Raw genomic sequence first — 45,978 nt, 5'->3', positions numbered from 1 at the left:
TCGGCGTTGGGGGGGGGTGGTGTGGGCGGGGGGGGGGTTGTGGGGGTTGGGGGGGTGTTCCTCGTCCCCTCCCCCCCCCCCCCCACCCCCCACCACGACGGGTTATCCCCTCGTGGGAGAAGCCGCTGGAGGGCGTAGGTGGGTGTCTGCTGCTGGCTTGTTGAGGGAGCCGCCAAATGCGGAGTCGGCGTGCCGCCCGAAGTGGCGGATCGGTGCTGGTTGTGGTGGGTTGCCGCGGCGCCGTCGGGGTGGCTAGGGAACTGTCGAAAACCCGACAGGAACGTCGTGAAGTGGGTGGCTTGCGAATTGTCGTCGGATGCGGCGATTGTCTCGCGTTGTCAATGGGGGAAGGGTTTTCCGGCCTTCGACCTGTGGGCAGGGTCACGTCGGCATGGTGAGACCAGTGTTCAACTGGACTGGTTTTTGGGCTTACTCTGAAAACACGCCCCCGCCGCCGAAGTCGATGGGCCAGCGGGTCACCGTCCCGCGTGCAAGACAGCCGCACCTGAAACCCAGGGAGTGACCGTGCCGAAACTCGTCTACGACTTCACCGAAGGCAACAAGGACATGAAGCAGCTCCTCGGCGGGAAGGGGGCGAACCTGGCCGAGATGACCAACCTCGGGCTGCCGGTTCCGCCCGGCTTCACGATTACCGCCGACGCCTGCCGCGCGTACCTGGAGACCGGGGCGGTGCCGACGGACCTCGCCGACGAGATCGATCATCATGTCGCGTTGTTGCAGCAGAAGATGGGTAAGAAGCTCGGTCAGGCCGACGATCCGCTGCTCGTCTCGGTGCGTTCAGGGGCTGCCGTGTCGATGCCCGGGATGATGGAGACGGTGCTGAACGTCGGCCTCAACGACGACTCGGTGAACGGGCTCGCGCACCATTCCGGCAACCCAAGGTTCGCCTGGGACGCGTACCGCCGGCTGATCCAGATGTTCGGCAAGACCGTGCTCGGCATGGACGGTGACGTGTTCGAGGACGCGATCGAGAACGCCAAGCAGGCCAAGGGCACCCGCAACGACCTGGACCTGGACGCGGACGATCTGAAGGGTCTCGTCGCGACGTTCAAGCAGGCCGTGCACGACCACACGGGTCGCGAGTTCCCGCAGGACCCGCGGACCCAGATGGACCTCGCGACCGAGGCCGTGTTCCGGTCCTGGAACGCCGATCGCGCGGTCCTCTACCGTCGCCAGGAGCGGATCCCGGCCGACCTCGGTACGGCGGTCAACATCTGCTCGATGGTGTTCGGCAACCTCGGCATGGACTCCGGCACCGGTGTCGCGTTCACCCGTGACCCGTCGACCGGCCAGCCCGGCGTGTACGGCGACTACCTCCAGAACGCGCAAGGCGAGGACGTCGTCGCGGGCATCCGCAACACGGTCCCGCTGGCCGACCTCGAGCAGATCGACAAGACGTCGTACGACGATCTGATGCGGATCATGGCCGCGCTCGAAGGGCATTACCGCGACCTGTGCGACATCGAGTTCACGGTCGAGCGCGGCAAGCTGTGGATGCTGCAGACCCGGGTCGGCAAACGGACCGCGGCGGCGGCGTTCCGGATCGCGACCAGCTTGATCGACGAAGGCGTGATCGACACCGACGAGGCGCTCAAGCGGGTGAAGGGTGCGCAGCTCGCGCAGCTGATGTTCCCGCGCTTCGACGCGGACGCCTCGAAGGACCTGATCACCAAGGCGATCGGCGCGTCGCCGGGTGCGGCGTCGGGCAAGGTCGTGTTCACGTCGGCTGCCGCGGTCGAGGCCGCCGAGCGGGGCGAGAAGGTGATCCTGGTCCGCAAGGAGACGAACCCGGACGACCTGCACGGCATGATCGCGGCACAGGGCATCCTGACCAGCCGCGGCGGCAAGACCTCGCACGCGGCGGTGGTCGCGCGCGGCATGGGCAAGACCTGTGTCTGCGGCGCCGAGGAGCTCGACGTGAACGTTGCCCAGGGCACCATTACGGTGAAGGGCGCGGTCCTCGAGGCGGGCGAGCTGATCTCGATCGACGGCACCACCGGCGAGGTGTTCCGCGGCGAGGTCCCGGTCGTCCCGTCACCGGTCGTGCAGTACTTCGAAGGCACGCTGGCGCCCGACGCGGGTGACGAGCTCGTCGCGTCGGTGCACCGGTTGATCACACATGCCGACGAGGTACGGCGGCTCGGCGTCCGGACCAATGCGGACACCGCGGACGACGCGGCGCGGGCGCGGCGGTTCGGGGCCGAGGGGATCGGGCTGTGCCGGACCGAGCACATGTTCCTGGGGGAGCGGCGGGAGTCCATCGAGCGGTTGATCCTCGCGGACAACGACACCGACCGGGAGGCTGCGCTGGCCGAGCTGGAGCCGCTGCAGCGTGGCGACTTCCTCGAGCTGCTGGCCGCGACGGACGGACTGCCGGTGACCATCCGGTTGATCGACCCGCCGTTGCACGAGTTCCTGCCGTCGATGGAGGAGCTGGCGGTGAAGGTCGCGGTGGCGCGCGAGCGCGGCGAGGACCCGGGGCACGAGGCGGCGCTGCTCGCGGCGGTCGAGCGGCTGCACGAGCAGAACCCGATGCTCGGGCTGCGCGGCGTACGGCTCGGGCTGGTGATCCCCGGCTTGTTCGCGATGCAGGTACGGGCGATTGCGTCGGCAGCCGTCGAGTTGCGGGCCCAGGGCAAGGACCCGCAGCCCGAGATCATGATCCCGCTCGTCGGTGCCGTCCAGGAACTGCACCTGGCGCGCGACGAGGTCGAACGCGTCCTCGCCGAGGTCGGCACCGAGCAGGAGATCCCGATCGGCACGATGATCGAACTGCCGCGGGCCGCGGTGATCGCGGACCAGATCGCGGAGGCGGCCGACTTCTTCTCCTTCGGCACCAACGACCTGACGCAGACCACCTGGGGCTTCAGCCGTGACGACGTCGAGGGCGCGTTCTTCTCGTCGTACCTGGAGAAGGGGATCTTCGCGGTGTCGCCGTTCGAGTCGATCGACCGCGAGGGGGTCGGCGCGCTCGTGCGGACCGGTGTGGAGCGCGGCCGGGCGACCAAGCCGGACCTCAAGGTCGGCGTCTGCGGCGAGCACGGCGGTGACCCGGACAGCATCCACTTCTTCCACGAGGTCGGTCTCGACTACGTGTCCTGCTCGCCGTTCCGTATTCCGGTAGCCCGTTTGGAGGCCGGCCGGGCAGCATTGGCCGGGTGACCAGACAGACCCTGCGCCAGACCTTCGGAGAGGACGCGGAGCTGTACGACCGCGTCCGGCCGACGTACCCCCGCGAGTTGTACGACGACCTCGCGGGGCTCGTCGGCGCGCATCCGAAGGTGCTGGAGATCGGCCCGGGAACCGGCCAGGCGACGGCGGCGATGGTCGCGCGCGGCTGGTCGGTCACGGCGGTCGAGCTGAGTCCGGACCTGGCGGGAGTGTTGCAGCGGAAGCTCCCGCAGGTCGAGGTCGTGGTGGCGGACTTCGACACGTGGGAGTTGCCTCCCGCGAGCTTCGACCTCGTCATCTCCGCGACCGCGTTCCACTGGCTCGATCCGGCAACGCGGCTCGAGCGGTGTGTGCAGGTGTTGCGGCCGGGCGGGACGCTCGCGGTGGTGTCGACGCATCATGTGGCGGGTGGCAGTTCGCAGTTCTTCGCCGACGTGCAGGCCTGTTACGAGCGGTTCACCGACGATGCCACCGAGGGTGGGTTGCCGGCGGCGGACGACGTACCGGAGGATCCGGCCGGGCTCGCGGAGGCGGGGTTGTTCGCGACGGTGGAGTTCCGCAGGTATGTCTGGGATGCGGACTATTCGACGGCCGACTATCTCGAACTTCTGTCGTCGTATTCGGGTCATCGAGCCTTGACAACGCCGCGGCGTGACGGACTGTACGACTGCATCGGCGCTCGGATCGACGCCGCTGGCGGTTCCATCACGAAGCGTTACCTCAACCAACTTTCCGTAGGAATTTCCTTAACCAACCCCTTGCGTAGCGGTGCGTGACCTGGTGAGAATATCCGGGCGGGAAGGGAGATCGCTCGTCGACTTTCGGGTCTGACCTGAACCAGCCGCTGTGGCGGCTCGCGACTCCCTTCCCCGCACCAATCTCCTTGTTTCCAAGGCCGTTGTAGGCTTCTGGCCATGGCTCAATATGTCGTGCAGTTGCGCTTCGACGTCGCCCAGACCGACCGCCGGATGGAGGTCCGTCCGGCCCATCGCGAGTACCTCGCGTCCCTGCGGGAGGCGGGCAAGCTCGTCGCCGCCGGCCCGTTCGCCGACCAGACCGGCGCCCTGCTCGTGTACGACGTCGCCGACGAGGCCGAGCTCCGCGACATCCTCGCCAAGGACCCGTACACCCCGGCCAACGTCTACGAGATCGCGACGCTCGCCGAATGGCAGTCCCTGTTCCCGTTCGGAGAGAAGTGAGCTGAGTCGCGGCCAACGTCTACGAGATCGCCACCCTCGCCGAGCGGCAGTCCCTCTTTCCGTTCAGCGACGGAGCGAGCTGAGTAGCGCCAGCGTCTTCGTCCATCCCTGAAGCAGCGCGGATTCGTTGGCGGGGCGGCTGCCGCCCAGATCGAAGGGACCGACGATCGGGTGGTCGATCGTCGTGCCGCGCGGCAGGTACGGCGCTCCGCCGACACCGTGGCCGGCTCCGTCGACGATCACCGCAGTGTGCGGGAACTTGCCGTGCACCTCGTCGAGCCGCTGCATGATCAACTCCGCCGACTGCTTCGAGGCCCACGTCAGGTCGCTGCCGCCGGCGACCGCGAGGACCGGCCCGTTCACACCGTCGACCGGGATCGGGTCGTCCACCGGCAACGGCTTGCCTCGGTACGTCCAGGCCGAGCCGCCCGGATGCGGGAAGGATCCGGTGACCGCGGCGCCTGGTGCGAACAGGATCGCCCCGTGTACGAGCGCCGGGAAATGGTCGGCTACGAGCAGGGCAGGTTCACTGCCGAACGACGTGCCGAGCGCCACGACGTGTGCCGGGTCGACCGCCGGCTGCTGGCGCAGCCATTGCGCCGCGGCGGCGAAGTACTCGAGCCGGATGTCACGCAACTCCTGCGGTACGCCGGCCGCGTGGAAGTACGCCACCTCGAGCACCGGATACCCGTGCGCTGCCAGCAGGTAAGTGCTCGCAGGTGGCGGCATCCCGCCTTCAGAACCGCCGAGGAACAGTACGGCGGGATGCCGCGCGCCGTCCGGCTTCGGGGCGACGTACAGGCCGGTGAGCTTGTCCTTCGCCATCGTGAGCGGCTGCGCGGTCACGCCGGGGGACGTCCACGTCCGCGTGATCGTCGTACGCCCGAGGTGCTTGCCGTGGCGGTCGACGAAGACGTCGACGTGTTCGATCGGACTGCCGTTTTCGAGCGGCGGGATGTACGACTGGTCGTCCGGGCTTCCGTCCGGTGGGTTCATTGACCAGAACAGGCCCATGCCGTCGGTGTCCTGGTAGCTGCCGCTGGTCGGCTTGGTTGCGTCGAGGTCGACGGTGCCGTGTTTGTCGGCGGTGAACGTCGCCTCGCCGTGCCACTTCTTCCCGTCGCGGTCCACCGCGTCCGCGCCGACAGTCACCGGCTTCTGAGCGGGTAGACCGGTGACCTTCAGGTGCACCTGCTGGTCAGCGAGCGTGACTGCCTGATCGACGGTGACCGCGACATGCCCCGGTGCCGAGCATCCGGCCGTCACCAGGCATGCGACGACCGTCAACGCCGCAGCGGACAGTGGACGGTTCACACCATCAGAGTGACATCCCGCGGTTTCACTGCAGGCGGTCTCGCAGCGTGGCTCAGCCCTCCGCGTTCTCCAGGTCCAGGTGATCGACGTACGCCCACAGCCAGGCCAGGGGAGCGAGGACGAGCTCTGGATCGTTGTCCTCGTCGGCGATGAACAGCATCGAGGCCTCGCCGTTGGTGAGGTCCTCGATGACCGCCTCGCACATCTCGAGCGCGAGCTCGAACGGCACCAGCCGCGGGCCGTTCTCCCAGCGGGGCGCGGGGAGCGGGAGGACCGGCGCCTCGTCGGTGCCGTCCATCTCGACCGAGACCTTCTGGAGCTCCTCGTAGAGGTCGTAGGAGATCAGCCCGGCAATCGGTCGGCCGTCGAGACCGATCAGGTACGGGTCGTCGGTCCCGTCGCGGAACGCATCGCGGATGTCCGCCAGTGCCGCCTTGAGATCGGTCGCCTCCAGGTACGGCGCTTCGTCGGGCTCCTCGTCCGCCTCGGCCGCGACCAGTCCGCTGCGCATCTGGTCGAACTGGTGCAGCAGCGCGTTCAGCTCGTCGTACGCGCCGCCGCCCGGCGTCTTCTGAGCGCGCGTCTCGAGGTCGTGCAGGTGCTCGATCAGGTCGTCCTCGAAGTGCAGCTCGTACCGCGGCAGGCCCGGCTCGCGGCCCGCGTTGATCTGTGCGACCAGCTGCGTCGACACCGGACCGATCCGCTCGGCGAGCACTTCGAGCGGCGTGGTCGGCTTGTCCTCGTCGTCGTGCGCGCAGGAGTCGTCGTCGGTCTTCCCCTCGCCCTCCATCGCGAGCAGCACCTGGAACGCCTGGAACGCGAGCAGCGCGGCGGTCGCCATCGTCCCGTCGCCGATCAGCATCAGCGGGTTCCCGCCGGCTTCGGTACGACGGACGTGGTCGGGCATCAGCGTCGCGGCCTGCTCGACGTTCACCTGACTCGCGAGCGACGACAGACCGTGGTCCGCGTCCACTCCGAGCAGCTCGACCAGCCGCTCGGAGCTCATGTCGAAGTTCGACCGCAGGTAATACCGCAGCCAGCCGGCGTCGACCGGGTTCCCGAGCAGCTCCGCGATGCGCGACCGGAAGTCGGCCAGGTCGGCGATCGCCAGCACCACGAGCACCGGCTGGTCGCCGTCGCCGATCACGAGCGGCCGGGTGTCGCCGTTGTGGAACCCCTCGATCACCTGGTGCAGGCTGTCTGCGGCTGCTTCCAGCGGCCAGGACTCCGCCTCGAACTCGGTGGCCACCGCGGCGGAGGTCTCATCGGGCATCTGCTGGGTCCTCTCCGGAGGGCGGCGGGAGTTGGAGTAACTGTAGGCGGAGTGCGTTTCACCAGGTCACACGGGTCCTCGGCGACCCTGGCGAAGGCGCGTGCGTGACATTCGCTACGCTGGCACCGGCGGGTCGATGCAGTGATATCTCACATGTGAGATAAGGTCCGGGCCATGACCGATGACTACCTGAGCCGGATCGGAAACCTCATCCGGGACGCCCGCAAGCATCGCGGCTGGACGCAGACGCAGCTCGCGGAAGTACTGAACACCAGCCAGAGTGCGGTGAACAGGATCGAGAAGGGTCATCAGAACCTCACCCTCGAGATGCTCGCCCGGATCGGCGAGGCACTCGACTCCGAAATTGTCTCTCTCGGCGGCGGCCCGGTCCACCTTCGCGTGGTCGGTGGACGCCAGTTGTCCGGCGCCATCGACGTCAAGTCGAGCAAGAACGCGGGCGTCGCGCTGCTCTGCGCCAGCCTGCTGAACAAGGGCCGTACGACGCTGCGCAAGGTCGCCCGGATCGAAGAGGTCAACCGCCTGCTCGAGGTCCTGAACTCGATCGGCGTCCGGACCACCTGGCTGAACGACGCCGGTGACCTGGAGATCGTGCCGCCGGCGCAGCTCGACCTGGGCTCGATGGACGCCGAGGCGGCCCGCCGGACCCGCTCGATCATCATGTTCCTCGGCCCGCTGCTGCACCGCGAGGACGCCTTCGAGCTCCCGTACGCCGGTGGCTGCGACCTCGGCACCCGGACGGTCGAGCCGCACATGACCGCGCTCCGCCCGTTCGGCCTCGAGGTGAAGGCCACCGGCGGGCACTACCACGCGCTGGTGAACCGGGCGATCGCGCCGGGCAAGCCGATCGTGCTGACCGAGCGCGGCGACACCGTGACCGAGAACGCGATCATGGCCGCCGCCCGGTTCGACGGCGTCACCGTGATCCGCAACGCCAGCCCGAACTACATGGTCCAGGACCTCTGCTTCTACCTCGACCTGCTCGGCGTGAAGATCGACGGCATCGGTACGACGACGCTCACCGTGCACGGCAAGGCCGACATCGACGTCGATGTCGACTACGCCCCGTCCGAGGACCCGATCGAGGCGATGAGCCTGCTCACCGCGGCGATCGTCACCAAGTCCGAGATCACCATCCGGCGGGCGCCGGTGGAGTTCCTGGAGATCGAGCTCGCGCTGCTCGAGGAGATGGGGCTCGACTACAACCGCAGCGCGGAGTACCTGGCCGAGAACGGCCGGACCCGGCTGGTCGACCTGACCACCCGCCCGTCGAAGCTGCACGCGCCGATCGACAAGATCCACCCGATGCCGTTCCCGGGCCTGAACATCGACAACCTGCCGTTCTTCGCGGTGATCGCCGCGACCGCGACCGGGCAGACGCTGATCCACGACTGGGTGTACGAGAACCGGGCGATCTACCTGACCGACCTGAACAAGCTCGGCGGCCGGGTCAAGCTGCTCGACCCGCACCGGGTGATGGTCGAGGGCCCGACGCACTTCTCCGGCGCCGAGATCATGTGCCCGCCGGCGCTCCGCCCGGCCGTGGTCACGCTGATCGCGATGCTGGCCGCGAAGGGCACGTCGGTGATGCGCAGCATCTACGTGATCAACCGTGGGTACGAGGACCTCGCCGCCCGGCTCAACTCGCTAGGCGCTCAGATCGAGACCTTCCGCGACATCTGAGGCGACATCTGAATCCTGATCCTGCAGGAACGCGACGGCCTGGGTGATCACCGCTGGGTCCGAGAGGATCCGCCGGTGCCCCAGGCCGGTCGTGGGATGGAAGTGCGCCCGCTCGCCGTAACCGCGCAGCAGCACCTGAGCCTGTCGCGGGTCGACCACGTCGTCCTCGTCGTTGTGGATCACGAGGAGCTCCTGCTTGCCGGACTGCACCGAGAACCGCGTCCAGATCTGGTCGTCGCCGTCGAAGTACCTGCGCTCGATCGATCGCCGCAGTTCCCGGTTGATCTTCGGTCCCAGGTTGAGGGCGGCGCAGAAGGTGTCGGCGAGGTACGCGAAGTCCGCGACACCGCTGATCATCACCATCCGCTTCGCGGCCACGCCCTCCCGGACGGCGTAGAGCGCGAACAATGCGCCGAGCGAATGCGCGATGACCGCCTCGAACGGTCCGTGCCGCTCCTCCAGTCCGCGAATGATCTGCTGGTGCCCGAGGATCGACGTCACCGCGCCGTCGGAGTCGCCGTGCGCGGGAGCGTCGTACGAGACCGGGCTGTACCCGAGCTCGAGCAGGCGGGTCACGAAGCCGGCGTACCGCGAGGCTCGGGAGCGCCAGCCGTGGACGAGGAGCACCGGGCGGCGCCCGTCGCCCCACGCGTAGGTGACGACGCCGTCGACGATCTCGACCCGCGCGGCGTCGTGGACGGCCTGCTCCGCGGAGCGCACCCGGCCGCGGGCGAGCGGTCGGCGCCACAGCGCGAACGCGAGCCTGCCGGCAATCCGCGGTGACAACGCTCCGACTGTCTGCAATCCGGCACTGACCAGCTTCTGCATGAGAACCCCTCCAGCAAACTATACGAACGGTCGTATTATTAGTTTGCCAGACGGTCGCCGTCAATCAGGACACTAGGATCAGGACTCGTGGAGAAGGTGGACGGACGGCTGGTGCGCGGTGATCAGACCCGCCGCGCCGTGCTGCGCCGGTCGGTGGACATCGCGTCGGTGGACGGGCTCGAGGGGCTGTCGATCGGGCGGCTCGCGACCGAGCTCGGGATCAGCAAGAGCGGTCTGTTCGCGCACTTCGGCTCGAAAGAGGAGCTGCAGCTGGCGACGATCCGGGCCGCGCGCCGGATCTACGCCGACAACGTGGTGCTCCCGGCGTTCGAGATCGAGCCCGGTCTCGGGCGGGTCTGGGCGTTGAGCCGGCACTGGCTCGACTACTCGCAGAGCCGGGTGTTCCCGGGCGGCTGTTTCTTCCAGAAGGTCTCCCACGAGTACTCCGCGCGCGACGGCGCCGTCCAGGAGATGCTCGCCGCCGTGCACCGCGAGTGGATGGACCTGATCGAGACCACGATCGGCGAGGCCGTCGAGCGCGGAGAGCTGGCGGGTGATCCGAAGCAGCTCGCGTTCGACCTGAACGCGTACTACGAGGCCGCGAACCTGGCGTCGATCCTGCACAACGACAACACGACGTACGAGCACGCGCGTCAGGCCGTGCGGACCCGGCTGGAATCGGCTGTCGTTCCTGGCGCTGCGGTGCCCTGGTGAGTCGGTAGGTCGCGGCGCGTGCGGATCGGTGAGGCGAGCAGGATCAGGCCGGCCAGCGGTACGCCGGCTGTCGTGATCCAGAGCGCCGGCGTCAGACCGAGTGTCTGACCGAGCGCCCCTCCGAGCAGTGCGCCGAGCGGGATGGTGCCGTAGTTGACGAACGCAGTCGTCGCGGTGAGGCGCCCGAACAGATCCGGCGGGCAGTACGACTGCAGGAAGGTCGCCTTCACGACGTTTCCACCGACCACGCCCAGGCTGACTCCGAACGCGCCGACCAGGTAGAACCATGGGCTCGCGCCGCTCAACGGGATCAGCAACGCCAGCGTCGGCAGGCCGAGTTCGCACAGCAGCAGCGCCCTCGCCGTACCGAGCCGAATGGCCTGGCGGCCGACGAAGGCGCCGATGACGCCGCCGCTGGAGGCCGCTGCGATCAGGGTGCCGACCGCGCCGGCGGTGAGTCCGGCCTCGCGGACCAGGAAGACGACGGCTATCGCCTGATAACCCATCAGCGCCAGGTTCGAGACGGCTCCGAAGATCGTCAACGTCCGCAGCCAGACGTCGTGGACGACGAGCCGGATGCCCTCCCGGATCGCGCCGGCTTGCCGAGGATTCGTCGTACGGCGTTCCCGGAAGCGGATCGCGGCGAGACAGCCGAGCGCGATCAGGAAGCTCGCCGCGTCCACGAGCAACGCGTTGGCCGCACCGGCGAGTTGGACCAGCAGCCCGCCACATCCGAGTCCGGCGATCTGCGCGGCCGACGCGCTGCCGTGCAGCTTCGCGTTCCCCTCGGCGTGGTCGGGCGGGTCCAGCAACGTCGGGAGATAGGCGGTGTACGCCGTCTGGAAGACGACCGCCGCGGCGCCGACGAGTCCCGCGACCACCAGCAGCAACTGGATGGTCAACAAGGAGCCGGCCAGCGGAATCGTCACCAGCAGGAGACCGGAGGTAGCCGAGGACACCAGCATCACCGGACGACGGCGTACCCGGTCGATCCAGGCGCCGGTCGGCAGGCCGATCAGCAGCCACGGAGCCCACGACGCAGCGGTCAACAGACCGACTTCGAAAGTCGTTGCGTCGAGCATCGAAATCGCGACGAGCGGGAGCGCGACCGCGGTGACCGCGCTGCCGAAGCGGTTGATCGTCTCGCCGATCCAGAACAACCGGAAGTCGCGGTGCGTCCGCAGCAGGCTCATGAGCGGCGCGGGAACGACTGCAGCTGGACGATCACCCGTTCGGCCCCGTCCGCCGGCTGGGTGGCTCTGTAGCGATCGATGACAGCCGCGATCTCCTCGTTGAGATTGTGCAGCTGTTCCGGGGACAGGTTGAGGTCGCGCCAATCCGAGAGCCCGGCCGCGTGCTGCCATTCGGCCGGCCAGTCCTCGTCGACGTATGCGCGAACTCGGTCGTAGTAGCGCTCCACGAGATCGCGCAGGTACACGTCGAGGGAGCGCCGGGTCTCCGGGTCGTCGAGGAACTCGGACGGGTCGAGCACCGTCGGCCCGGGTGGGAGCCGCCACCAGCGCTCGCGCTTCGTGCCGCGGTCGGGGTCCTCCTCGAGGTACCCGTGCTCGGCGAGGAGTCGCAGGTGCCAGCTGATCGTGCCGGTGTTCTCGCCGAGCCGGGTCGCCAGCGTGCTGGACGTCGCCGGTCCGTCGAGCTCGATCGCCTCCAGGATGCGCATCCGGAGCGGGTGGGCGAGTCCGCGCAGGCTTCGGGCGTCGATCCGTCGCATGATTGCAGAGTAATCTCTGCAGAGGAGTCTCTGCAACCATGGATTGTCGGTGGGCTTCCCTAGGTTGGGCGGTATGCGGCCTCATGTAGTGGCTCAGCTGGCGGTCTCGCTGGACGGGGTGGCGTCGGGATTCGACGTCGACCTCGCGCGGTTCTATGCGCTGGCGACGCTCTGGCAGGAGGACGTGACCCTGATCGGCGCGGACACGATCCTCGCCCAGGAATCCGCGGTCCGCGCAGCACCGCGGCGCGCGCCCCGAGCGGAAGGCCCGCTGCTGGCGGTCGTCGACAGCCGAGCGCGAGTGCAGAGCTGGACGTCGCTACGCGAGCTCGGCTACTGGTCCGACGTACTCGCCCTCTACGCCGACCAGACACCGGCCCGCCCGCCAGACGCGACGACCCGTGAGTTGGTGACGGGCTACGAAGAAGTCGACCTGCTGGAAGCCCTCACAGTGCTGGGCCGACGCGGCGTTCAGACCGTGCGCGTGGAGTCGCCGACCCTCCTTCGGACCTGCCTCGACCAGGAATTGGTGGACGAACTCGCCCTGCTCGTCCATCCGGTACTGGTCGGTGGTGAACGTTGGTACGACACCCGCCGGCTCCACCTCCGGCACAGCGGCACCGAAGTCTTCACCGACGGGGTCCTTTGGATGCGGTACTGCATAGACATCTGAACGTCGCCGAACTGTCGGTCGCCGTCGGTACTGTGAGTGGTGATGAGGAAGCAGCATGAGGGTTACGACGAGCATGATGCCGAGCGGTGGGTCGCCGAGCCGGTCAAGCGGCCGGGGCGGACGGCGTTCGCGCGGGATCGCGCGCGCGTTCTGCACAGTGCCGCGTTGCGCCGGCTGGCGGCCAAGACGCAGGTCGTCACGGCGGGCAGCGACGACTTCGTCCGCAACCGGCTGACGCACAGTCTGGAGGTCGCGCAGATCGGCCGCGAGCTGGCCGCGACGCTCGGCTGCGACCCGGACATCGTGGACGCGGCCTGTCTGTCGCACGACCTCGGTCATCCGCCGTTCGGGCACAACGGCGAGCGCGCGCTCGACCAGGTCGCCGCCGAGATCGGTGGATTCGAGGGCAACGCGCAGACCCTGCGACTGCTGACCCGGCTGGAGTCCAAGACGTTCGACGCCGACGGGCGCAGCGTGGGCCTCAACCTGAGTCGTGCGACCCTCGACGCCGCGACGAAGTACCCGTGGGCCCGGCGCCCCGGCGTACGGAAATTCGGGGTGTACGACGACGATCTCGCGGTGTTCACTTGGTTGCGTCCAGGGGTGGGGGAGCGGCGCTGTCTCGAGGCGCAGGTGATGGACTTCGCCGACGACGTCGCGTACTCCGTGCACGATGTCGAGGACGGGATCGTCGCGCATCACATCGACCTCGCCGCGGTCGACGCCGAGCGGGCGCCGTACTGGGAGACCGTCCGGCAGATGTATTTGCCGGAGGCAAGCGATGCCGAGCTGGACGAGAGCTGGGACCGGCTCAAGGCGCTGAATTACTGGCCGGCCGCCGCGTTCGACGACAGCCGCCGGGCGCTCGGCGGGTTGAAGGACCTGACCAGCCAGCTGATCGGCCGATTCGCGACCGCAGCCGAGCAGGCCACGCACGCCGTCTTCGGTCGCTCCCGCTTGATCCGGTACGAAGCCGATCTGGTGGTCCCTGACGGTGTTCGCACCGAGATCGGTTTGCTGAAGGGCGTCGGGATGTTCCACGTCCTCAACTCGCCCGAGCGTCAGGCCCGCCGCGCGACGCAGCGCGTGCTGCTCACCGAGCTTGTCGAGGCGCTGTGGAAGACCGCGCCGCGGCACCTCGACGTCCCGTTCCGCTCCGATTTCGCGGAGGCGAGCGACGACAACGCCCGCCTCCGCGTGATCGTCGATCAGGTCGCGTCCCTGACCGACCCGTCAGCCCAGGCCTGGCATGCCAACCTGGTCGAAGGGCAGGTCTAGACCGAGCCGCGGCCAGACCGGCCGGTTGGTCTCGCGGATCTGCTGCAGTTCGCTGTCCGACAGCGCTCGCCGGTAGACCCGGACCTCGTCGAGCGTGCCCTGGAAGCGGTTGGCGCCGTCCACGCGCTGTCCGACATGGATGCCCTGAACGCCGAACTCCTTCCCGGCCGTGACCGAGCCGGCGGGTGCCGTCGCCGAGCCGACCTCGGCGCCGTCGATCACCAGTCGCAGCTTGCCGTTGGCCCGTTGCAGTACGACGTGGTGCCACACGTTGTCGTTGTACGCCGACGTGGACTGCACCGTGACGTTGAAGCGGTCGACCGACAGCAACGCCCGGATGCGATTGCTCTCCGGTTCGGCGCGGAGCCAGACCTGTGGCGTCGTACCCGAGCCGGTGCGATAGGCCCACAGGATCGCGCGTGATCCGGTCGTCGCGCCGTACTTGATCCACGTCATCATCGTGAAGTCGTCGGCACCGAGATCGATCGACCGATCGAACGGGACCTCGACGTAGTCGTCCACACCGTCCAGCGCCAGCCCGTTCCCGAACTTGCCTTCGGCAACGGTTGCGCCACCGCGAACGTACGCCGGGTTGTGCGCCGGACCGGTGTCGGGCGTTGTCGGACCCGGCGCCGGCGGACCGGGGATGCCGGGTGGCGTGCCGTTCGGTGTCGACAGGTACGCCTCGTTGAAGCGTGCCCAGCGGATCGTCTCGTACGGGTTCGCGACCCCGGCCTCGTACAGCAGACCTGCCTGATCGCCGTCCAGCCGAACCATGTCGGAGTACGCCGACGGTCCCCAGTAGAAGACCTTCCCCTGCTGCCAGGTGCCGAACGACCGCGCCTCGTCGTACGACGACCTGACCGTCATCACCTCGCGCGCGGCGGGGTGCGCCGGTGCCGAGAACAGGATCCGGTTGCGCTCGTCGCCGTCGTTGCGGGCGCTGAAGCGGAGCAGCGAGCCCTGGACGTCGGGCATCACCAGTTGCGGGATGGTCCGGAACGGTGCGTCGAACGTCGCGCCGCCGTCACTGCTGATCGCGTACGCGCGGTTGCCCGGGTCGGTGCCGCGCTCGCGGGCCAGCGCGTAGATGCGGCCGTCGGTCAGCTCGACGACCGTGACTTCCCCGGCGATCACCGAGCCGTCGTCGCGGGAGGTGGTCGCGCCGATGTGCCAGGTCTCGCCCGAGTCGTCGGAGTACAAGAGGTGGACGCCGTAGACGTGGGGGCCGACTCCGTCGTACGTCTCGAAGTTGGCGCCGACGATCAGGCGGCCGGCGTGCGCGCCGTGTTCGAGCTGGATGCCGTGCATCGGGCCGGTCGCGTACCAGAAGTTCCAGCTCGGCAGTTTCGCATCGGTCAGTTCGCGCGGGGCGGTCCAGGTGCTGCCGTTGTCGTCGCTGGTCTGGACGTACGGGTCGCGGTCGCAGCCGTTGGTGCACGGCTGCGGGCCGTTGTGTGTCGTCACAAGGACGATCCGGCCCGTCCGCGTGTCAACAATCGGAACCGGGTTGCCGTGGGTGCTGCCGTTGCCGTCGGAGACGACCTGGAGCGGTCCCCAGGTCTTGCCGCCGTCCGACGACCGGCGCAGCACGATGTCGATGTCACCGTCGTCGCCGCAGTCCGCGACCCGGCCTTCCGCGAACGCGAGCACCTCGCCGTCGGCGGCCCGGACCACGGCCGGGATCCGGAAGCACGAGTAACCCTCGGTCTTCTGCTGGAACAACACGCTGTCCTCGACGAACGGGGCGGCCGAGTCGCCCTGATCAGGCTGGACAGCGTGAGCGGTAGGGGTGATGAGACTTCCGAACACCAGTAGGGCGGCGGCCGCGAGACGGCCTGGTGTGAGTACGCGCATGACTCTCCAAGGAGGACATAGGACGTATTATGTCTACCGAAAAATAGCCATCCGCGCCGTGCGCGGCAAGAGTTCGTGGGGTACTAAGGTCGTTTCATGGCTGATGCAGAGCAGATCGTGATCGTCGGTGCGAGCCTCGCGGGTGCGACCGCGGCCAAGGCCCTTCGCAAGGAAGGCTGGACTGGCGGCATCGTGCTGATCGGCAGCGAGCAGGCGCTGCCCTACGAGCGACCGCCGTTGTCGAAGGGCGTCCTGCTCGGCAAGGACGGGACCGAGTCCGCACAACTCCACGACCAGCAGTGGTACGACGACAACTCCATCGCTCTCCGCCTCGGGACGACGGTGACCGCGATCGACCCGAGCGCGCACACGGTGACGCTGGACGACGGATCACAGGTGTCCTACGCCAAGCTCCTGATCGCGACGGGCAGCCGGGTGCGCAAACTCGACGTACCGGGGAACGACCTGCCTGGGGTGCACTACCTGCGGACGGCCGAGGAGTCGCAGGCGCTGACCGACGCGTACGCCGCCAAGCCGCGGGTGGTCGTGGTCGGTGCCGGATGGATCGGGCTCGAGGCTGCGTCGGCCGCGCGGGAGCGTGGCTGCGAGGTGACGGTGGTCGAGCCGCAGGCGACGGCGCTCGCCTCCGTGCTGGGTCCGGAGGTCGGAGAGGTGTTCGCCGAGTTCCATCGGCAGCACGGGGTGCAGTTCCGCTTCGGGGCCGGCGTCGAAGGTTTCGAGGGCACCGACAAGGTGACCGGCGTCAAGCTGTCCGGGGGTGAGGTCGTTCCCGCGGACCTGGTGGTCGTCGGGGTCGGCGTCCGCCCGAACACCGAGCTCGCCGAGGAAGCCGGGATCGAGGTCGCGACGCCCGACAACGGCTCCGGGATCGTCACCGGTCCGGATCTGCGCACGTCGGTGGCCGATGTGTACGCGGCCGGCGACGTCGTGCGCTGGGACCACCCGCTGTACAACCGGTCGGTCCGCGTCGAGCACTGGCAGAACGCCATCGACACCGGCAAGACCGTCGCCAAGGCGATGGTCGGCCAGGACGCGTCCCACGACGCGATCCCGTACTTCTTCACCGACCAGTTCGACCTCGGCATGGAGTACGCCGGCGAGGTCCCGCGCGGCACCTCCACCGAGGTCGTGTTCCGCGGCGACCCGAAGTCCGGCGCGTACTTCGCCTTCTGGCTCGACGGCGACCGGCACCTGCTCGCGGGCATGCACGTCAACGAGTGGGACACCGGCCTCGACGCGGTCCGCGCCTTGATCCGCTCCGGCAAGCAGGTCGACCCGTCCCGCCTCGCCGACACCGCCGTGGATCTCGCCGAGGTCTAGACCGGGTAGGCGACGTACGCGATCGCGGCGCTGTCCGGGGACCAGCTCGGCACGTTCATCGTGCCCTGGCCCCCGAACAGCGTCGTGAGTTCACGGATCTCGCCGGCCGCGGTGAGTAGCCGGAGTCGTACGTCGGCCACGTCGGCGGGATGGCCCTCGATCCCCGGCGGGAAGCTCACGTAAGCGATCGCGGAGCCGTCCGGCGCGGGGTGCGGGAACCAGTTGACGCGATCGTCGAACGTCAACTGCTCCGGCTCGCCGCCCCGCGACGGGACGCGGAACAGCTGCGCGTGCCCCGGCGCCCGCGCCGCGCGCTCGGAGTTGAAGTAGATCCACTCGCCGTCCGGGCTGTACTCCGAACCGTCGTCCGCGAACTCGTCGTTCGTGACCTGTACGTCGTCCCCGCCGCCGCTCGGGATCGTCCAGACGTTGGTGACCCGCCGCTCGCCGACCCATTCGAGGCCGATGTACGCGAGCGTCGTACCGTCCGGCGACACCCCGTGCAGATAGTGGTGGAACCTCGGCCCGCGATCGTTCGTCACCCGCCGCCCGGCTCCGCCCGCGATCGGCACGGCGTACAAGTGACCGTCTTCGGCCGACACGTAGACCGTCTGCCCGTCCGGGCTGACGACGTGATCGTTGTTGATGGCCGGGACTCCGCCGAGCTTGATCTCCTCGAGGCCGTCCGCGACCCGGAACAGCAACCCATTGCCGTTGACAACCAAAGTCCCGTCCGGCAGCCAGTTCGGCGCCTCGAACAGGACCTCCGCCGAGCTGAACACCGACCGGCGGTCACCGCTCGCGACGTCGACGACGTACAGCTCGGACCGCTGACCTGGGCGAAGGGTACGTGGCATACCCGTTAACCTACGTGATCGGCCCGGCTAGACTCGCGGGGTGGCAGGCCGGATCAAGGAAGAGGACATCGCGCTGGTGCGCGAGCGCGCGCGGATCGACGAGGTCGTCGGTTCGTACGTGACCTTGAAGAACGCCGGCGGTGGCAACCTGAAGGGGCTGTGCCCGTTCCACGACGAGAAGTCACCGTCGTTCAACGTCACCCCGTCGCGCGGTTTCTTCTACTGCTTCGGCTGCCAAGAGGGCGGCGACGTCATCGACTTCATCCAGAAGGTCGACCAGATCAGCTTCTCCGAGGCGGTCGAGACGCTCGCGTCGAAGGTCGGCATCCAGCTGCGGTACGACGACTCCGGCGCGCCGATCCAGCGCGGTCCGGGCAACCAGCGCCCGCGCCTCGTGGAGGCGCACAAGGTCGCCGCGGAGTACTACGTCGACAACCTGTTCGGCGCGGCCGAGGCCTCGATCGGGCGGCAGTTCCTCGACAAGCGCGGCTTCGACAAGGACGCGGCGGTGCAGTTCGGGGTCGGGTTCTCGCCGCGCGGCGGTGAGGCGCTGACCAACTACCTGCGCGGCCGCGGCTTCACGAACGCCGAGCTGGTCGCGTCCGGCCTGTCCGCCGAGGGCCAGCGCGGGCTGTACGACCGGTTCCGCGGCCGGCTGATGTGGCCGATCCGGGACGCGTCCTCGGACGTGATCGGGTTCGGCGCGCGCCGGCTGTTCGACGACGACCGGATCGAAGCGAAGTACCTGAACACCCCCGAGACCCCGATCTACAAGAAGTCCAAGGTGCTGTACGGCGTGGATCTCGCCCGCCGCGAGATCGCGAAGGGCCGCCAGGCGGTGGTCGTCGAGGGCTACACCGACGTGATGGCCTGTCACCTCGCCGGCGTGCAGACCGCGGTCGCCACCTGCGGTACGGCGTTCGGCGACGACCACGCCCGCGTCCTGCGGCAGCTGCTGCTCGACCACGACCAGTTCCGCGGCGAGGTGATCTTCACCTTCGACGGTGACGAGGCGGGTCAGCGCGCGGCGTTGAAGGCGTTCGCGGGGGACCAGGCGTTCGCCTCGCAGACGTACGTCGCGGTCGAGCCGGACGGTCTCGACCCGTGTGACCTGCGGTTGCAGAAGGGCGACGCGGCGGTCCGCGAGCTGATCGGGCGGCGCGTCCCGCTGTACCGGTTCGTGCTCAGTAACGTGCTGTCGAAGTACGACCTGGACCGCGCGGACACCCGCGTCGACGCGCTGCGTGAGGCGGCGAAGCTGGTGATCAGCATCCGCGACCGCTCGAAGGTCGACGCGTTCACCCGTGAACTCGCCGGGCATCTCGGGATGGACGAGGACAAAGTGCGCTCCGAGGTCTACCGCGCCGCGTCCCGGTCGAACGCGCAGCCCGCGGCACCGTCGGGCGAGGCGGCGCAACCGGTCCGTCGTACCGATGTCCCGTCGCCGCGGGACCAGCGGTTCGTGATCGAGTGGGACGCGCTGAAGGTCGCGATGCAGTACCCGGCGCTCGTCGGGGTCGCGTTCGACGAGCTCGACGACCATGACTTCACCCACCCGTGGCTCGGCGCGGTCCGGGCCGCGATGGCGAAGGTCGGCGGCCCGTCCGCGGCGCCGCCCGGAGAGGCCTGGGTGGTCGCCGTCCGCGACGCCATCGGCAACGACCCGGCCGCTGCGGTGGTCGGCGCGCTCGCGGTGGACCCGCTGCGGCTCGGCCGGGAGCCCGACGAGCAGTACGCGCAGGCGCTGATGGCGCGGTTGCAGGAGCTGACCTGCGCGCGCCGGATCGCGGACCTGAAGTCGAAGCTGCAGCGGACCAACCCGATCGACCGCGCGGACGAGTACAACCGGATGTTCGGCGAACTCATCGCTCTCGAGGCCTACAAGGCCGAGCTGCGTAACCGCGCGATCTCCGGCGCGCTCTAGTCCCTCAGGTGTGACACCAGGCGCGCGACTTCCTCGCCGTACTTCGTTGTGAAGTCCTCGTCGTCCGGGTCGAGACCGAGCGCGCGGGCGATCTGCGGGAAGACGACCGGCGCCGCGGCGAGACCGAACAGCGCGAGACCGGCGTACGCCGGGTCCAGGTCGGCGGCGAGTTCGCCGTCCGCCTGCCGACGGCGGAAGTCGGCGAGCATGGTCTGGAAGCGCGCGTACTGCGCGTCCTCGTCGTTGCCGCCGGTGTCGCGGTCGACGCCCTCGCGGATCAGCAGCCGGAGCATGTCGGGCTGCTCGAGCGTCGCGCGGGCATAGGCGCCGACGACCTCGCCGAGTGTCTCCGCGTCGGCGGTGATCGTCGGCTCGCTGGCGCGCCAGCCGTCCGCGACGGCACGGTACAGCCCCTCTTTGCCGCCGAAGTAGTACGAGATCAGTTGCTTGTTGACGCCGGCCCGGGCCGCGATCTCGCTGACCCGCGCGCCGCTGAAGCCGCGTGCGCCGAACTCGACGACCGCCGCGTCGAGCAACTGCTGCTTGCTGCGCTCGGCGTCCCGCTGCCGCTCGTCCGGTCCCGGTGATCTCCGCACGAACTCATCCTAGCCGACTGCCATCCGGCGTGCTAACTTAATCAACCAGGCGGATGATAAAGTTCAACGTATGGATGATTGGAGTCGATGATGAAGGTCGCGATCATGGGGGCCGGGATCGGTGGGCTGGCCCTGGCGCAGGGGTTGCTGAAGGCGGGCGTCGACGTCGCGGTGTACGAGCGCGACCCGCATCCGGCGTACCGCAAGCAGGGCTATCGGATCCACATCAGTCCGGTGGGGGAGGAGGCGCTCGCGGCAGTGCTGCCGGATGCGGTACGCCGCCGTGTGATCGCGACCGCGACGCGGCCGGGGGACCTGGTGGCGGGGTTCGACGCGCAACTCACTCCGCAGTTCGAGCAGGTCTATCCGGTCGCCGGGCCGGACGCGATCACGTCGGTGGATCGGTACGCGTTCCGGCGCGCGCTGATGACCGGGCTCGACGATGTACTGCGGTTCGGCAAGCAGTTCACGTCGTACGTCGAGACTCGGGACGGCGTTGAGATCGGGTTCGCGGACGGGAGTTCCGCAGTGGCCGACGTACTGGTCGGGGCGGATGGTGTGGCGTCGCGGGTGCGCGGTCAACTGGTGCCGGACAGCGATGTCGTGGATATCGGCGTGCGGTGCATCTACGGGAAGGTGCCGCTGACATCGGCCGTGAGCGAGCTGGCGCCGTCGGCGTTTCTGCGCGGGTTCTGTTTCGCGAGTGACGGCGCGGGGATCGGTACGGCGTTCGCGCCCGTGGTGTTCCGCGAGCCGCCGGCGGAGTACGGCGACTATCTGATGGCGGTACTCACCGGGACGAACGACAGGCTCGGTGCGTCCGATGACGAACTGTTCTCGATGAGTCCGTCCGAGCTGTGGGGGATCGTGGCGGGCCTTGTCGAGAGTTGGCATCCGACGGTCCGGGCGTTGGTCGCGGCGGCCGAGGTCGAGGCGGCGTTCCCGATCACGTTGCGGACCTGCATCGACGTACCGACGTGGTCGTCGGAGCGGGTGACGTTGCTCGGCGACGCCGTGCACCCGATGACGCCGGCCGCAGGCGCCGGCGCGAACACTGCGCTGTGGGATGCGGCGCGGCTGACGCGGGCGCTGGTGTCGGGGGAGGGGCTCGCGGCGTATCAGCTCGAGATGGTCGCCAATGGTCAGGCCGCGGTGACGGAGTCGCTGCAGAACGCCGAGCGGTTGTTCAACGTAGCGATTCCCGCACGTCGGTCAGCCGCTCCAGCATGAGGAGCACTGCCTTGTGTCACGCGCGGGCGTAGAGCTCGAGCGAGGGTGAGACGGGGGACGGCTCGGCCAGTGGGAACGTCGATCCCAGCGTGTGGGCGCAACCGACGGCGACCGTCGACAGCAGGTCGTCGGGGCGGGCGGCCGGGTACTCGTTGCGGTAGGCATCGATCAGTACGGCGAGCCCGTCGATCCACTGGTCGCCGAGAACCACCGTCCGCGGGTCGCAGCCGATCCGGGCGATCTCCCACGCGACGAAGCCCGGATTCGGCGGCTGGAAGTCGATGACCGCGGCAACTGTGTCGCCGCGCAGCATCAGGTTCGGCGAGGCGAGGTCGCCGTGAATCACCTGCACGGTCAGGGCGGGCAGGTCGGCGAGGATCGCGCCGGCGCGGCCGAGCAGCGCCCGTCGCTCCTGTGCCGCTTCGCAGGCCCACTCCTCGAACGGACTCAAGGACTCACGTGACTGGAAGTCCGCGATCAGTTGGTCGAAGTTCCGTGCTGACCGGTCGACATCGCGGACCTCCCGCGCGGGACGCAGGGTCGGCGTCGCTGCGGGGTGCTCGGACAAACGTTTGTGCAGCCGGCCGAGCATCGTGCCGACCGCTTCCCATCGCCGGCCCGTGATCCCACCTTCGGCCGTCTCGCCGTCGATGAACTCCCACAGGGACATCGGCATCCGCTCGTCGACGAGGTCGCCCGCGAGCGTCCGCCGTACCGCGGGAACCGGCACCTTCCCGAGCCCGGCGTACGCCGTCAGCTCGATCGCCGCGCGCTCCCGCTCGAGCTCGCCGCGATAGATCTTCGCGAACCATCGTCGCCCGCTCTCGTCGACGACGCGGAAGTTGATGGTCGCCGTACCGGCCTGGATCTGGGTCAGTTCGACCGCGTGCACGTCGTACGAAAGGGCCAGTACGTCGGTGAGTCGCTGGGTGTCAGTCAGGATCGTTGCCCCTCACACCGTCGACCGCCTCACGCAGTACGTCGGCATGGCCGGTGTGTTTCAGGTACTCCTCGAGCAGGTCGATGAGGACACGTCTCCGATTGCTCGTCCACGCCGGATCCGGGTCCTCGACGAGCGCGTCCAGGCCGCCGTCCGCACTGAGTTGTTCCCAGGCGGAGCGGGAGCGCGAGGCAGCGGCGTACCAGAGCTCGTAAAGCTCCTCGGGCTCGTCGGTGACCGCGGACGCCCAGCCCCACTCGCCGTTCTCGCTCCAGGTGCGGGTATCCCAAGGTGGCGGGAGCGGTCGATCCGCGGCCCGCGCGGTGAACCCGTCCTCGACGAACGCCATGTGCTTGACCAACCCGGCCAACGTCATCGTCGATGGCGGATGCCGGCGCCGCAGCTGCTCCGCGGTCAGTCCACCGGTCTTCCACGCGAACTGCTGCCGCACCCGGTCCAGCGCGAACTGCAGCGTCTCCACCTCGCCGCCCCGCGGGCAGTGAGCCTTCGGCAGATCTCTCCACTCCATGAAGTCAGAAAAGCAGATCAGGGGCTCAGGCGTGCCGCGAGCCTTCGGCGACGGCCCCACCAGTTGGGACGCTCCGGAGGCGGCTCTGTCTTGCCGCTCAACAGGTCGTCGAGCGTCGGATACCAGTTGGCCCGCTCGGCGTCCGCATGCATCGCCTTCAGCGCCGGGCTTGCCGCGAGCGAGTCCTTGATGTACTTCGCCCACGACACCTGATCCTTGTACGAGTAGTTGTCGCGCCCGTCCCAGATGCACTCGAGAACATCGAGCTCCAGTTCGGCGACCGCCTGGACGAGGTCGTAGTCCTTGTCGCCCTTCGCGCAGACCTGGTCGTCGTAGAAGTACGGTCGCAGGCACGGGTGCGCGATGAACACGCGGTCGACCTCGAGCATCAGATCAGTCGCACTGCGGTACGTCGTGATCCGCACGGTCCGCATCCCGATCCGCCAGGCGATTGCTGCGGACGCGACCGACACCAGCAGGGCGATGATTGCCAACGTCTGTGCCATCGACCTCACCCCCGACCGTCGAGGCTCTGCAGTGCCGCACTGAGCAACTTGTGATCAGGCGAGAGGCCGTACCCCTCGACGTACAACGCCGTCACCACCTCGGCCAACGTCTGCCGGTCGAGTCCCACGCGATCAGGGTCGTGCCACATCAGCAGTAGGCGTTCGTCGCCGGTGCCTTGGACATCCGGTACGACGTACTCCACGCCCTCGACGAGCTCCGCGCCCACCCGTCGGTAGAACGCGATCCGCCGCTCCCGGATCGTCCGCTCCTCGGTGTCGTGCGCGTCGGCCGGATCCTCCACCTCGAAGATCAGCCGGCGAATCTCCGGCCGCTGGTTCATTGCCGCCCACAACGCCGACCCATGACCCTTGCTCCGGATCGAGCCGTCGATCGCGAAGTACTCCAGGAAGTCCCAGGCGAGCGACTCCAGCGGCAGCACGACCGCGATGCCGATCGGCGCACCGTTCTCGACCTGCACCCAGCCGAGGACCTCGCCGTCGCGGATCGATTCCAGCAAGCTGGCGAACCGTTCCCGCTGGCGCACCGGAAACGCGTCCACGTAGATCCGCTCGGCGGCTGTGACCGCGGCGGCGCCGGCATGCGCCAGCGATTCGAGTTCCGTCATTCCCCCCACCCCCAGGGCTAGCAAGCCTGGTTGTGGACTGGTTGTCAATGGCCCGGAGTGGTACGCGCACTGCCCGGAGACTCGACGGTCTCCGGGCAGTGCACGACCCCGATGGTTGTACCGCTCAACGAGCGGCACGTCTGTCAGCTCTCGAGTGCGGCGTCCAGGGTGATCTCGACCCCGGTGAGGGCCTTGCTGATCGGGCAGTTCGCCTTCGCGGCCTGCGCCGCCTCCAGGAAGCCCGCCTCGTCCAGACCGTCCACCTCGGCCCGCACGGTCAGCGTGATCCCGGTCAGCTTGAAGCCGCCCGCGGCCTGATCCGGCCCGAGCGTCACCGCCGCGGTCACCTCATGAGCCTGCGGTACGCCGCCCCGCCCGGCGATCTCCGCGCTCAACGCCATCGCGTAGCACGCGGTGTGCGCCGCCGCGATCAGTTCCTCGGGGCTCGTGGTCCCGTCCGCGTCGTCAGCGGCACGCTTCGGGAACGAAACGTCGTACGTCCCCACCTTCGAGCTGGTGAGCTCCACCTGCCCGGATCCCTGCTCGAGGGTCCCGTTCCAGGCGGTACGCGCAGTACGAGTCGGCATATCGGCTCTCCTTGGGAGGTTGTCTTGTGTACAAGATATTTGTGCACAAGATATCCTTTCGTCAAGTCCACCGCCCTGCGACGCCGACCACAGGAGCAGCCATGACCGAGGACCGGGTCCTGCACGACCTGCTCTGCTTCGACCTGTACTCGTTGTCCCGGCTCGTCACCGCGCTCTACCGCCCGGTCCTCGAGCCACATGGCCTGACCTACCCGCAGTACCTGGTCCTGACCTCGCTGACCCGCCTCGGCACCTGCTCGATCGGCGACATCGGCCGCGCCACCCGACTCGACCACGGCACGCTGACCCCGCTCCTGCGCCGCCTGGCCGACCGCGGCCTCATCACCCTCGACCGCTCCGCCACCGACGCCCGCTCCGTCACCGTCTCTCTAACCCCCGAAGGCGAAGCCCTCCGCCCCGTACTCCACGAGGCCTATTGCCACGTAGGCGAGTCCCTGGGCATGACCGACACCGAAGTCCAACGCCTCCAATCAACTCTCCACCAACTAACCGACCGCCTCGACCCAAACCGCTGATGGATTGGCGACCAGCCGTTCCCGCCGACGCGCCCTTCCTGGCCGATCTGGCATCCAGCACATCAGCTGTGGCGTCTGCCTTCCTGCAGACCTGGCACGTCGAAATCGCCGAGACCGCCGGTGCCGTCGTCGCCGTACTCCCACCACCCAGCGGCCAGCACCGCGCGTACGGCGCCTGGTGGTCCCGCGCCGCAACGGACGCCGAGGCCATCGCCCGGCTGATCCATCTGGCGACTGCGCCGGTCTTGCAGGTCACCGTGGACTCCGAGCGAGGCGGCGAACTCCTTGCCCAAGGATTCGTCGAGGCGTACCCGCTGTGGACCATGACCCACAACAACACCACCTGGCCGTCAGTCGAGCTGCCGGCACCTCTGCGCCCGGCGCACTGGAACGACGTACCCCCGACTGACTTCCACGCTGCCTACGAGGCGTCGTACCGCGACCAGCGACTCGTCGAGCCCCACGCCGCCGAGGCCCTGCACCGCCTGACCACCGACAAGACCTTCGCCACAGACCTCTCGTCCCTAGCCCTGTCCCCAGACGGCGCCGTAGCCGGCTTCGTCCTCGCCTTCACCGACCACCACGGTGGCATCGAACTAGGCCCCATCGGCACCGTCCCTCGGTGGCGCGCCCGCGGCATCTCATCAGCCCTGCTCGCCACAACCCTCACCCGCTGCCGCGCTACCCACCCCACCGCAATCACCCTGACCGTCGACGCCGAAAGCCCAACCGGCGCCCACCACCTCTATCTACGACAGGGTTTCCGCGTAACCAACCAACTCCACGCGTACCAGCTCAACCTACCGACCCAACCCTGAACCCAATACCGCCGTACGGCGCCCGGGTTCAGCTGAGTCGTCGGGGTCGACGCGAAGGTTATGACCGGCCGCGGGGTTGGGGGTCCATCAGCGTGCTCAGCCAATCGACGGTGAGCGAGGACAAGGGGGCGACGGTGGCGCCGTGTCCTTCGGGAAGGGTCTGCGGGTCCTCCGGGACGGCAACAACCACGCATCCAGCGGCGACAGCTGACTCGATCCCGTTCTGTGAATCTTCGATCGCGACCGTGTTGTGCACGTTCACCCCGAGTCTGGAAGCCGCGATCAGGTACGGCTCCGGATGGGGCTTGGGGTGTGTGACCTCGTCACCGCACAGCACTACGTCGAATGTATCCGCTGGAAGCTGGTCGAGTACGACATCGACCAGCACCCGGTAGCTCCCGGTCACCAATGCGGCGGGGATCCCGTTGGAACGTACGCCGGCAACAAGTTCCGGGGCCGTCGGACGCCAGGGAACACCGACTGAGAAGAGTTCCTGTGTTCGGTCGAGCAGCCATTTCGCCAGGCGTTGGTCATCGTCGTGCACACCAATGTCGTCTTGGACGATGCGGACGGTGTTGAGCAGGTTGCTGCCGACGATCCGGAGCCGTGCTTCTGGGGACAGCGTGCCACCCAACTTGCTCGCCAGGTCCTGAAGGCTGACGTCCCAGATGCGTTCGCTGTCGAACAAGGTTCCGTCCATGTCGAACAGAACCGCTTCGAGGGCTGCGTGGTTCAAGGTTGGTTCTCCTCGCGAGTACGCCGTGAGTTTCGGTTCCGAAGCCATTGCCAGGGCAGTGCTCCGAGTTGTTCAGGGGACAGGAAGGGGTCCGCTGCCGGGCCGGATGACTCGCTCCGGGTAGTCGGTGGTGACACCGTTGGCGCCCCAGGCGATGGCTCGGTCGACTTCGGTTCGGGTCGGGGCCGGCCACAGGCAGTACTCCAGCCCTTTGTTCTGGGCCTGCTTGATGAGTTCTGGACTGCTGCCCTGCCATCCGACCCCGACCCAGCGCATGCCGATCGAGAGCGCCTGCTCCAGCAGTTGTTCGGACCCGGTTTCGGACAACAGCGCACAGCGAAGGTCGCTGAAGGCGTAGACGAGTGGTACGAGCCGTTCGGCGCGGAAACTGATCGGCTGGACCCGCTGTCGCAGCTCCGGGCGGTCGGCCAACAGCCGGCGGAGTGGTTCGACTGCCGCGTCGGCTTTGATCTCGGCCAGGATGGTGATGTCGACGGCTTCGACTGCTTCTTCGAACGTGGGGATGTGCTCACCATTGCCGGCGTCCAGGCGGCGCAGCTCGGCGAGGGTGAAGTCTTCGACCGCGCCGTGGCCGTTGGTTGTGCGGTCGACTGTCGGGTCGTGGATGAGGACGATGTGACCGTCCTTCGTGAGGCGCAGGTCGAGTTCGACTTCGTCGACGCCGTCTTGGACGGCGCGAACGTAGGAGGGGATGGTGTTCTCGGGCATGTAGCCCATGGCGCCCCGGTGGCCGGTGATACGAAACGGTGCCACCGGTGTCAGCCCTCGCTTCCGACGAGCTTGTCGTACTTCGCTTTGATCTTCTGCTCGCCGGCCCTCAGCTGCTCGGCCACGCTGTCGAGTACCTGTTGGGCTGGTTGGTTGTCGCCGTAGATCTTCTGCAATCCTCCGTAAATGATGGGGGATGCGTTCTGCACGTAGGCGTCGACCTCGTCGAGTTGACCGGTCTGCGCCAACTGGGCGATGGCCACGCCCCGGTTGGGATCCTTCTCCAGCGCGGTCTTGTACTCGGGTTGGTTCACTGCTTCCTTCACGACCGGTAGGTACCCGGTTCCCAGTGACCAGGTTGCGGCCGATTCTGGTGACGAGAGGAACTTGATCACTTCCCAGGCTGCTTGCTTGCGCTCCTTGGGTATGTCTTTGAAGATCGAAAGCCCACCGCCACCCGTGGGTACTCCATGGGTGACCTGCGTGGGCAGGGGGCTGACGCCAACGTCGAACTTGGCTGCCTCGTAGGTGCCGGACAGTGCCCCGGTCGAGTTCATGTAGGTGCCGACCAGGCCGTTGTTGAAGTTGGTCCCGTAGTCACGGGCAAGGATGGCCATCTTGTCCTGGAAGATGAGTCGTCGCATCCAGTCGGCACACTCGACGGCCCCGTCCTTGTCGACGGTGACGTCGAGGCCCTTGGAGATGCGTCCGCCGAACTGCCACACGCTGGCTTCGAATTCCCAGCTGTCACCACCGGACAGTTCGGTCACCTTCACGGGCTTGCCGGCGGCCTTCTGATTGATCAGCGCAGGTCCCCACTCCCGCAGCTCGGTCCAGGTCTTCGGTCCGCGGTCGGGCAGTCCGGCCTTGGCGAACAGGTCCTTGTTGTAGTACATGATCGGCGTGCTGCGGGCGAACGAGACCCAGTACAGCTTGTTCTTGATCACGCCGGCGTCGAACAGGTTGGGGTAGAAGGACGCTTTGAAGGCGTCGTCGGCGTAGCTGTCGAGCTCTTCGAGCGTTTCGTTGAGGAAGAAGATCTGCCAGGCAGTCTGACCGAACGCCATGATGTCGGGGACCGATTTGGCTCGCAAGGCCGCGGTGACCTTGGAGGTGGCGTCGAAGTAGTTCCCTTGAAACTGTGCTTCGGCGTAGATGTCGTCCTGTGAGTCGTTGAACTTGGTGATCAGGTCGTTCAGGATGTTGCCGGGCTTTCCGTTCCACGAGCTCCAGAGAACGACCTTCTGACCGCGTTTCCTGTACTTCTCCGGCACCTTGACGTCTACTGCAGCGAACCCCTGCCCTCCTGCTCCTCCGCCGCCACCACCTGAGCAGGCTGCAAGAGCCGGTACTGCGAGAGCGCTGGCGCCGGCCAGTTTGAGCAGTGAGCGTCTGCGCAACCCGCTGTGCGGGAAGCTGTTTCCTGACATGTGTTGGTGTCCTTTCAGCGGCGACGGCAGTGAGTTGGTCAGCCCTTGATCGCTCCGCCGGAGAATCCGGCGACGATGTAGCGCTGCGTCAGGAGGAAGATGACGATCATGGGTGCGGCGACCATGACGGTGCCGGCCATGATGGCGCCCCAGTCGTTGTAGCCCTCCTGGGATTTCAGGTAGAGCAGGCCGATCGGCAAGGTGCGCATCTGGGTTGAGGTCGTGATGATCAAAGGCCAGATGAAGTCGTTCCACACTTCGATCACGGAGATCAGCGTGACCGTGATCATCATCGGTCGAGACATGGGCACGACCAGCTGGGCAAGGATCCGTAGGTGGCCGGCCCCGTCGACCCTGGCGGCCTCGAACACCTCGTACGGGAGGGTCATCATCTGCTGGCGTAGCAGGAACATTCCGAATGCTGATCCAGCCCCGGGGACGATCAGCCCTGCGTAGCTGTCGACCCAGCCGAGGTGGGAGGCGGTGAGGTAGTTGGGCAGGAGCGTGATCGTGCCCGGGGTCATCAGAGTGCCGAGCAGCAGGAAGAAGATGCCCCGCTTGAAGGGAAACGGCAGGAACGTGAATGCGTAGGCGGACCCGGTTGCCAGCACCATCTTGATGGTGGTTCCGATGACGGTGACGATGATCGAGTTGACGAAGAAGGACCCGAACGGCGCGTCGTGCCAGGCGTTGGCGAAGTTCGACCAGTGCAGGTCCCGCGGGATCCATTGGAGTGGGAAGCGGTAGATCTCGCCGCTGGGTTTGACCGCTGAGCTGAACAGCCAGTACAGCGGCATGACGAAGACAGCAGCGATCAGCACCAGGAGTGCGTAGAGGACGATCTGTCGGGGCGCTGTCCTGCCGGCAGTTTGTCGCCGTGGTGAGACGTTGGCGCTCACTGATAGGTCACCTTCCGTTCGGCGAAGCGGGTCATCAGGAAGGTGATCGCGAGCAGCATGATCAGCATGACCATCGCCGCGGCAGCTGCCAGTCCGGCGTCGGAGGCCTGGAATGCCTTCTGATAGATGAACCAGCTCAATGTCGTCGAAGAGATCCCCGGACCGCCTCCGGTCATGATGGCGGTGACGTCATAGGCCTGGAAGGTGCCGATGATCGAGGTCACGATCAGGAAGTAGCTGACGGGGGACAGCAGCGGAAGCGTGATGTACCGGAAGCGCGACCAGCCACCCGCGCCGTCCAGCTTCGCGGCCTCGAACAGTTCACTGGGGAGGTTCTGCAGGCCGGCGACGTAGATGATCGCGCAGAACCCGATTCCCTTCCACAGGTACACCATCACCAGGGCGAACAGTGAGTAGTGAGAGCTCGTCGTCCACTGGGGTGAAGTGATCCCCAGCGGCTCCAGAACTGCACGCAGCAGGCCGAAACTCGGATCGAGGATGAACAGCCAGAGCGTGGCGATCGCGGCCCCGGAGACGATGTGCGGTGCGAAGCTGACCGTTCGAACCAGACCACGGCCGATGAGTCGCTGGTTGAGGACCAAGGCCGTCGCCAGGCCTCCGACGACGGCACCGATGACGACCAGTGCCACGAACTTCACCGTGTTGAGCAGCACATGGCCGAAGTCGGAGCTGGTGAACAGCTCGCGGTACTCCGCGGTGCCGACCCACGTGGGAGTCGACGAGATCATGTCCCACGAGGTGAAGCTCAGGTAGAAATTGTAGATCACTGGCCAGTAGGAGAAGACGAGGATCAGCGCGAGGTTCGGGCCGACCAATGCCGCGAAGAGAAGGTAATCCTTGCCGTTGCGCCGTAAGGCACGTTTCCAGTGGGAAGCAGCCTTCGCGGTTCCCGTCGCTGCGGTAGTGCCGGTCGAGCCGGCCAGAAGGTCGGTCACGGGGCCGCCGCCGGTCGAGATCGCCGCCGCCAGCGCGCGCCGGCGGGTGAGGGCTGTCGTTCCATGAAGGGCCTTTCGGTTATCGCTCATCTGATCAGTAGGGTTGAAGCAGACGGCACTGAATTAATGCATCAGCCTCGTCAGCCTGGCAATGACCCGCTCAGAAATGAGGGCTAGAATGCTCACATGAGCGATATGAACGATGGCTCTGAGATCCCCAAGATCGACGGCCGGCGGGTGCGCGGCAAGCAGAGCCAGATGCTGCTGATGGCTGGGGTGGCGAGACGCTACTACCTCGAGCAGCGTTCTCGCGTGCAGATCGCGGAGGAACTCGGCCTGTCCCGGTTCCAGGTCGGCCGGCTGCTGGAACGGGCTCGGGAGACTGGCTTGGTACGGATCGAGATCGGCCTGCCCGATGACCTGGAGATGGATCTGTCCGGCCAGTTGCAGGATCGCTTCGGCTTGCGGTACTGCGCCGTGACTCAGGCGCCGGACGACTCTCCGCAGCTCTTACGAAGCAGTGTCGGGCAAGCCGCAACCTCCCTTTTACAAGAGATCGTGACCGATCGGGACGTCCTGGGCATTTCGTCGACCCGCACGCTGATGGGATTACCAGACCTTCCGGGCGGGTTCAGCAGGTGCGCTGTCGTGCAGATCACCGGTGCGGTGTCGCGGATCGACGCGTGGGATGTGATGGAAGCAGTGCGCCGGTTCACGCGGGCTGGTGGCGGGCCGGCCTACCTCTACTACGCGCCGATGGTGTGCCCAGATGACTCAGGTCCGGAGATCTACCGGAAACAAGCCGACTTCGTGCGATGTCATCGGCTGTTCCATGAGTTGACAGTCTGCGTGATCGGCATCGGTGCCTGGGGCGACGGACTGTCGACGGTCTATGAGGCAGCGTCGGCGTACGACCGGGAAACTGCTCGAGACCTGCGGGTGTGTGCGGAGGTCGTCGGATTCCTCCTGGACGATGAAGGTCGCAAGGTGCAGACGCCGCTCGACGAAAGGATGATCGGTATCTCCGAAGCCGAGCTGCGTTCGGTACCCACGCGGATCGGCATCGCCTTTGACGTACGCAAGAGTGACGCCGTTCGAGCAACGTTGAAGTCCGGATTGATCAACGGGATCGTCATCGACCGCGACTTGGCTGAGGCCGTACTCATGGGAGGCCCATGACAAGGATCCGGCCGCCGGCCACGGTTACCAGCCGGGTGCGCCGGGCAGGAGCCCGGAGGCGATGGCGTCGACCAATTGGCGGTGGTCGCGTTCGGTCTGGTCGGCGTAGGCGTGCGCGAACGCGACCATTCCCTCGTCGAACGCTCGGCCCTTGCCGATGTACGCCGCGATCGCGACCGGATCGCCGGTGCGCGCGTGGGAGCGGGCCAGCACCTGGCCGCAGGCGGTGGCGAACGCTTCGAGCTGCGGGGCGATCAGCTCGCCGTTGGCAATGACCTTCATGTCCCGGAACTGGCGCACGTAGTAGTCGTGGCCGCGCCCTTCGGTCCAACCGACAAAGATGTCTGTGGCGCTTTGCACCAGCCGCTTGCCTTCAATGACCCGGCGCCCGTGGTTCTCGTAGCGGCTCGGCCCGCAGAAGGACTCGTACACGGAGGGGCCTGCCTGCTTGATCTGCAGGAACAGCGGATCTTTCCGGTCGCGGCCTTCCAGCAAGATCAGGTGCACCCGCATCCCGACGCTGCCCACTCCGACCATCTGACGGACCGTGTCCACAAGCGCGAACCGGTCCAACAGGTGGCGGCGCTCATCGGGCAGGGAGTCGCGGTACGAGCCGAACAGCTCCTCCGCCAGGCCGTCGTCGCGATGTTGCCGGACCGGCGGGTCCTCGGTGATCCGCAGGTGCCCTCCGCGCTGCTCGGTGAGCTTCTTGAACGCCCCGCGGTGGGTCCGCTTCCGTGCCTTGCGCTCGATGTGCGCGGCGGCGCGGATCTTGTCGGGGTCGGCGAACACGTCGAGGAACTGGTCGACGGCGATCAGGTCGTACCAGATGTCGAGCCAGCGGGCCCCGGCGTAACCGGCCATCCGCTCCCGGTAGGTGCGCAGGCAGGCCACAACCGCGCTCTCCGCACGGTCGGCAGGTACGTCGTAGGTGCGGGCCAGTACCACGATGCTCGCCACCAGCCGAGCGACGTCCCATTCGAAGGGGCCAGGCAATGTCTCATCGAAATCCCGCAAGTCGAACGACAGATTCCGCTCCGGCGTAGCCCACAGCCCGAAGTTGAGCAGGTGCGCGTCACCACAGAGCTGCACGATCAGCCCACCGTGTGGACGAGAACCCAGATCCGCCGCCATGACCGCGGCGGCTCCGCGGTAGAAGGTCCACGGGGTGGCCGCCATCCGGCCGTTGCGCATCGGCAAGAGCGCTTCTGCGCGGATCGTGTTCTGCGCCAGCAGAATGTCCATCGCATCCTGCCCGCGGTTGTCCGCGTCCCACCGACCGAAGTCGCGACGGGGAGCGCGCCTTCTGGCCGCGCGACCGTCAGCACGACGCGACCTCCAGTCACGCGCCGGAACCGGCAGCGACGAACGATCCGTCGCACCCTCTGCTACGGAGGTCATCGCCCCCTCCTACTGGCGTGCGAATGCAGCTCGTGCCTCGAGGGCGAGGTCTGCGAAGGGGGCGCCGCTGACGTCGATGACGACGCGTTTGACGGTTGCGCCGGCCAAGGTCCATGGGCGGTCTCCGGGGAAGTCCGTGCTGACGGGTTCGGCTCCCGCTCGGCCCACGACGAGTCCTCCGCCGCCGAGACCGAACTTCCCGGGTTGGGTCCGGATCCGGTCCTCGCCGACCTTGCGGTCGAGGATGTGGAGACTGAGAACGCCTTCGGCGGGCATGGTGGTGCTGTCCATGTCGAAGGAGGCCGACACGACGACGTGACCGGTCGGGACCGGCTCGTCGGATTCGATCGTCTGCACCAGTTCGCCGACAAAGTTGTAGACGTACCGGAGGCTTCCTTCCTTGAGGTAGAGCGCGTGGCCGCCGAACTTCGAACCCTGCGAGAAGATCACTCCGCCGGCTTCCGGCGTCGCGATTTCGAGTTCGGCCGCGATGGTGTACGAGCGGTTGCGGATGTTCGGTGCGACCGACTCGGGGACCTCCGCGCCACCGGGGTAGTAGACGTAACGGGTCCGCGGCTTGGACAGCTGGGGGCGCTCGGTGGTGAGGATCTCCACGGCGTCGCGTGACTCCAGCGGAAGGGCCTGGAGGCGTCCGGCTTCGGCCCACCACAGGGCGACGAGCTGCTGCAGTTTGCCCGGGTGTTTGCCGGCGAGGTCCTCGCATTCGCTCGGATCCGCCTCGGTGTCGAACAGTTCCCACCGTTGCAGATGGAAGTCGCCCCAGGACTCGGGCGCGGCCGGCACCGCGGTGGCGGCCTTCCAGCCTTGGTGCCAGATCGCGCGGGTTCCGAGCATGGAGTAGAACTGCGTTTCCTTCCGGGTCGCCGCGGACGCGTCATCGAAGGTGTACTTGAAGCTGATGCCTTCCAGCGGTTTCTGCGGGTACCCGTTGACGACGTCGGGAAGCTCGACTCCGAGGCATTCGTACAGCGTGGGTACGATGTCGACCGCGTGCGTGTACTGACGGCGCATCTGGCCGCTCGCGGCGAACCCACGCGGCCAGGACACGATCAGCGGGTCGGCCGTACCGCCCTCGTAGTTCGCGTAGCGCTTCCACATCTTGAACGGGGTGTTGAACGCCCAGGCCCAACCGGTCGGATAGTGGTTGTAGGTGTTCGGCCCGCCGAGCTGGTCCAGGGCGTTCAGGTTCTCCTCGATCGTGTCGGCAAGACCGTTGAAGAACTTGTTCTCGTTGACCGAGCCGTTCGGGCCGCCCTCGCCCGAGGCGCCGTTGTCGGAGACGAGGACGACGATGGTGTTGTCGAGCTGGCCGGTGTGCTCCAGGTAGTCGAGCAGCCTGCCGAGCTCGTGGTCTGCATGGCTGAGGAAACCGGCGTACACCTCCGCCATGCGGGCGAACAGCCGCCGCTCGTCCTCGGACAGCGAGTCCCACGGCCGGACCCGGTCGAGCTCGGACCACGGCTTGCCGTCGTGGCTCGTCGTCTCGACGTACGGGTTGATCGGCGACAGCTCGGCGCCCTGTGGTGCGATGCCCAAGGCCTTCTGGCGTTCGAGCACGCCCTCGCGGTACGCCTCGTATCCGATGTCGAAGCGGCCCCTGTACTTGTCGGCCCACTCCTTGGGCGCGTGATGCGGCGCGTGGGCCGCGCCGGGGCAGTAGTAGAGGAAGAACGGCTTGTCCGGAGCGATCGCCTTCGAGTCCTGAATGAACTCGATCGCCTTGTCGGTCAGGTCGACGGTCAAGTGGTACCCGTCCTGCGGCAGTGCCGGCTGCGGCACCGGGTGGTTGTCGTAGACCAGGTCGGGGTACCACTGGTTCGTCTCGCCGCCGAGGAAGCCGTAGTACCGCTCGAACCCCCGGCCGAGCGGCCACTGCCGTTTCGACGAGGCGAGGTTCATCTCGTCCTCGGCGCACAGGTGCCACTTGCCGACCATGAACGTGTTCCAGCCGTGCTCGCCCAGCACCTCGGCGACGTTCGCACACTCGAACGGGATGTGACCGTTCGCGTTCGGGAACCCCGACGTCGCCTCGGTGATGCAGCCCATGCCGTTGGTGGTGTGGTTGCGTCCTGTCACCAGGCAGGCCCGGGTCGGCGAGCAGAGCGCCGTCGTGTGGAAGTTCGTGTACGTCAGTCCGCGCTCAGCAATCCGGCCGACGTTCGGTGTCTCGATCACGCCTCCGAACGGCTCCATCGCCGAGAAGCCCACATCGTCCAGTACGACGTACAACACGTTCGGGGCGCCGTCCGGCGCGATCGGCTGAGTGTACGGTCCCCAGTCCGGGACCGAATCCTTGATGTCAATGTCGATCTTGCCTCGGAACGGCTTGCTCACACCGACCCACCTCCTGGGACAACGCCTGACGACGATGGCGACAGCCCGGCGCGGGCAGCCGCGTCCTGCGGAGGCCAGTCTTGCGACGTCCCCGGTGCCCGTCGTCATCCTCCGAGGGGGAGTGGCCCAGGAGCGATAGTGCTCGATCAGACCCAGCATCGGCGAACACGCCTCAGGCGGAGCGGGCGAGACCTAGGTGGTGGCCTTAGGGTCGCGTGATGCGCGCTCTCCTCATAGCCCTGACCGTGGTCGGCTCCCTGGCCGCCGGGTGCACCGATCCAGGGGCCGGCGCCGATCCGGTCGGGTCGAGCCCACTGCCTGCGACCACACGCCCGAGCGTTCCCGCGACCACTCAGCCAGCGGCCGGAACGGCCAAGGTGATCTCGGCCGAACTCCGCCAGATCCGGGTCATCGCTGAGCGGCCCGACGTACCTGGTTACAAGCGGGATCAGTTCGGGCAGACCTGGTCCGACAATCATGCGGGGCAGGGCGGTCACAATGGGTGCGATACCCGCAACGACGTACTGGCGGCTCAGCTGACCGCGGTGCAGTATCGCGGTCGGTCCAAGTGCGTCGTGATTGCGGGCGTGTTGGTCGTCGACCCTTACACAGGTCGCAGGATCGAGTTCCGCAAGGCGGCCGCGACCAAGGTGCAGATCGACCACGTGTACCCGCTGGCCCGAGCGTGGGACATGGGCGCGGCGCGCTGGCCCCTCCAGCGGCGCGTCGACTTCGCCAACGACCAGGCGTCGAATCTGTTGGCTGTCGACGGCCCGGCCAACGCCTCCAAGAATGACGATGGACCCGGCGAGTGGTTACCGATCAACCGCGGCTACCGATGCACATACGTTCTGCGATACCTCCAGGTCGCCCGCAAATACCAACTACCGATCACCGCGGCCGACCGCGGGGCGGCGCAGGCGATCACCCAGTCGTGTCTCTAGGAAACCGAGCCACCTAGCTGGGGTCGGATTCCAGGCCGCTGCGGTAGGTCAGCAGTCCTTCGACTCCGCGGAGGAAGGTTGTGCAGATTCGTTCTGGGTCGGTCAGGCAGCCGGCGGTCATGGCGCCGTCTCTCAGCATGACGAAGTGCCGCGCCGCGGGTTCGGCGTCGGTCTTCGCGGTGGTGGAGAAGAGCTCGATCATGGTTGTCAGGAACCACTCCCGATGCTTGAGGACCGCTTGGTGGACCGGATGCTCGGGGTCGGGGTACTCGGCCGCGGCGTTGAGGAACGCGCATCCCCGGAAGCCCGGGCCTCGGATGTCGTCGGCGATGGCCTGGGCGACGGTTCGGATGATGTCGTCGGGGTCGGCGCCCGAGGATCGCGTGGCGTCGGTCCGGGTCCGGATCGCGTCGTCGGCCTGGGTGAGGTAGGCGACGAGGAGGTCGTCCTTGCTGGGGAAGTGCCGGTAGAGCGTCGCGCGGGTCACCTGTGCCTCGGCGATGACGCGGTCGACACCCACGGCGTGCAGGCCGTCGGCGTAGAAGAGCCGAGTGGCGGTGTTGAGCAGTCGAGCGCGGGCCTCCGACATGTGTTCCTCGTTCCTGACCTCGTGAAGTGTCTCCTCGATCGTAGCAGGTAGATAGAACGATCGGTCTTGACATCTGCCGGCACCCTGCTGCAAGCTCAGGTGTACCGATCGTTCTATCTACCAAATCGAAGAAGGATCTGATGTCCGCTTCAACGCAAGCAACTGCTGTCGCCGAGACCACCGCGAATACGACGGCCCTGCGAAACCTGTACTTCGTACGCTTCGGGTTCGCCATCGTCTGGGCGATCCTGGTGATGGCGATCGCGAAGTCGATCAATCCAGGCGCCGTCGCCTTGATCGTCATCTACCCGCTGTTCGACGTCGCGGCAGCGATCAGCGACTACCGCTCGTCCGGTTCCAGCCGGCCGAAGGCGCCGCTCTACGTCAACATCGCACTGAGCCTGCTGACCACGATCGGCCTGGCCGTGGCCGTTGCCTCCGGCATCCCGAATGTCCTGCGGGTGTGGGGTGTCTGGGCGATCACCGCGGGCATCGTGCAACTGATCGTGGCGATTCTCCGCTGGCGCCTCGGCGGCCAGCTGGCGATGGTCCTCAGCGGCGGGATCTCCGTCCTGGCCGGTACGGCGTTCTTCGCGATGGCCGGTGGTTCGAACCCCGCGCTCAGCGGCGTCGGCGGGTACGCGATCCTCGGTGGCATCTTCTTCCTGATCTCGGCGATCCGGTTGCACGGCGTGATCCGGAAGGCGGCGAAGTGATGATGACTGGGCCGAACTCGAGCTCCGAGGCGGACGTGGATTCCGTCGTCGACGTGATCATCATCGGCGCCGGCCCGGTCGGCGAGAACGTCGCCGACCGCGTCGTCCAGGGCGGTCTGACCGCGGCCGTCGTCGAACGCGAACTGGTCGGCGGGGAGTGCTCCTACTGGGCCTGCATGCCGACCAAGGCCCTCCTCCGGGACGCCGCCGCTCTTCGCGCCGCCCGTGCACTTCCCGCTGCCAGTAAGGCTGTCAGCGGTGTGCTGGACCCGGCTGCCGTCCTCGCCCGCCGGGATCGGTTCGCCGCGGACTGGAACGACTCCGGTCAGGTCGCATGGCTGACCAGCGCCGGCATCACCTTGGCACGCGGACATGGGCGGATCACAGGCGCCCGTACGGTGACTGTCACCGACCACACCGGCGACGGTACGACGACGACACTGCGGGCACGCCACGCCGTGGTCATCGCGACCGGCAGCAGCGCACACCTGCCGCCGATCGAGGGGCTGGCCGACGTCAGGCCGTGGACGAACCGGGAAGCCGCAGCCGCGCAGCGCATTCCGAACCGGTTGGCGATCATCGGTGGCGGAGTCGTCGGCGCCGAGCTGGCAACCGCCTTCAATGCCCTCGGATCTCAGGTGTCGCTGATCTCTCAGACGCGCCTGCTACCGGCCACCGAGCCGTTCGCCGGCGAGCAGGTGGCAGCGGCGCTCCGTACGGCGGGTGTCGCGCTGCATCTGGACGTCGACGCTATCGGTGCCAAACGCAACGATTCCGGCATCGTCGAGATCGACCTGTCCGACGGCAAAACAGTGACGGCGGACGAAGTTCTGGTGGCCACCGGTCGGACGGCCAACACGAAGGACATTGGCCTGGATCGGCTCGGTCTGGTTCCCGGCAGTTGGCTGACCGTCGACGACGCGCTCGCCGTACTGGATGGCAACGGCAAGCCGATCGGGGACGACACCGCCGCCGATCCCGGCACTGGCTGGCTCTTCGCCGCCGGAGACGTGAACCACCGCGCGCCCTTGACGCACCACGGCAAGTACCAGGCCCGTGCGCTGGGCGATGCCATCGCCGCACGAGCCAACGGCACGACAGCTGACCTGCGGCCGTGGGGACGCCACGCCGCGACCGCGGACGAGCTGGCCCGCGCCCAGGTGATCTTCACCGATCCCGAGGTCGCCACCGTCGGCCTCACCGCACAGGAGGCCGAGACAGCCGGAAAGAACGTTCGGGTGGTCGACTACGACCTCGCCGCGGTCTCCGGTGCCGCGCTGCATGCCGACGGCTACCACGGCCAGGCGCGTCTCGTCATCGACGCGGACCGCAACATCGTGATCGGGTTCACCGCCGTCGGCCCCGATGTCGCCGAACTCCTCCATGCCGCGACGATCGCCATCGCCGGCGAGGTCCCGCTGGACCGGCTCTGGCACGCCGTTCCCGCGTACCCGACCATCAGCGAGATCTGGCTCCGCCTCCTCGAGGCCGACGGCCGAGATCACTGACCCATCACCACACCGATCAATCCAAGGAGTTACCCATGACCACGAAGATCACCTTCATCTTCGACAACCCCGTCGACCCGGCCGCGTTCGAGTCCTCGTACGCCGACCTGCTCGACTTCGCCCGAAAGATCCCGGGAACCCTTAAGCTCGAGACGTCCAAGGTCTGGCCCAAGGAAGACGGCACGCCCACCCCGGCGTACCGCTTGATCGACCTGTACTTCCCCGACTACGACGCAGCCAACGCGGCGGTCACCACCCCGGAAATGGGAGCGCTGTACCCCCACGCCCTCGAGTCGGCCACCGGGGGAGTCCGAGTCGTCTTCGCCGACATCGAGGAATCCTGACCAACCCCAACCGCCCTACAACGACCCGCTCCGATCGCGCCGGAGCGGTGACCTCGTCGGCGGATAGCGTTTCGGCGCCTGAGTGATGTGGTCCTGCGATAGGAGCCGGAGTGGACCGTACGAACGCGGAAAGCCGAGCCGGGGTTGAGATCTGGCCGTTTGGCTATGGGCGGGGTGTCCATCTCGGGCACCAGATGGTGCTCGGGCCAGAAATACTCTCGGACCGCGAACAGATCATGCTGGAAAGGTCCCGAGGTCCCGCACCCAAAGAGGGTCAATGGAACAGATTCACCATGGAGACCGAGGGCGGCCGGGTCACCGGGTACACGACCGTCCAGAGGCTGACACCGAAGCACCTCGAGGGCCTTCCCGTGCCGGAAGACGGAAAGACTCGCCTGACACACCAGGCTCTGCACGACGAGCACGGCCGTCCTTTGTTGCTGCAAGCCGGCTTCATCAGCCGGGAGAACGTCACAAGTGCTCCGCGCCAACGTGACAGCGAGCGGATTCTCGCACAGGCGGCAGAAGCGTACCGAGAGTTTCGGAACGTCGACATAGCTGGGGGAAAGTATGGAGACCCGGCCCCACTGCAGAGGTCGACGGCCTTCACCATGGATACCGGCGCCAGCCCCGGGGCGTCGGAGCTGGGCCGCTTCCTGCAGAAGGATTCCCAGGAGAATTCCGCGGCTGAGGCCTGGGCGTTCGGCTATGGGCGGGGTGTCCACCTCGGGCACCAGATGGTGCTCGGGCCGGAGATACTCTCGCAGCGCGATCAGCATGTGCTGATAGAAAACAGAGGCCCCGCGCCCGAAGAGGGCGAGTGGAAAAGATTCACCATAGAGACCGAGGGCGGGCGGCTCACGGGGTTTACGACCACCCAAAGGCTGACGCCGAAGCATCTAGAAGGCCTTCCCGTGCCGGCGGACGGAAGGACTCACCTGACACACCAGGCTCTGCTCGACAAGCACAGCCGTCCTTTACTGCTGCAAGCCGGCTTCGTTACCCGGGAGAACGTCACAGGTCCTCCGGACCCGCGTGACACCGAGTGGGCCCTCGCACAGGCGGCCGAGGCATATCGAGAATTTCGGAAGGTCGATATAGCTCGGGAACCGTTGGTGCGCGAGGCCACAATGCAGAGATCGACGGCCTTCACCATGCACACCGGCGCCACCCCTGAGGCGTCGGACCTGGGCCGCTTCCTGCAGCAGGATTCCCCGCTGCGGAACGCCGGGACGTCGGGTTCGCAACCCGCTTCGTCGCCGACTCACCGAACCGGCTCGCGTGCTAACGGCCTCGACGGCCGGTCCTGATCTTCTGGGCACGCCGGGGATCTGCCGACCGTGGTCGGCTCCCTGGCCGCCGGGTGTACCTATCCAGCCTCCGGCGCTACGTACCTGGTGACAAGCGGGATCAGTTCGGGCAGACCTGGTCTGACGATCATGCGGGGCGTGGTGGTCACAATGGGTGCGATACCCGCGACGGTCATGCGGGGCAGGGGTGAGCAGGGAAACCCGCTCGTTCTTGAGCGGATGTAATCGCCGCCGGCGGGTGCGGCTCGGCCGGTTCCTTGCTAACGGCCCCTATGGACGACGCGCTCACTCGTCTCTGCGCGCTGACCCAGCTTCGGGACGGGTGACTGGCTGCCGGGCCAGCACCAGCACAGAGTCACTCACATCCAGTGTGCATAGACCTCGGCGGAGGCCGGAACCCTTCAGGGGTTGACTTTGCGCCCTCCCTGCGTAGGGTCCGAAGTGGGGTGGGTAGCTGTTGTGCGGTGTTCGGGGGCGGACTGTTCGGCTGCACACTGCGGGCTTGCTACGCGTAAGGCCGTGCCTGCCCTTCCGCCCGGCCCAGGTCGCCGGGGGATGGCGGGGGTCGCCACCTGTTCGCACTGCGGCTACCGTCTGCGGTCACCGGGCGCGGGCCCGGTCGGCCACCATGCCATCGAGGCACAGGGAGGGACCATGCGCGTTCAGCCGTGGTCGAAATCTTCAGCAGGAACAGGACGCAGCTCGCGCGGTAGTGGCCGGGCGGGACGACCAGGTCGGTGGCTGGTCGTCACGTTGGTCACCATCGTCGGGCTGATCGTCGCGAGCGCGGGGCCGGCATCAGCCACCGGGACGCGCCACTCGACGACCTGGGTGGTGCAACCGGGCCACTCGATCCAGAAAGTGGTCGACAAGGCCCGTTCAGGTGACACCATCAGGTTGAAGAAAGGCGTGTACTACGACGCGGTCTGCGTCGTCGGCAAGGGACTCACGATCGTCGGTGCCGGCCAGGGTCGTACGGTCGTCAAACCACCCAAGAAGTTCACGAAGACTGCCTGCTGGGCGAAACCGGACGAGGTCTCTGGCTTCGCGTTCATGGGTCCGGACCGCAGGTCCAAGGTCAGCAACCTCACCACGGACGGCCACCCGTCCATCGGCGTGGTGGCGTCCGGAGCCAAGCGCGGGATCGAGGTGTCGCATCACACCGGGCTGAGGCACCGTGAGTACGGCGCGGCAGCGTTCGAGTCCACGGGCATCGTCTTCACCCACAACACCGAGCTCGGCAACGGCGGCGAGGCAGGCCTGTATGTCGGCGACACCGACAACGCGAGAGCGTACGTGGCGCACAACCTGCTGAAGGGCTATTCGTTCGGAATGTTCATGCGCGACTCACGGCATGGCCTGGTGACCCACAACGTGATGCGGGCCAACTGCATCGGCGCCCTGGTTCTCGACACCGGGCCCAACGGCACCACTCCAGGCGGGGTCAACCGTCCGGCCGGCGCGTGGTCCCTGATCGGTAACTTGATCACCGACAACGACCGGTTCTGCCCGGCCGATCCCGAAGAGGGTGGACCGGCTGTGTCCGGTAACGGCGTCGTCGTGCTCGGTGCCGACCATGTGCTGGTGACGGGCAACAGGATCGTCGGCAACAACGCGTCCAAGCCCGGTGGCATCCCGTCAGCGGGTCTCGCGGTCCTCAACGGCTCGCTGGCCGGCTCGGATGCCCCGGAGAACGTCGCGGTCGTGCGCAACTTCTTCAAGAAGAACCACCTGGACATCTTCTGGGACCGCTCTGGCAAGAACATCGTGTTCCGGGCCAACTTCTGCAAGACCAGCAATCCGGCGTCGATCTGCATGCACCACTGATCGGACGTAGGCCTGAGTAGAGGCGACACTGGTCCCACGCCCACCCGGGACGTGGGACCAGTACGGGCTTCAGGCGGCGTGTGGTGGTGTCGCGATGCTGTGGTCTTGGAGTTGGGTGAGCGTCATGACCAGCAGGGAGCCGGTCCAGCCCAGCGGCACGGTCGACGCGGGGTATCCATCACCGTCGACAAGCTCGGGCAGCTCGCCGAGGATGTTGCGTTTGGAGAGCACCCAGTCGAGCACCGGCTGTGCCTTGGGCGTGTCGGCAAGGCCCGCCCAGGCCAATGCGAAGAACGATGTGCTCGGGGTCCAGGTGGACTCGCCCCAGTCGAAGTCTGGATCGTTGCCGGGGACTACACCGCCGTTGGGGCGAACGAGTGCCTGATATGTCGCATCGAGCGCGGCGGGCAAGTCGGCTGGCGCCTCGTTGAACGGGGGTGCCATGAACGCCAAGGCGCTGTCGTAGCCGTGCTTCCCGTCGATGGTGCGCTGGTATCCGAGTGGGGCGAAGTGCTTGCTGATTGCGACGGACAGGCGGCCGGCGGCGGTCGTCCACCAGGTGGCGTCGGCGGTGTGGCCGAGCACGCGGGCGAGGTCGACGGCCGAGTTCAGCCCGCTGAGCAGAGGCGCTGCGGTGCCGATGTTCGCGGTCTCGGTACCGAGTTCCCAATAGTCGGGCGACGCGGGCGGCAGGCCTTCAGGATCGAGCGAGCCCGCAATGTAGTTCGCGGCACGTTGGATCATCGGGTACAGGTCCGCGAGCCGGGCCTGCCGGTTCTCGGCTGGGGCGGTCTGGTACCACTGCCAGGTTGCCCAGGGCACCCAGCCGCTTCCGTCGAGTTGCCATTCGCGACCGTCCGGTGGCCCTGACCCGTCCAGTTTGGTCCGTGCCTCCCAGGTTCCGTCGGCTCGCTGCGTCGCTGCGTCGCTGCGTCGCCGCGTTGTAGCAGAGGATCTGGTAGGCCTCGCTCGAGTGTCCGGTGTGCGCGAACGCCGCCGACACGAAGCTGGAGTCACGTGGCCACGAGTATTTCCAGATCGAGTGCCAGGCCGCTGCCGAGGCGCCGTTCGGTTGCAGTAGCGCACGCATGGAGAGCAGCGCCCGAGCGGCCGCGTCCCGCTGCGGACCGGGCTCGCCCGGTACGCTGCCGCGCTCGAGCCACGCCGTCGATTCCGCGATCTGCCGCAACGCGCCAGGGTCATTCGCCTCGACCGTGATCGGCTGTGTCCCGCCGGCCGGCAAGTATCGCCAGTGCCCGTTCGGAAGCTGCAGCACGTTGCTCTTCGGGATATAGCGTGCGCCGTGGGCCTGAACAGGTGTGATGGCCTCCGTGGTCGTGCCGTTGTCGAACAGCCCTGCCGTGGACGCGGCGAGCACGGAAGCGGGGACGCTGTCGTCGTACGTCGGAGGACTTCCGACGCCCTCACCGCTCTTCGGATTGATGGGTTTCACTCTCCTTCGTTCGGAGTGGTCATGGTGCTCGGCCGACCGGAGGCCTCAGACACGATGCGTGGCGTCGCTGTCAGGTGACGCTCGGCCATCCGGGGTTATTGACAGCCACGATCTGCTGTCGCACCCCCGGGTGCTGCGGCGAAGCCGGCCAGCACAGGTTTATGCCGCTGGCCGCCGCGCCACAACGGCGAAGGTCTCCGAGGTCGCGTCGTACGGAGAGCCGGCGACGTCGCCCCAGAGGTCAGGGAGCGCGAGGCCTGCGGCCGTGAGTTCTGCAGTGACCTGGTCCGGCGTGAGGCAGTGCATCCAGTTGCAGAACTGCCTTGCGTGGCCGTCCTTCGTGATGGTGAAGCGGTCGAGTACGAGCCGCTGGTCTGGATAGGTGAACCGCTTGTGGATTCCCTCATATGGCGGTTCGGCCCAGAACCCGCCATCGAGGTAGCTGGCGACGTCGAACGTCGCAGGCAGGCCTTCGTCTTGTGCTACGGAGTGAGCGTGGGCGACGGAGCGCCTGGAGATGTCCATCCCTCGGACCGTGATGCCCGCGCGCGCGAGGTGGCAGGAGTAGAGGCCCGGGCCGCACCCGAGATCCAGGACCGACGAGCCAGGTCCCAGCGCGAGCACTGCGGCGATCCATGATGCGGATCGGGCGACGAACTCGTGTGTCCGCGACGCCGCGCCAGTATCCGGGTCGAGGTGAGCGGCGAGCATCTGTGCGGAGATGTGCTCGTCGTCCCAGAACTCCGGGGTGGTGAACCCACTGAAGGGCGCGGGCTTCATACCCCCCCGATCCTTTCCTGCTGCTGGGGGTCACCGTGGGATGTGGTCGTGAGCTGCGGTTTTGCAAAGTAGGGCGGACGGGACTCGAACCCGTGACCCAGGGATTATGAGTCCCCTGCTCTAACCAGCTGAGCTACCGCCCCGTGTGCGGCAGATCGTATCCGGTCGGTGGGGGTGGGGTGTGAAACCAGGGGTCGGTCAGGGGTTTGACTGAGGGGTTGTTAGGGCGGACCGGGCATGATGGAGGCAGGTCCGGACGAAGGGAACACCGATGGGCTGGTTCATTTTCCTGGTGATCGTGGTGGGCGCGATCGCGGCGTACAAGTACCGTGTGCCGCTGCTTGCGAAGATCCTCGGTCAGCCTCAGGACCGTATTCAGCGGGCGATCGATCGGAAGAAGGGGAAGTAGGCGACTGCTTCCTCCCGGAGCACGACGGTGCCGGGGCCGACAGGTGGCCCCGTGCGGCGTCCGAGTGCGCGGAGGGGGCGGGGCGGCGGGGTGCGCGGGGGGGGGCGGGGGGGAGAGGGGGGGGGGGTGAACCAAACACGCCAGGTGGTGGCAAACCCCACG

43 protein-coding genes and 1 tRNA gene are annotated in these 45,978 nt (G+C 67.3%); 20 read left to right on the top strand and 24 right to left on the bottom strand.

The window, feature by feature from the left end:
• Nucleotides 1-567: 567 nt before the first annotated feature.
• The 3 genes from ppdK to ACWGID_RS19135 all read left to right on the top strand — a co-directional run bounded on the left by ppdK (nucleotide 568) and on the right by ACWGID_RS19135 (nucleotide 4,391).
• A complete protein-coding gene (gene ppdK / locus ACWGID_RS19145; RefSeq protein WP_452198253.1) occupies nucleotides 568-3,183 on the top strand; it encodes a pyruvate, phosphate dikinase in 2,616 nt (871 codons plus the stop codon).
• Nucleotides 3,180-3,968 carry a class I SAM-dependent methyltransferase gene (locus tag ACWGID_RS19140; protein ID WP_452198236.1) on the top strand — a complete coding sequence of 263 codons (789 nt, stop codon included), beginning with the start codon at nucleotides 3,180-3,182 and terminating at the stop codon, nucleotides 3,966-3,968. The genes ppdK and ACWGID_RS19140 overlap by 4 nt, the downstream gene beginning before the upstream one ends.
• 138 nt (nucleotides 3,969-4,106) lie before the next feature.
• The gene (locus ACWGID_RS19135) at nucleotides 4,107-4,391 is read left to right on the top strand and encodes a YciI family protein (protein ID WP_452198234.1); all 285 of its coding nucleotides are present in this window, start codon (nucleotides 4,107-4,109) and stop codon (nucleotides 4,389-4,391) included.
• Nucleotides 4,392-4,454: 63 nt separating this feature from the next.
• Here the strand turns inward: ACWGID_RS19135 and ACWGID_RS19130 are convergent, their stop codons facing one another.
• Together ACWGID_RS19130 and ACWGID_RS19125 are read right to left on the bottom strand one after the other, a co-directional pair.
• Nucleotides 4,455-5,705 carry an acyl-CoA thioesterase/BAAT N-terminal domain-containing protein gene (locus tag ACWGID_RS19130; RefSeq protein ID WP_452198232.1) on the bottom strand — a complete coding sequence of 417 codons (1,251 nt, stop codon included), beginning with the start codon at nucleotides 5,703-5,705 and terminating at the stop codon, nucleotides 4,455-4,457.
• Between the two features lie 52 nt (nucleotides 5,706-5,757).
• Nucleotides 5,758-6,978, bottom strand: coding sequence for a hypothetical protein (locus ACWGID_RS19125; protein WP_452198230.1), 1,221 nt, complete (start codon nucleotides 6,976-6,978; stop codon nucleotides 5,758-5,760).
• A gap of 174 nt (nucleotides 6,979-7,152) precedes the next feature.
• Here ACWGID_RS19125 and ACWGID_RS19120 point away from each other — a divergent pair, with 174 nt between their 5' ends.
• Nucleotides 7,153-8,679, top strand: coding sequence for a helix-turn-helix domain-containing protein (locus tag ACWGID_RS19120; protein WP_452198228.1), 1,527 nt, complete (start codon nucleotides 7,153-7,155; stop codon nucleotides 8,677-8,679).
• Here the strand turns inward: ACWGID_RS19120 and ACWGID_RS19115 are convergent.
• Complete coding sequence (locus tag ACWGID_RS19115) at nucleotides 8,644-9,507, bottom strand: alpha/beta hydrolase (RefSeq protein WP_452198226.1); 864 nt, start codon at nucleotides 9,505-9,507, stop codon at nucleotides 8,644-8,646. The genes ACWGID_RS19120 and ACWGID_RS19115 overlap by 36 nt on opposite strands.
• A gap of 87 nt (nucleotides 9,508-9,594) precedes the next feature.
• Here ACWGID_RS19115 and ACWGID_RS19110 point away from each other — a divergent pair, with 87 nt between their 5' ends.
• The gene (locus tag ACWGID_RS19110; protein WP_452198224.1) at nucleotides 9,595-10,221 is read left to right on the top strand and encodes a TetR/AcrR family transcriptional regulator; all 627 of its coding nucleotides are present in this window, start codon (nucleotides 9,595-9,597) and stop codon (nucleotides 10,219-10,221) included.
• Here ACWGID_RS19110 and ACWGID_RS19105 read toward each other — a convergent pair.
• Nucleotides 10,161-11,414: an MFS transporter gene (locus tag ACWGID_RS19105; protein WP_452198223.1), complete on the bottom strand. Its 1,254-nt coding sequence runs from the start codon at nucleotides 11,412-11,414 to the stop codon at nucleotides 10,161-10,163. The genes ACWGID_RS19110 and ACWGID_RS19105 overlap by 61 nt on opposite strands.
• Complete coding sequence (locus tag ACWGID_RS19100) at nucleotides 11,411-11,953, bottom strand: helix-turn-helix domain-containing protein (protein WP_452198221.1); 543 nt, start codon at nucleotides 11,951-11,953, stop codon at nucleotides 11,411-11,413. Before ACWGID_RS19100 ends, ACWGID_RS19105 begins: the two co-directional genes overlap by 4 nt.
• A 73-nt stretch (nucleotides 11,954-12,026) precedes the next feature.
• On the opposite strand from ACWGID_RS19100, the gene ACWGID_RS19095 reads away from it, so the two are divergent.
• Both ACWGID_RS19095 and ACWGID_RS19090 read left to right on the top strand, forming a co-directional pair.
• Entirely contained in the window at nucleotides 12,027-12,626 is a 600-nt protein-coding gene (locus ACWGID_RS19095; RefSeq protein ID WP_452198219.1) for a dihydrofolate reductase family protein, read from the top strand.
• Nucleotides 12,627-12,668: 42 nt separating this feature from the next.
• A complete protein-coding gene (locus ACWGID_RS19090) occupies nucleotides 12,669-13,904 on the top strand; it encodes a deoxyguanosinetriphosphate triphosphohydrolase (RefSeq protein WP_452198217.1) in 1,236 nt (411 codons plus the stop codon).
• On the opposite strand, the gene ACWGID_RS19085 is transcribed toward ACWGID_RS19090, so the two are convergent.
• On the bottom strand, nucleotides 13,860-15,761 hold the full coding sequence (locus ACWGID_RS19085; protein ID WP_452198215.1) for an exo-alpha-sialidase: 1,902 nt from the start codon (nucleotides 15,759-15,761) through the stop codon (nucleotides 13,860-13,862). The two genes, ACWGID_RS19090 and ACWGID_RS19085, sit on opposite strands and share 45 nt — an antisense overlap.
• Before the next feature lie 96 nt (nucleotides 15,762-15,857).
• On the opposite strand from ACWGID_RS19085, the gene ACWGID_RS19080 reads away from it, so the two are divergent.
• Nucleotides 15,858-17,102 (top strand): NAD(P)/FAD-dependent oxidoreductase, encoded by a 1,245-nt coding sequence (locus ACWGID_RS19080; protein WP_452198213.1) that lies wholly within the window; start codon nucleotides 15,858-15,860, stop codon nucleotides 17,100-17,102.
• On the opposite strand, the gene ACWGID_RS19075 is transcribed toward ACWGID_RS19080, so the two are convergent.
• Nucleotides 17,099-17,959, bottom strand: a complete 861-nt coding sequence (locus ACWGID_RS19075) for a TolB family protein (RefSeq protein ID WP_452198211.1) — start codon at nucleotides 17,957-17,959, stop codon at nucleotides 17,099-17,101. The genes ACWGID_RS19080 and ACWGID_RS19075 overlap by 4 nt on opposite strands.
• A 40-nt stretch (nucleotides 17,960-17,999) precedes the next feature.
• Here ACWGID_RS19075 and dnaG point away from each other — a divergent pair, with 40 nt between their 5' ends.
• Nucleotides 18,000-19,883, top strand: a complete 1,884-nt coding sequence (gene dnaG, locus ACWGID_RS19070) for a DNA primase (RefSeq protein WP_452198209.1) — start codon at nucleotides 18,000-18,002, stop codon at nucleotides 19,881-19,883.
• Here the strand turns inward: dnaG and ACWGID_RS19065 are convergent.
• Nucleotides 19,880-20,479 carry a TetR/AcrR family transcriptional regulator gene (locus ACWGID_RS19065; RefSeq protein ID WP_452198207.1) on the bottom strand — a complete coding sequence of 200 codons (600 nt, stop codon included), beginning with the start codon at nucleotides 20,477-20,479 and terminating at the stop codon, nucleotides 19,880-19,882. The two genes, dnaG and ACWGID_RS19065, sit on opposite strands and share 4 nt — an antisense overlap.
• A gap of 87 nt (nucleotides 20,480-20,566) precedes the next feature.
• Here ACWGID_RS19065 and ACWGID_RS19060 point away from each other — a divergent pair, with 87 nt between their 5' ends.
• Entirely contained in the window at nucleotides 20,567-21,709 is a 1,143-nt protein-coding gene (locus ACWGID_RS19060) for an FAD-dependent oxidoreductase (RefSeq protein WP_452198205.1), read from the top strand.
• 16 nt (nucleotides 21,710-21,725) lie between these two features.
• Here ACWGID_RS19060 and ACWGID_RS19055 read toward each other — a convergent pair whose 3' ends face one another.
• From ACWGID_RS19055 to ACWGID_RS19035, 5 genes are all read right to left on the bottom strand, one after another.
• Nucleotides 21,726-22,601, bottom strand: a complete 876-nt coding sequence (locus ACWGID_RS19055) for a phosphotransferase enzyme family protein (RefSeq protein WP_452198203.1) — start codon at nucleotides 22,599-22,601, stop codon at nucleotides 21,726-21,728.
• Nucleotides 22,602-22,641: 40 nt separating this feature from the next.
• Nucleotides 22,642-23,178 carry a mycothiol transferase gene (locus ACWGID_RS19050; protein WP_452198201.1) on the bottom strand — a complete coding sequence of 179 codons (537 nt, stop codon included), beginning with the start codon at nucleotides 23,176-23,178 and terminating at the stop codon, nucleotides 22,642-22,644.
• Between the two features lie 17 nt (nucleotides 23,179-23,195).
• Nucleotides 23,196-23,684 (bottom strand): hypothetical protein, encoded by a 489-nt coding sequence (locus ACWGID_RS19045; protein WP_452198199.1) that lies wholly within the window; start codon nucleotides 23,682-23,684, stop codon nucleotides 23,196-23,198.
• Nucleotides 23,685-23,689: 5 nt separating this feature from the next.
• Nucleotides 23,690-24,310 (bottom strand): GNAT family N-acetyltransferase, encoded by a 621-nt coding sequence (locus ACWGID_RS19040; RefSeq protein WP_452198197.1) that lies wholly within the window; start codon nucleotides 24,308-24,310, stop codon nucleotides 23,690-23,692.
• 143 nt (nucleotides 24,311-24,453) lie between these two features.
• Nucleotides 24,454-24,897 carry an OsmC family peroxiredoxin gene (locus ACWGID_RS19035; protein WP_452198195.1) on the bottom strand — a complete coding sequence of 148 codons (444 nt, stop codon included), beginning with the start codon at nucleotides 24,895-24,897 and terminating at the stop codon, nucleotides 24,454-24,456.
• Between the two features lie 101 nt (nucleotides 24,898-24,998).
• On the opposite strand from ACWGID_RS19035, the gene ACWGID_RS19030 reads away from it, so the two are divergent.
• Complete coding sequence (locus ACWGID_RS19030; protein ID WP_452198193.1) at nucleotides 24,999-25,433, top strand: MarR family winged helix-turn-helix transcriptional regulator; 435 nt, start codon at nucleotides 24,999-25,001, stop codon at nucleotides 25,431-25,433.
• Between the two features lie 68 nt (nucleotides 25,434-25,501).
• Nucleotides 25,502-26,251, top strand: coding sequence for a GNAT family N-acetyltransferase (locus ACWGID_RS19025; RefSeq protein ID WP_452198191.1), 750 nt, complete (start codon nucleotides 25,502-25,504; stop codon nucleotides 26,249-26,251).
• Nucleotides 26,252-26,309: 58 nt separating this feature from the next.
• Here ACWGID_RS19025 and ACWGID_RS19020 read toward each other — a convergent pair whose 3' ends face one another.
• The 5 genes from ACWGID_RS19020 to ACWGID_RS19000 form a co-directional block, all read right to left on the bottom strand.
• On the bottom strand, nucleotides 26,310-26,987 hold the full coding sequence (locus tag ACWGID_RS19020; protein WP_452198189.1) for an HAD family hydrolase: 678 nt from the start codon (nucleotides 26,985-26,987) through the stop codon (nucleotides 26,310-26,312).
• A gap of 72 nt (nucleotides 26,988-27,059) precedes the next feature.
• Nucleotides 27,060-27,761 carry a glycerophosphodiester phosphodiesterase gene (locus ACWGID_RS19015; protein WP_452198187.1) on the bottom strand — a complete coding sequence of 234 codons (702 nt, stop codon included), beginning with the start codon at nucleotides 27,759-27,761 and terminating at the stop codon, nucleotides 27,060-27,062.
• 5 nt (nucleotides 27,762-27,766) lie between these two features.
• Nucleotides 27,767-29,146, bottom strand: coding sequence for an ABC transporter substrate-binding protein (locus ACWGID_RS19010; protein WP_452198185.1), 1,380 nt, complete (start codon nucleotides 29,144-29,146; stop codon nucleotides 27,767-27,769).
• 38 nt (nucleotides 29,147-29,184) lie between these two features.
• Nucleotides 29,185-29,967: a carbohydrate ABC transporter permease gene (locus ACWGID_RS19005; RefSeq protein ID WP_452198184.1), complete on the bottom strand. Its 783-nt coding sequence runs from the start codon at nucleotides 29,965-29,967 to the stop codon at nucleotides 29,185-29,187.
• A gap of 74 nt (nucleotides 29,968-30,041) precedes the next feature.
• Nucleotides 30,042-31,091: a carbohydrate ABC transporter permease gene (locus tag ACWGID_RS19000; protein ID WP_452198182.1), complete on the bottom strand. Its 1,050-nt coding sequence runs from the start codon at nucleotides 31,089-31,091 to the stop codon at nucleotides 30,042-30,044.
• A 96-nt stretch (nucleotides 31,092-31,187) separates the two neighbouring features.
• Between ACWGID_RS19000 and ACWGID_RS18995 the strand changes: the two genes are divergently transcribed.
• Nucleotides 31,188-32,180: a sugar-binding transcriptional regulator gene (locus ACWGID_RS18995; RefSeq protein ID WP_452198180.1), complete on the top strand. Its 993-nt coding sequence runs from the start codon at nucleotides 31,188-31,190 to the stop codon at nucleotides 32,178-32,180.
• A 24-nt stretch (nucleotides 32,181-32,204) separates the two neighbouring features.
• Here ACWGID_RS18995 and ACWGID_RS18990 read toward each other — a convergent pair whose 3' ends face one another.
• Nucleotides 32,205-33,425: a DUF2252 domain-containing protein gene (locus ACWGID_RS18990; protein ID WP_452198178.1), complete on the bottom strand. Its 1,221-nt coding sequence runs from the start codon at nucleotides 33,423-33,425 to the stop codon at nucleotides 32,205-32,207.
• A gap of 165 nt (nucleotides 33,426-33,590) precedes the next feature.
• Nucleotides 33,591-35,936, bottom strand: a complete 2,346-nt coding sequence (locus tag ACWGID_RS18985; RefSeq protein WP_452198176.1) for an arylsulfatase — start codon at nucleotides 35,934-35,936, stop codon at nucleotides 33,591-33,593.
• 218 nt (nucleotides 35,937-36,154) lie between these two features.
• Between ACWGID_RS18985 and ACWGID_RS18980 the strand changes: the two genes are divergently transcribed.
• Complete coding sequence (locus ACWGID_RS18980) at nucleotides 36,155-36,880, top strand: HNH endonuclease family protein (RefSeq protein ID WP_452198174.1); 726 nt, start codon at nucleotides 36,155-36,157, stop codon at nucleotides 36,878-36,880.
• Nucleotides 36,881-36,893: 13 nt separating this feature from the next.
• Here the strand turns inward: ACWGID_RS18980 and ACWGID_RS18975 are convergent, their stop codons facing one another.
• Entirely contained in the window at nucleotides 36,894-37,469 is a 576-nt protein-coding gene (locus ACWGID_RS18975; protein WP_452198172.1) for a TetR/AcrR family transcriptional regulator, read from the bottom strand.
• A 140-nt stretch (nucleotides 37,470-37,609) separates the two neighbouring features.
• Here ACWGID_RS18975 and ACWGID_RS18970 point away from each other — a divergent pair, with 140 nt between their 5' ends.
• The 5 genes from ACWGID_RS18970 to ACWGID_RS18950 all read left to right on the top strand — a co-directional run bounded on the left by ACWGID_RS18970 (nucleotide 37,610) and on the right by ACWGID_RS18950 (nucleotide 43,174).
• Nucleotides 37,610-38,185, top strand: coding sequence for a hypothetical protein (locus ACWGID_RS18970; RefSeq protein WP_452198170.1), 576 nt, complete (start codon nucleotides 37,610-37,612; stop codon nucleotides 38,183-38,185).
• Nucleotides 38,185-39,693 (top strand): dihydrolipoyl dehydrogenase family protein, encoded by a 1,509-nt coding sequence (locus ACWGID_RS18965; protein ID WP_452198168.1) that lies wholly within the window; start codon nucleotides 38,185-38,187, stop codon nucleotides 39,691-39,693. The genes ACWGID_RS18970 and ACWGID_RS18965 overlap by 1 nt, the downstream gene beginning before the upstream one ends.
• Nucleotides 39,694-39,728: 35 nt before the next feature.
• Complete coding sequence (locus ACWGID_RS18960; RefSeq protein WP_452198166.1) at nucleotides 39,729-40,037, top strand: EthD family reductase; 309 nt, start codon at nucleotides 39,729-39,731, stop codon at nucleotides 40,035-40,037.
• Between the two features lie 110 nt (nucleotides 40,038-40,147).
• A complete protein-coding gene (locus ACWGID_RS18955; protein ID WP_452198164.1) occupies nucleotides 40,148-41,347 on the top strand; it encodes a hypothetical protein in 1,200 nt (399 codons plus the stop codon).
• Nucleotides 41,348-42,100: 753 nt separating this feature from the next.
• Nucleotides 42,101-43,174 carry a hypothetical protein gene (locus ACWGID_RS18950; RefSeq protein ID WP_452198162.1) on the top strand — a complete coding sequence of 358 codons (1,074 nt, stop codon included), beginning with the start codon at nucleotides 42,101-42,103 and terminating at the stop codon, nucleotides 43,172-43,174.
• Between the two features lie 69 nt (nucleotides 43,175-43,243).
• On the opposite strand, the gene ACWGID_RS18945 is transcribed toward ACWGID_RS18950, so the two are convergent.
• The 3 genes from ACWGID_RS18945 to ACWGID_RS18935 all read right to left on the bottom strand — a co-directional run bounded on the left by ACWGID_RS18945 (nucleotide 43,244) and on the right by ACWGID_RS18935 (nucleotide 45,550).
• Nucleotides 43,244-43,918 carry a hypothetical protein gene (locus ACWGID_RS18945; protein ID WP_452198160.1) on the bottom strand — a complete coding sequence of 225 codons (675 nt, stop codon included), beginning with the start codon at nucleotides 43,916-43,918 and terminating at the stop codon, nucleotides 43,244-43,246.
• A gap of 868 nt (nucleotides 43,919-44,786) precedes the next feature.
• On the bottom strand, nucleotides 44,787-45,407 hold the full coding sequence (locus ACWGID_RS18940; RefSeq protein ID WP_452198158.1) for an SAM-dependent methyltransferase: 621 nt from the start codon (nucleotides 45,405-45,407) through the stop codon (nucleotides 44,787-44,789).
• Between the two features lie 69 nt (nucleotides 45,408-45,476).
• A tRNA-Ile gene (locus ACWGID_RS18935) sits at nucleotides 45,477-45,550 on the bottom strand.
• Between the two features lie 128 nt (nucleotides 45,551-45,678).
• Between ACWGID_RS18935 and ACWGID_RS18930 the strand changes: the two genes are divergently transcribed.
• Nucleotides 45,679-45,816 carry a hypothetical protein gene (locus tag ACWGID_RS18930; protein ID WP_198681893.1) on the top strand — a complete coding sequence of 46 codons (138 nt, stop codon included), beginning with the start codon at nucleotides 45,679-45,681 and terminating at the stop codon, nucleotides 45,814-45,816.
• Nucleotides 45,817-45,978: the final 162 nt, after the last annotated feature.

It is taken from the genome of Kribbella sp. NPDC054772 (assembly GCF_053611945.1).
Note: the sequence above shows the minus strand (reverse complement) of the source record. Positions and strands in the feature narration are given on the sequence as shown.

Excerpts from the sequence above, each read along its gene's own strand:
- ppdK (WP_452198253.1), top strand. The coding sequence starts at position 568 with ATGAAGCAGCTCCTCGGCGGGAAGGGGGCGAACCTGGCCGAGATGACC.
- ACWGID_RS19135 (WP_452198234.1), top strand. The coding sequence starts at position 4,107 with ATGGCTCAATATGTCGTGCAGTTGCGCTTCGACGTCGCCCAGACCGAC.
- ACWGID_RS19125 (WP_452198230.1), bottom strand. The coding sequence starts at position 6,978 with ATGCCCGATGAGACCTCCGCCGCGGTGGCCACCGAGTTCGAGGCGGAG.
- ACWGID_RS19120 (WP_452198228.1), top strand. The coding sequence starts at position 7,153 with ATGACCGATGACTACCTGAGCCGGATCGGAAACCTCATCCGGGACGCC.
- ACWGID_RS19115 (WP_452198226.1), bottom strand. The coding sequence starts at position 9,507 with ATGCAGAAGCTGGTCAGTGCCGGATTGCAGACAGTCGGAGCGTTGTCA.
- ACWGID_RS19105 (WP_452198223.1), bottom strand. The coding sequence starts at position 11,414 with ATGAGCCTGCTGCGGACGCACCGCGACTTCCGGTTGTTCTGGATCGGC.
- ACWGID_RS19100 (WP_452198221.1), bottom strand. The coding sequence starts at position 11,953 with ATGCGACGGATCGACGCCCGAAGCCTGCGCGGACTCGCCCACCCGCTC.
- ACWGID_RS19095 (WP_452198219.1), top strand. The coding sequence starts at position 12,027 with ATGCGGCCTCATGTAGTGGCTCAGCTGGCGGTCTCGCTGGACGGGGTG.
- ACWGID_RS19090 (WP_452198217.1), top strand. The coding sequence starts at position 12,669 with ATGAGGAAGCAGCATGAGGGTTACGACGAGCATGATGCCGAGCGGTGG.
- ACWGID_RS19085 (WP_452198215.1), bottom strand. The coding sequence starts at position 15,761 with ATGCGCGTACTCACACCAGGCCGTCTCGCGGCCGCCGCCCTACTGGTG.
- ACWGID_RS19080 (WP_452198213.1), top strand. The coding sequence starts at position 15,858 with ATGGCTGATGCAGAGCAGATCGTGATCGTCGGTGCGAGCCTCGCGGGT.
- ACWGID_RS19075 (WP_452198211.1), bottom strand. The coding sequence starts at position 17,959 with ATGCCACGTACCCTTCGCCCAGGTCAGCGGTCCGAGCTGTACGTCGTC.
- ACWGID_RS19060 (WP_452198205.1), top strand. The coding sequence starts at position 20,567 with ATGATGAAGGTCGCGATCATGGGGGCCGGGATCGGTGGGCTGGCCCTG.
- ACWGID_RS19050 (WP_452198201.1), bottom strand. The coding sequence starts at position 23,178 with ATGGAGTGGAGAGATCTGCCGAAGGCTCACTGCCCGCGGGGCGGCGAG.
- ACWGID_RS19045 (WP_452198199.1), bottom strand. The coding sequence starts at position 23,684 with ATGGCACAGACGTTGGCAATCATCGCCCTGCTGGTGTCGGTCGCGTCC.
- ACWGID_RS19040 (WP_452198197.1), bottom strand. The coding sequence starts at position 24,310 with ATGACGGAACTCGAATCGCTGGCGCATGCCGGCGCCGCCGCGGTCACA.
- ACWGID_RS19035 (WP_452198195.1), bottom strand. The coding sequence starts at position 24,897 with ATGCCGACTCGTACTGCGCGTACCGCCTGGAACGGGACCCTCGAGCAG.
- ACWGID_RS19030 (WP_452198193.1), top strand. The coding sequence starts at position 24,999 with ATGACCGAGGACCGGGTCCTGCACGACCTGCTCTGCTTCGACCTGTAC.
- ACWGID_RS19010 (WP_452198185.1), bottom strand. The coding sequence starts at position 29,146 with ATGTCAGGAAACAGCTTCCCGCACAGCGGGTTGCGCAGACGCTCACTG.
- ACWGID_RS19000 (WP_452198182.1), bottom strand. The coding sequence starts at position 31,091 with ATGAGCGATAACCGAAAGGCCCTTCATGGAACGACAGCCCTCACCCGC.
- ACWGID_RS18995 (WP_452198180.1), top strand. The coding sequence starts at position 31,188 with ATGAGCGATATGAACGATGGCTCTGAGATCCCCAAGATCGACGGCCGG.
- ACWGID_RS18990 (WP_452198178.1), bottom strand. The coding sequence starts at position 33,425 with ATGGACATTCTGCTGGCGCAGAACACGATCCGCGCAGAAGCGCTCTTG.
- ACWGID_RS18980 (WP_452198174.1), top strand. The coding sequence starts at position 36,155 with ATGCGCGCTCTCCTCATAGCCCTGACCGTGGTCGGCTCCCTGGCCGCC.
- ACWGID_RS18975 (WP_452198172.1), bottom strand. The coding sequence starts at position 37,469 with ATGTCGGAGGCCCGCGCTCGACTGCTCAACACCGCCACTCGGCTCTTC.
- ACWGID_RS18970 (WP_452198170.1), top strand. The coding sequence starts at position 37,610 with ATGTCCGCTTCAACGCAAGCAACTGCTGTCGCCGAGACCACCGCGAAT.
- ACWGID_RS18965 (WP_452198168.1), top strand. The coding sequence starts at position 38,185 with ATGATGACTGGGCCGAACTCGAGCTCCGAGGCGGACGTGGATTCCGTC.
- ACWGID_RS18960 (WP_452198166.1), top strand. The coding sequence starts at position 39,729 with ATGACCACGAAGATCACCTTCATCTTCGACAACCCCGTCGACCCGGCC.
- ACWGID_RS18945 (WP_452198160.1), bottom strand. The coding sequence starts at position 43,918 with ATGATCCAACGTGCCGCGAACTACATTGCGGGCTCGCTCGATCCTGAA.
- ACWGID_RS18940 (WP_452198158.1), bottom strand. The coding sequence starts at position 45,407 with ATGAAGCCCGCGCCCTTCAGTGGGTTCACCACCCCGGAGTTCTGGGAC.
- ACWGID_RS18930 (WP_198681893.1), top strand. The coding sequence starts at position 45,679 with ATGGGCTGGTTCATTTTCCTGGTGATCGTGGTGGGCGCGATCGCGGCG.